This window comes from Streptomyces sp. NPDC000348 (genome assembly GCF_042898795.1).
Classification (GTDB): Bacteria; Actinomycetota; Actinomycetes; order Streptomycetales; family Streptomycetaceae; genus Streptomyces.
In genome coordinates this window covers 1-56480 of the sequence record NZ_JBIAZD010000005.1, presented here as the reverse complement: position 1 = coordinate 56480, position 56480 = coordinate 1, and the positions used below count along the sequence as shown (strand labels likewise).

Genomic DNA, 56480 nt, shown 5'->3' with positions numbered 1-56480 from the left:
CGCGGAGCACGAAGCGGTCGTGCTCCATGCCCTGGTAGCGGCTGAAGTCCAGCGGCCGGCCGATCCGGATGCCGGGCCGCATCAGCTTGGGCACGACCTGCCCGGGCGGCTGGATCTTCTCCGTGTCGATCATGGCGACCGGGATGACGGGCGCCCCGGTGGCCAGCGCCACGCGTGCGAGGCCGCCCGGCTTGCCCCGGTAGAGACGGCCGTCGGGCGAGCGGGTGCCCTCCGGGTAGATCCCGAACAGCTCGCCGCGCTCCAGCACCTCGATGCCGCTCCTGATCGCCGCCTCGCCCGCGCCGCGCGCCCCGGAGCGGTCCACCGGGAGCTGGCCCACGCCCTTGAAGAAGGCGGCCGTCAGCCGGCCCTTGACGCCCGGGGTGGTGAAGTACTCGGCCTTGGCGATGAAGGTGACCTTGCGGTCCAGCACGGCCGGCAGGAAGAAGGAGTCGGAGAACGACAGGTGGTTGCTGGCCAGGACGGCGGGGCCCTCGGCGGGAATGTTCTCCAGGCCCTCCACCCAGGGCCTGAAGGCGAGCTTCAGCGGCCCTCCGATGGCGACCTTCATCGTGCCGTACAACAACCGAGTGCCTCCCGTGCGTGTTCGTCAGACCATATCCCGGAGCGCGGCCAAAGGCCCCGACGGCCCTGGTCGGTGTCAGTGCGGTCGCGTACGGTGAAGGTCCTGCAACCCGTGTGCGGCGCCTGCCGCGATCATCGTGACCTTCCTACGAACAGGAGGCCGAAGGTGCCGCTCCTGACCGGAGCCGAGCCGTTCCGCCACGAGGGCGGGGAGACCGCCGTCCTCCTCTGCCACGGCTTCACCGGTTCGCCGCAGTCGCTGCGCCCCTGGGCGGAGCATCTCGCCGCACGTGGTCTGACCGTCTCGCTGCCGCTGCTGCCCGGGCACGGCACCCGCTGGCAGGACCTCTCGGTCACCGGCTGGCAGGACTGGTACGCGGAGGTGGACCGCGGGCTGCGGCTGCTGCTGGACCGCCACGAGCGGGTGTTCGTCGCCGGCCTGTCGATGGGCGGCGCGCTGGCGCTGCGGCTGGCCGCGCTCCACGGCGACGCGGTCCGGGGCGTCGTCCTCGTCAACCCGGCGAACAGGGTGCACGGGGTGGCCGCGCACGCCCTTCCGGTGCTGCGCCACCTCGTCCCCGCGACGAAGGGCATCGCGAGCGACATCGCGAAGCCGCTGAGCAGGGAGCTCGGATACGACCGGGTGCCGCTGCACGCGGCGCACTCGCTGCGGAACCTCTTCCGGCTCGTCGACGGCGAGCTGCCCCGGGTCACCCAGCCCCTGCTGCTCATGCGCAGCCCGCAGGACCACGTGGTGCCGCCCGCGGACTCGGCCCGGATCCTCGGCCGGGTGTCGTCGACGGACGTCACGGAGATCCTGCTGGAACAGAGCTACCACGTGGCGACGTTGGACCATGACGCGGAGCGGATCTTCCGGGAGAGCACCGCGTTCATCGGCCGGCTCGCACCCGGCGCCGTCATGGAGCCCGGTCTCGGCACGGAAGGGACGACCACAGGTGGCTGAGCACGACTCGGACCGCGAGGACCGCGAGCCGGAGGAGAAGGGGGTCCCCTTCGACGAGGCCGCCGCGTGGGAGGCGATCGTCGCCGGGTACGGCGAGGAGCCGCCGGACCCGCCGGGCGCCAAGCCGTTCAAGTCGGTCGAGGACCTGGCGCTGCTGGAGACCGAGACCAATGACGACGAGGTGCGGACGGAGGCGCCCCGGAAGCCCGAGGACAAGCCGGCCAAACCGCTGGGCGGCTCCGTCACCTTCGCGCCCGGCGTCGGCGGCCCGCGCGACTACAGCGTGGCCGAGCCCCCGGAGGGCGACCTCGACGGGACCGACGAGGGCCACTTCGTCCCGCCGGAGCCGCCTCCGCTGCCGGACGCCGACGTCACGTCGAAGTTCGCCTGGCTCGGTGTCCTGGGCGGCCCGCTCCTCCTCCTGCTGGCGATACTGCTCGGCTGGGAGATGACCTGGTGGCTGACCACCCTGTGCGTCGGCGGCTTCCTGGGCGGCTTCGTCACGCTGGTGGCGCGCATGCGCACGGACGACGAGGACGAGGACGATCCGGGGCGGGGCGCCGTGGTCTGACCGCGTTCACGCGGCCGGGAGCCTGAGGGCGGCCAGGACCGGGAGGTGGTCCGTGGCCGCCGCGAGGTCACGTTCGCTCACCCCGGGCTGTTCGAGCGGAACCCCGCAGCCCAGCACCTCGACGCCCTTGGTGGCGAAGAGGGCGTCGATCCGCCGGTGGGGCCCGCTGCGGACCCAGGTGTGCTCCCCGCCCCAGGGGGCGGCGGCCCAGCAGTCGGTGAGCGGCTCGGCGAGCCGCCGGAAGGTGCGTCCTTCCGGGCGTTCGTTCAGGTCCCCGCCCGCGATCGCGTGCTCGACCCCCATCCCGGCGAGCCGGTCGAGGAGCATGCCGCCCTGCTCGTACCGCTCGTCCTCCCGCAGGGACAGGTGACAGCTCAGCACCCCGATCCGGGCGCCCCCGAACCGTACGACGGCGGTGGCGAACCCGCGCCGGTGCTGCCCCGGGGTCAGCGGCAGCAGGACGTCCTCGGTGCGCTCGACGGTGGCCCGCAGGGAGCACAGGATCGCCGGCCCGGCGGCGGTGGCACCCCCGGAGAGGACGACGAGGCCCGTCTCCGAGGCGAGCCGGGCCAGCTTCTTGCGCCAGCGGAAGAACCGCGGCGCCTCCTGGAGCAGGACGAGGTCGGGAGCGCAGGCGCCGATCACCCGGGCGAGGGCGCCGGTGTCGTCCCGCATCGAACGGATGTTGTAACTCAGAACCCTGATGACGGCCGAACCGTCGGACTCGGTCCGGGAATCGGGCAGCAGCGGAGTCGTCGCCATGCGGATCAAGATACGCCGCCCCGGGAGGGAACGGCTGCGCCCGCCGTCCCCGAAGGGGCCGGCGGGCGCAGCCGTGCACAGGGAGGGATGTCACATGACCGGGTCGGGCTCCCGGGCCAGGTCCGCCGCTCCCACCAGGCCCGCCTTGTTGCCGAGCTGGGCGCCGAGGACGTCGGCGACGGGGCGCCAGTTGCCGCCGACCAGCCAGCGCTTGTAGGACTTGCGGATCGGGCCGAGGACCAGCTCGCCCTCGTCGGAGAGGCCGCCGCCGACGATGAACGCGGAGGGGTCGAAGAGGGAGGCCAGGTCGGCGAGGCCGGCGCCGACCCAGCGGGCCAGCTCGCGGTAGGAGTCGACGGCCACCCGGTCGCCCTGGCGGGCGGCCATGGAGACGTGCTTGCCCTCGATGCCCTCGGGGGTGCCGTCGCCGAGGGAGAGCAGGGTCTCGGCGTTCTCGGGGGTGGCGTTGGCGCGCTGCTTGGCGTAGCGGACGAGGGCGCGGCCGGAGGCGTACTGCTCCCAGCAGCCCTGCGAGCCGCAGCCGCACAGCAGGCCGTCCGGCACCATGCGGATGTGGCCGAACTCGGCGGCCACGCCGAAGTGGCCGCGGCGCAGCTTGTTGCCGATGATCACGCCGCCGCCGAGGCCGGTGCCGAGCGTGATGCAGATGACGTTGCGGTGGCCGGCGCCCGCGCCGAACTTGTACTCGCCCCAGGCGGCGGCGTTGGCGTCGTTCTCCACGACGACCGGGAGACCCGTGCGGGCCTCGACCTTCTCCTTGAGCGGCTCGTTGCGCCAGTCGATGTTGGGCGCGAAGTACACCGTCGAGCGCTGGCGGTTGACGTATCCGGCCGCACCGATCCCCACGCCGACGATCTCGTGCCCGGCGCGCGCTCCCTCCACCGCGGAGGCGATGGCGTCCACGATGCCCTCGGGCGTGCCCGGGGTCGGCACCTTGTGGGTCGAGAGGATGTTGCCTTCCTCGTCGACCACGCCGGCCGCGATCTTCGTGCCGCCGATGTCGACGCCGATGGTGAGTCCCATGAATCCCTCAGTTCGGTCGAGCCCCGCTACCGCCAACCGTACCCGAGGCGCTGCCGTCGGGGCCCCGGCGTCCGTACGCCGGGCGGCCCGGAGGGGATCACGGGAGCCCCCACCGGGGACCGCCGGGGACCGTGACGTCAGTCCAGGTCGATGCGCTCGCCGGGGCCGGTGCCGGGGTCGTCGCCCCGGTCCCGGCGCTCGTCGGGGTCGCGGGGATCGGACTCGCGGGCCGTCCAGCGGCGCTCCTGGTCCTGTACGGCGGAGCGGTAGGCGGCGAGGAGTTCGCCGCCGGCGGCGGCGAGGTGGTCGAAGACGTCGGGGTTGCGTTCGATGACGGGTTCGACGGCGGCCTTCGCCTGCTGGACGACCTGCCGCACCACCTGCTGCGCGGCGGGTCCGGCGACCGCGCCGAACAGCGGGGACTGCAGACCGGAGAGCTTGTCGGCGACCGCGTCGACGAACTTCCTCAGCTCCTCGGCGGCGGAACCGGGGGGCGGTCCGTACCGGGCGCGACGGCGGGCCTGCTCCGCCTCGAGGTCCTCGGCGGCGGCGGTCGCCCAGGCGTCGGCGTGGGTCTCGGCCGCCCGTACGTCGTCCACCGGCTCGCCGGCGACCTCGTCCCCGGCGTCGTCGGACGGGGGGAGCTGTTCGCTCATGACGGACTCCTGACTACGGCTGGCCCCTTCGACGGTACCCGAACGGCCGTCCCCGCTTCACCGGGTGCGCGGCCACAGCCCCGGATCCGGCCGGAACCGGATGCGCAGCTCGTCCTCGCGCAGGGCGGCGCCGGCGACGGTGCAGCGGCGCAGCGCGGAGGGCAGCGGGACGATGCGGCGGAACGGTCCGGCGGTGACGACGATCTCGTCGCCGCGCCGGACCAGGTCGAGTTCGTCGCGCCGGGCGCCCGGCAGGGGGAGGTGCCAGACGAGGACGCCGTCGTCGGCGAGCCGGTCCTCCACCGGCCACGGGGCGGCGCCGCCCGGTTCCGTCCCGGCGCCGGGCACGGCGAGCGCGGCGAGGTCGTCGGTGCCGCGCGGGTCGCGTCCCAGGTGGGCGACCGGGTGGACGTCGTACGACTCGCGCCAGGCATCCAGGGCCTTGCGCTGCTGGGCCACGGGTCCGGCCAGCCAGCCGCCCGCCTCGCCCTCGGGCAGGACGCGGGTCGCGATCAGCGCGTCGGTGCGCAGTCCGCGCAGGGCGAGTCCGAGGGCCGCGGTGCGTACGGCGTCGGCGCCGGCGGGTCCCGGCTCGGCGACCAGTCGTACGACGGTGCCGCGGTCGGCGAGCACGGCCTCCACGGCGGCCAGCTGGAGGTCCAGGCGGGCCGCCGTGCCGTACAGCCACTCGGCGGGCATGGGGACGCCGGCGAGGCGGCCGAGCACGGGGCGCAGGGCGCGGGCGGCCTGCCGCTCGGGCGGGAGCAGGCGGCGCAGGTAGCGGCGGAGCTCCTCGGGGAGGGCGAGGAGGGAGAGGGCGCGCGGGGTGGGCGGGAGGTCGACGACGACGAGGTCGTACGACTCCTCCGACAGGGTGGCGTCGCGCAGGGCGCGCAGGACGGCGAGTTCCTCGGCTCCGGGGAGCGGGGCGATCTCCTCGGGTTCGAGCCGGGAGGCGCCGAGGAGGTCCAGTGCGGAGGCGGCCCGGTCCTGGAGGGCGGCGAGGTCGGCGCGGAAGTCGGCGTCGGGGTCGACGCGTTTCACTGTGAGGCGGGGGGTGGCCTCGGCGCCCGTGCCCAGTACGGGGCCGAGGGTGTCCGTGCGGTCGGTGCCGAGGAGCAGGGTGCGGGTGCCCTCGCGGGCTGCGGTGAGCGCGGTGGCGGCGGCGGTCGTGGTGCGGCCGCTGCCGCCGGGGCCCGTGATCAGGAGGGTGCGCATGGGGGTGAACCGTAGTGGACGCCGGGCGGGGGGTGTTCGCGCAGCCCGGCGCTTACGGGGCGCCGCCGCGCCCACCCGTGCCGCCCTGCGGCACGGCTGCCCGCGGTTACGGGGGTTACTTCGGGGCCGACTCCACGCGCTTCTTCAGGCCTGCCAGGGCGCGGTCGATGATGACCTTCTCGGCCTTGCGCTTGATCATGCCGAGCATGGGGATCTTGACGTCGACGGTGAGGCGGTAGGTGACCTCGGTGGTGCCGGGGCCGGCCGGGGTGAGGAGGTAGGAGCCGTCGAGGGAGCGGAGCATCTGGGACTTCACCAGGGTCCACGAGACCTCGTGCTGCCCCGTCCAGGTGTACGCCAGCGTCTGGTCGTCCTTGATCGCGCCGGCGTCCATGACGAGGCGCACCTGCTCGGCGCGGCCCTCGGCGTCGGTCGCGAGGACCTCGGCCTCCTTCACCTCACCGGTCCAGTCCGGGTAGCGGGCGAAGTCGGCGATCACTTCCATGACGTCGGCCGCCGCGGCCTCGATCGTGATGCTCGAGCTGGTGTGTTCCGCCATCGCCGTGGCTCCTCCAGATGCGGGCCGGTAGTCGTCGTCGCCGTGCGCCGGGCACACGGCGCACGCGCGTGCAGCGGAAGGCTACCGCGCGCCCGGCCCGCGCAACTCATCCGACCTGGGACGTCGTCACCATTCGAGCCGCCAGGGCCGCCCGCTGCTCGCGAAGTGCCCCACGTTCACGCACTCGGTGGCGCCGATCCGCATCCGCCGCACCAGCGGCTGGTGGATGTGCCCGAACAGGGAGTAGCGGGGCCGGGTGCGGCGGATGGCGTCCAGCAGGGCCCGGCTGCCGCGTTCGAAGCGGCGCGCGACGGTGTCGTAGACCAGCTCGGGCACCTCCGGCGGGATGTGCGTGCACAGCACGTCGACCTCGCCCACGGCCTCGATCTTCGCCGCGTACTCCTCGTCGTCGATCTCGTACGGCGTGCGCATGGGCGTGCGCAGGCCGCCGCCGACGAAACCGAAGGTCCGGCCGCCGATCTCCACCCGCTGCCCGTCGAGCACGGTCGTGCCGGGGCCCGCGTACTCCTGCCACAGGGGCGGCATGTCGACGTTGCCGTACGTCGCGTACGTCGGCGTGGGGAACGCGGCGAACAGCTCGGCGTACTGCTTGCGCACCGCCTTCTCGATCGCGGCGGCCTTGTCCGTGCCGATGCCCGCCCACAGCCCGCGCTGGAACTCGCGCGCCTCCTCGAAGCGGCGGGCGGTGCGCAGCTCCACGACGCGGTCGGCGTTCTCGGTGCCGAACAGGTCGGGGAGGATGCCGCGCGAGTGGTCGGCGTAGTCCAGGAAGAGCACCAGGTCACCCAGGCAGATCAGGGCGTCGGCGCCCTCGCCCGCCCGGGCCAGGTCACGGGCGTTGCCGTGCACGTCACTGACCACGTGGACGCGTGTGCGCCGGTCTCCGCCTGGTGTGGCTGCCATGACGATCAAGGGTAAGCGCGTCCGGCCGGTGTGAACAATGGCGGGCCTACCTGCGGTTACTGGCTCGTCGGTTCGGGGGTGGACTACTGTGCGCAATGAAACACCAACCTGTGTGACGCAGCGAACATCTCGCCGGGACCCCCTGTCGTCAACGCCATACCGGCGGGTAACGTCCGGGCAGTCCAGTCGTGCTCGGGATTTCAACTTGTGAATTCGCGAGCACCCGCCCGAGCCTTGGACCGCACCGTCGCATCGCACAACGTCGTGGCGCCGGAGCCCTAAGAGGAGCAGCAGTCTTGCGCGAGTTCAGCCTTCCGGCTTTGTACGAGGTCCCCGCGGACGGCAATCTGACCGACATCGTCCGCAGAAACGCCGCGCAGCACCCCGACGTCGCCGTCATCGCCCGCAAGGTCGGCGGTACCTGGCAGGACGTGACGGCCACCACCTTCCTGGCGGAGGTGCGGACCGCCGCCAAGGGCATGATCGCCGCGGGTGTGCGGCCCGGCGACCGGGTCGGCCTGATGTCCCGCACCCGCTACGAGTGGACGCTGCTGGACTTCGCGATCTGGAGCGCCGGCGCGGTGACCGTGCCGGTGTACGAGACCAGCTCGCCGGAGCAGGTGGCGTGGATCCTCGGCGACTCCGGCGCCACCGCCTGCTTCGTGGAGCTCGACGCCCACGCGGCGACGGTGGAGTCGGTGCGCGACCGGCTGCCCGCGCTGGAGAACCTGTGGCGGATCGAGTCCGGCGGCATCGAGGAGCTGGGCCGGCTCGGCCGGGACGTCACCGACGAGACGGTCGAGGAGCGCGGCTCGTCCGCGAAGGCGGACGACCCGGCGACCATCGTCTACACCTCCGGCACCACCGGCCGCCCCAAGGGCTGTGTGCTCACCCACCGCAGCTTCTTCGCCGAGTGCGGCAACATCGTGGAACGGCTGCGTCCGCTGTTCCGCACCGGCGAGTGCTCGGTGCTGCTGTTCCTGCCGCTGGCGCACGTCTTCGGCCGGCTGGTGCAGATCGCGCCCATGATGGCGCCGATCAAGCTGGGCTGCGTGCCCGACATCAAGAACCTCACCGACGAGCTGGCCGCGTTCCGCCCGACGCTGATCCTGGGCGTGCCGCGGGTCTTCGAGAAGGTCTACAACTCGGCGCGGGCCAAGGCACAGGCCGACGGCAAGGGGAAGATCTTCGACAAGGCGGCGGACACGGCGATCGCCTACAGCCAGGCGCTGGACACGCCGGCCGGGCCGTCGCTCGGCCTGCGGATCAAGCACAGGGTGTTCGACAAGCTGGTCTACGGCAAGCTGCGCGCGGTGCTGGGCGGGCGCGGCGAGTACGCCATCTCGGGCGGCGCCCCGCTGGGCGAGCGCCTGGGCCACTTCTTCCGCGGCATCGGCTTCAGCGTGCTGGAGGGGTACGGCCTGACCGAGTCCTGCGCGGCCACCGCGTTCAACCCGTGGGACCGGCAGAAGATCGGCACGGTCGGCCAGCCGCTGCCCGGCTCGGTGATCCGGATAGCGGACGACGGCGAGGTGCTGCTGCACGGCGAGCACCTGTTCAAGGAGTACTGGAACAACCCGGGCGCGACCGCCGAGGCACTGGCCGACGGCTGGTTCCATACCGGGGACATCGGCACGCTGGACGAGGACGGTTACCTGCGGATCACCGGCCGCAAGAAGGAGATACTGGTGACGGCCGGCGGCAAGAACGTCGCCCCGGCGGTCATCGAGGACCGGATCCGGGCGCACGCGCTGGTCGCGGAGTGCATGGTGGTGGGCGACGGGCGGCCGTTCGTGGGCGCGCTGGTCACCATCGACGAGGAGTTCCTGGGCCGTTGGGCCGAGGAGCACGGGAAGCCGGCGGGGTCGACGGCGGCGTCGCTGAGCGAGGACCCCGATCTGCTCGCGGCGATCCAGACGGCCGTCGACGACGGCAACTCCGCGGTGTCGAAGGCGGAGTCGGTCCGCAAGTTCCGCGTTCTGCCCGCGCAGTTCACCGAGGAGTCGGGGCACCTGACGCCTTCGCTGAAGCTGAAGCGGAACGTCGTCGCCAAGGACTACGCCCATGAGATCGAGGCGATCTACGCCAAGTAGGCCGTGCGGGACGCGGTTCGGGGTGCTGCCTGAGCACCGTCGGCGGGTGCGGGGGGTACGCGGCCGGCCGCGCGGTTCCCCGCGCCCCCCTCCCGGCGCTGCTTCACAGCAGTGCTTTCAGGCGTTCCGCCAAGAGGTCCCAGCGCCACTTCTCCTCGACCCATTCCCTGCCCCGCTCGCCCATCCTGCGGCGCAGTTCCGCGTCGCCCAGGAGGGTGATGACGCGGTCCGCGGTCTGGTCGGCCGAACCGCCCGGCACGACCCAGCCGGTCTCACCGTCGAGGACCGCGTCGGGGGCGCCGCCGGAGTCGCCGGCGACGACGGGGAGGCCGGTCGCGGAGGCTTCCAGGTAGACGATGCCGAGGCCCTCGACGTCCAGGCCCCCGCGCCGGGTGCGGCACGGCATCGCGAAGACGTCCCCGGCGCCGTAGTGGGCGGGCAGCTCGGACCAGGGGACGGAGCCGGTGAAGCGGACGGAGGCGGCCACGCCGGTGTCGGCCGCGAGCCGGCGCAGGTCCTTCTCGTACGGGCCGCCGCCGACGATCAGCAGGACGGCGTCCGGTTCGGCGGCCAGGATCGCGGGCATCGCCCGGATCAGCGTGTCCTGCCCCTTGCGCGGCACCAGCCGGGAGACGCACACCACCACCGGCCGGTCGGTCAGCCCGAGCCGGGCCCGCACCTCGTCGCCGCCCGAACCGGGGTGGAAGGTCTTCTCGTCGACCCCCGGCGGCAACTGCACCATCCGCGAGGCCGCCCCGGGCGTGAGCGCGCCGGCGATCCGGGAGCGCGTGTACTCGCCGAGGTAGGTGATCGTGTCCGTGGCGTCGCCTATGCGGCGCAGGAGTCGCCGCGCGGCGGGCAACTGGGCCCAGCCGGCCTCGTGGCCGTGGGTGGTGGCCACGATCCGTTCGGCGCCCGCCCGGCGCAGCGCCGGTGCCATCAGACCGAGCGGTGCCGCCGCCCCGAACCACACCGAGGTGCACCCGTGCTCGCGCAGCAGCCCCACGGCCCGCCGGGTGGCCGCCGGGGTCGGCAGCAGCATGGTCGTACGGTCGCGCACGACGGGGAAGGGCTGCTCGGCGTCGAAGGCGGCGGTGGCCTCGACGCCCTCCCCGGAGCGCTTCCAGGTGGAGGCGTAGACGACGAGCCGCTCCGGGTCGAGCCGCAGCGCCATGTTGTGCAGGAACGCCTGGATGCCACCCGGGCGGGGCGGGAAGTCGTTGGTCACGATCAAGGTCTTGTGCATCGCCGCAGACCCTACCGAACGGGGGGTGCGCCGTCCGCCGCGGCCGCGCTCTGTGGCACGTCCACAGGTGTCCGGGACATCATGGCCCCTCACGACCGCACACCGGACGGGCAGGGAGCACATGAGGACGACGGCCGCGCGGAGCTCCCTCGCCCCGCTGCTGCTTCTGTGGACACTGACGCGGGCCGCCCTGCTGCTGTGCGTCCTGAAGGTGATCGTCTTCCCCGGGCCGGACGTCACCAGCGACGTGTCGGTCATCTACCGGGGCTGGTACGACGTCCTGCGCACCGGAACGTTCCCGCTGGACGACGTGACCTGGCAGTACCCGCCCGCCGCGGCCCTGGCGATCCTCTCCCCCGGCCTGCTGCCGTTCCTGGAGTACGCCACGGCCTTCTTCGTCCTGGCCTGTCTCGCGGACCTGGTCACCCTGTGCCTGCTGCGGTACGCCGGCCGCCGTTCCGGCCGGTCGCCGCGCGGTGCCTGGGTGTGGGTGGCGGGCGTGCCGCTGCTGGGGCCGACGGTGTACGCGCGCTACGACGTGATGGTGACCGCGGTCGCCGTGGCCGCGCTGCTGGCGGCCGGCCGGTACCCCCGGTCGGCGGGGGCGCTCGCCGGTTTCGGGGCACTGGTGAAGGTGTGGCCGGCGCTGCTGCTCCTCGCGGTGCGGCGGCGCGGCGCGTGGGTGTGGGCCGCGGTGACCGGTGCCGGTGCGGCCGCCCTGTTCGCCGTACTGATGCCGGGCGCGTTCGCGTTCCTGACCTTCCAGCGGGACCGGGGCACGGAGGTGGAGTCGCTGGGGGCGCTCGTCTTCCACGTGGCCCGGCATCACGGCTGGGAGGGCGAGGTGCTGCTCAACTACGGCTCGGTCGAGTTCCTCGGCCCGTACGTGGGCTGGGTGAGTACGGGTGCGCTGTTCCTGAGCGGGGCCGCGCTGGTCTGGCTGGTGCTGTGGCGGCTGATGGCCGTCCGTTTCGAGGCGTGGACCGTGGCCGACGCGGCGTTCGTGGCGGTGCTGATGTTCACCACGACGAGCCGGGTGATCAGTCCGCAGTACATGGTGTGGCTGGTCGGGCTCGGGGCGGTCTGTCTCTGCTTCCGCGGGAGCCGGATGGGAGTGCCGGTCGCCCTGGTGCTGGTGGCGTCGTTGGTGACGGTGCTGGAGTTTCCCGTGTGGTTCGGGCATGTGGTGGCCAGTGACGCGCTGGGCGTCGCGCTGCTGGTGGTGCGCAACGGGTTGCTGGTGGGGGCGACGCTCGGGGCGGCGCGGGTGCTGTGGTGTGCGACGGTTCCCCGGCGGAGGTCGATTCCCCGGGTTCCTGGCCCGAGTCGTGCCGCCGAGGCGCCGGTCTCGTCCTGACCTCGGTGCGTGGACAGCCGTGTGCCGTGAGCCGGGGCCGCGCGCGGCCCGGCGCTGTGCCAGGTGCCCCGCGTGGGTGCGGGCCGGGGGGTGTTCGCGCGGCCCGGCGCTTGCGGGGTGCCTCCCCCAGAGGGGGTACCCCCAGCGCCCACCCTCCCCCACTCTCGGCTTCGCTCGAGCGGGGGGACCCCCACGAGCGGGGGGACCCCCATCGCCCTGGGGGCACCTCCCAGGCCTTTGAGGCACTGGGGGAGGCACGACTGCCCGCGGGAACGGCGGCACGACTGCCCGCGGGAACGGCGGCACGACTGCCCGCGGTGGCGGCTATACGAGGCAGGGCTGCTCAGGCCAGTGCCTCCCTCACGTACTGCTGCCACTGGGTGGTGAATTCCTCCGGGGTGGTGTCGAGGACGTGGCGCATCGCGTCCCGCACCGCGCCCTCGCCGGTCTCGTGCGCGCCCACGGCGCGGTAGAACGCGCCGAGGCGTTCCTCGCCCCAGTGGTCGGCGATGAGGCGGCAGGCCAGCCAGCCGCCCTCGTAGGCGCGGGCGAGGCGGTCCGCGTCGCCGGAGAAGCCGAAGTCCTCGTCGTCCGGCAGCCCCGCGGGCATCTCGCCCCGGCCCACCGCGTGGGCGAGCTCCGGTGCGACCTCCGCGGGGGCGCGGTCGCCGCCGCGGTAGCCGACCCAGTCGGCGTACCCCTCGGACAGCCACAGCGGGGTCGCGGCGGAGGTGTGGGCGCGGGTGGCGACATGGGTGGTCTCATGGGTGAGGACGACCTGCCGGCCCGGGTCGCCGAGCAGTCCGAAGGCGTCCGGGTTGACGATGACCCGGTCCGCCGGCGCCCGTCCGTCCGCGCCGACGGCGCCGGTGGTGACCGCCGCGATCCCCCGGTAGGAGGAGGCAGGCGAGCCCAGCAGGCCCGCCATGCCCTCCAGGGTCCCCGGCACCAGGACGACCACGCGCCGGCTCCATTCCGGGCCCCACGCGTCGGACACCGCGGGCACCGCGCGGTCGGCCAGTCCGGCGTACTCCCGTAGCTTCCCGTCGGACTGCCCGACGCCGAGGACCAGGCTCCGCTCGCCCCGGACGACGCGTGCGGGGCCCTGGTCCCACAACTGCTGGCCGGACTCCTTCGCGGGCCGGTCGGAGTCGACGGACCAGCGGCCGTCGCGGTCCCGGCTCAGGCTCAGGGAACGGGCGGTGGTGACCGGGGACGGGTCGTGGCCCTCGACGCGGTAGCTCAGGTCCGCGGAGGCGGTGGCGGTGTCACCGGTGCGGTCGAGGGCGGTGACGCGGTAGGACCAGTCGGCGAGCGGCACCGCGCGCAGGTTGTCGAACCCCTCCCGGGTGCCGGTACGGGCGTACGCGGCGGCGTCGTGGTCGAGGACGGCCTCCGCGCGGCGGTCGAGGAGGGACTGCACCTGCGCGCGCACGGTGTCGACGGCCGGTCCCCCGCCGCACCCCACCAGGGACACGAGCAGCAGACACAGCGCCGTCACCGACGCACCCGACACCCGCCTTCGACCAGCCACCTTCCCGAGGGTACGGGCGCCGGGGCGGTGCGGTCAGACCCTGGTGACCGACGAGACCGGCATCATCCCGACCGGGTCGTAGCGCACCGGGGCGCCGGGGTAGGGCGCGTGGATCACCTGGCCGTTGCCCATGTACATCCCGACGTGGGAGGCGTCGGGGCGGTAGACGACCAGGTCACCGGGGCGCGCCTCGGAGAGCGGGACCTGCCGGCCGGCGTACCGCTGGGCCTGCGAGGTGCGCGGCAGCGCGACCCCCGCCTGGCCGTACGACCACTGGGTCAGTCCCGAGCAGTCGAAGGAGGACGGGCCGGCGGCGCCCCAGACGTAGGGCCGGCCGAGGGCGGAGCGGGCCGCCGCGACGGCGGCGGCCGCGCGGCCCGAGGCGGGAGCCGGGCCCGGACCGAGCAGGTCCGCGCGGGCGGAGCGGGTGGCGCGGTCCCAGGCGGCGCGTTCGCCGGCCGGGAGGGCGCCGAGCAGCCGGCGGGCCTCGGCGAGCTTGCGCTCGACGGTCCGTTTGTGCGCGGCGGCGGCCTTGCGGCTCCTCTCCAGCGCGCGGAGCTTTCCGGCCGCCTCCGCGCGGTCCTGGGCGAGGGAGCGCAGGGCGCCCCTCAGCCTCCTCAGCTCACCGGCCTGGTGGACGGTGATCCGGTCCAGTACGGAGGCCTTGTCGAGGTAGTCCTGCGGGTCGTCGGCGAGCAGCAGGGCGAGGGCGGGGTCGAGGCCGCCGGAGCGGTACTGGGCGCCGGCGAGTGAACCCAGCGACTCCCGCATGGTGTTGACGCGTGCCTGCTGCCGGGCGATCCCGTCCTGCGCGGCGGCGATCCGCCGGCGCAGTCCGTCGGCGCGCTCGTCGGCCTCGTTGTACGCCTCGGTCGCCTTCTCGGCCTCCCGGTACAGGCGGTCCACGTCGGCCCGGGTGACGTCGTGCGGTGCGGCCGCGGCCGGTACGGCGGCGAGGGCGGTGGCCGCCGCGGACAGCAGGCCGAGGGCGACCGCGGCGCCCCGGCCGGGTCCGGACGAGGGTGCGGTACGGCGATGGGACCCCACGGGAAGCCGCGCTCCTTCCGCTGGCGGACAGGGAAACGCGGCAGACAGTAGCCGTCACGGCGCCGGGGGACCCTTGGCCGAGGCGACCGCACACAGTGACGCCCCGCCTGTGACCTGCGTCAGAGGCGGGGCGCGGGGAGCATCGGCGCGGCGGGGAATCCCCCGAACGGCGGCAGCTAGACGCGGACGCCGAACATGAACGGGCCGCCGATGGTGTTCATCGACTCGTAGCGCACGACGGTGCCGGTGCGCGGGGCGTGCAGCACCTGGCCGTTGCCCGCGTAGAGACCCACGTGGTGCAGGTCGTTGAAGAAGAAGACGAGGTCGCCGACCTTGAGCTGGCTCATCGAGTAGATCTTGGTGCCCGCGCCGGTCTGCGCCTCGGAGGTGCGCGGGATGCCGACGCCGGCCTGCGCGTAGGCCCAGGAGGTCAGGCCGGAGCAGTCGAAGGAGGACGGGCCGGTGGCGCCGTAGACGTACGGGGTGCCGATCTTGCTCTGGGCGGCGGCGAAGGCGGCGGCGGCGCGGCCGGAGCCGGCCGGGACGTTGACGTTGAGCGCCTCGCGCTCGCTGGTGCGGGTGGCGCGGGTCTCCTCTTCGGCGAGCTGCTGCTTCTCGGCGGCGGTGAGGCTGTTGAGCAGCTTCTGCGCGGAGGAGAGCTTGCTCTGGACTTCCTTCTTCTTCTTGCCCAGTTCGGCGCGGGTGGCGGAGAGGTCCTTGAGCTTCTCGGAGGCCTCGGAGCGCTGCTGGGCGAGCTCGCGCTGTTTCTCCTGGATCTCCTTCAGCGCGTCGACCTGCTGGGTGCTCAACTGGTCGAGGGTGGACGCCTTGTCGAGGTAGTCGTCCGGATCGGCGGAGAGGAAGAGCTGGAGGGAGGGGTCGATGCCGCCGCTGCGGTACTGGGAGCTGGCCATCGAACCGAGGCCGTCACGCAGCTCGTTGAGCTCCTGCTGCCCCTTGGCCACGTTGTCCTGGATGGTGGAGATCTCCTTCTGGAGCTTCTCCTGCTTCTCCTTGGCCCCGTTGTACTTCTCGGTGGCCTGCTCCGCCTGCTCGTAGAGCTTGTCGACCTTGGACTTGACCTCGTCCTTGCTCGGCTTCTCGCTGGGGGCGGCGTTGGCGGCCTGCGAGCTCATGACGACGGCAGCTGCGGCAGCGGTGGTGAGCACGGTGACGCGTGCGCGGCTCGGCTGCTTGGGACGACGGTGGGACGCCACGGAGACGAGCTCCTTCTCGAGAGTGATCGCGCGAGCGAGGGTTCGAAGGGAGACCCTAGTGATTCTCTTGTGATCAGTTCAAATCCCTGGACGCAAAATCTCCGTTACAGCCGGTTTATTTGGTCCGAACTCACCTGCGGTGACGCCCTCTTGACGCTACGTTGCGTGACGGTTCCGTCAATTCGGTCATAGATCCCGTACGTTGCACGAGGGACGGATGTGAATGAGGTGTGAGGTAAGCCTTTTGGGCGAGGCGCCGGGCGGGCCGCTCCGGACGTGCTAGGCGAGCCGCTTCAGGAGGACCGCCGAGGCGACCGGGCGGGCGCCCGCGCGGGCCACTCCGTCGGCGACCTCGCGGTCGGTGGAGGCGACGATGACGGGCCGCCCCGGCGGTTCGGCGCGCACCAGCTGGCGGATCAGCTCGTCGGCGGTGACGCCCGGCTTGGAGAACAGCACCCGCACGCCGCGCGGCGGCGCGAGCAGCACTGGTGCGACCAGTTCGGCGCCGTCGAAGACACAGGTCACCTCGGCGCCGGTCTGGGCGGCGAGCTGGGCGAGCTGGCCCAGCAGGCGCAGGCGCTGCTTCTCCAGGGGCATCTGGGGATAGCCGGTCTTGGTGACGTTGTAGCCGTCGACGACCAGATGCGCCTGCGGCAGCGCCAGCAGCTGGTCGAGGATGGCCGGGTCGTGCTCGGACAGCGCGCGGGCGGCGATGTCCTTCGGGGTCATGCGGCCGGGCTCGACGGCGTCCACGGTCTCGGCGGGCCGGACGGACACGGGGGGCAGCGCCAGCTCCCGGCGGAGCCCCTGGGCGGCGTCCAGCACGGTGTCGAGGAGCAGCCGGACCCGCATGTCCTCCACGCTGCGGCCCTCCCGGGCGGCCCGGCGGGCGGCCTCCAGCGCGGCCTCGGTCTCCCCCAGCCGGGCCTTGAGGCGCCGGCTCTCGCTCTCGGCGGCCGACACCTGGGCGTGGCCCTCGGCGCGCACGGCCTCCATCTCGCCGCGCAGCTTGCGCACGGCGGCCTCGCCGCGCTTGACGTCGCTGAGGGCGGAGCGCAGCTTGCGGTGCAGCGACTCGGCCTCCTTCTTCGTCGACTCCAGCTCGGTGCGCAGCCGCTCGGTCTCGGACCTGGTGTGCTCACGGGCCCGGGCGAGTTCGGCGCGCAGCCGCTCCAGCTCGGCCCGGGTCTCCTCGTCGGCGCGCTCGGCGTCGGCGCGCTGGGCCTCCTCGCCCGCGGCGGTCACCAGCTTGACCCAGCCGGGCGGGCGGAGCACATAGGCCGCGGCCGCCACGTCGAGCGGGTCCGCGGCCGGGGGCGGGGAGCCGGAGTCGAGGACGCCGGCCAGTTCCGGCTGGGCCTCTCTGAGTTTCTCCCCGATGCGCTGCCGGAACAGCGGATCGGTCTCCAGCGCCGCGGCCATGGCGTTGCCGGCGAACTTGGCGCGGCGGTTCGGGGCGAAGCGCGCGTACTGCCGCAGCTGGGCGGGCAGCTCGGCGACCGTGAGCCCGCCGAAGCCGTCGGAGACGATCTGGACGACCCGGCGGCGCACCCCGTCGGGCAGGGGACGGTCGAGCACCTCGGCGGCGCCGTCCTGCGGCCCCCCGCCCGTGGTCTCCACCATCCGTCACACCCCAATAGTCCGTGTGCGACCCCGCGCGGGGTCGCCGTCAGCGGGGCCCTCCCCCACTCTCGACTTCGCTCGAGCGGGCGGGACCCCCTTCGCTCAGGAGCCGGCGCCCGGCCTGTCCACGAGTTCCACCTGGTCCACGGCGTTGCACCAGCGGCACCGCACCGACTCGATGGTCTCATCGAGCACCTCGCGCTCCTCGACCCTGGGCTCTCCGGCCAGATCGAGGTGGACGTACTCGACGACCTTCGACGAGCGGGTCACGTCGAAGCGGGTGAGGTTGCCGCAGAGGGTGCAGCGCCACCGCGTCGAGGCGGTCGGCAGAGGAACCGTCATCGTGGCTGTTCGCCTTCCTTCCAGTGTCCGTGACGCACCGGCTCCCCGGTGCGTATGGCTCGTAACCCTACGGCCTGGCGGGTACTCGCCGCCCGCCCGTCCACGGCGGCGAGGCGGTCTGTGCGGTTGCGTCCGGTTACGTCATGCTCTGTATTCATGATCCTCAAGTGGTGCGCGTCGGCCGCCGGGACGATCCGGGGCACCTCCGCGCCGGTGACCCACACCCTCATCGTGCTGTGCTGCCTGGTCTTCCTGATCGGGCCGGCCTCCGGCCTGCATCCGGCCCACGGTTCCGGGGAGGAGCTGCTGGACGCGCAGAGGGCCTACTTCCGGCGCTGGGGCGTCATCCCCGCAGACCTGTTCGAAGGATCCCCCGGAGCCGTCCTCACCCCCGCCACGGCGCTGTTCGTGCACGGCGGCTGGGTGCACCTGCTCGGCAACATGCTGTTCCTCCAGGTCTTCGGGGCGATGACCGAGGCACGGATGGGCCGGGTGCGGTTCACCCTGTGCTACGTCGGCTGCGGCTACCTCGCGCTGCTGGGGTACGCCGCCGCCAACGCGGGCTCCGATCGGTCCCTGGTCGGTGCCTCCGGGGCGATCTCGGCGGTGCTCGGCGCGTTTCTCTTCCTGTTCCCCCGGGCCCGGGTGACCAGTCTCCTGCCGTTCCTGTTCTTCCTGCCGGTGCGCCTGCCGGCCTGGGTGGTGCTGCCGTTCTGGGCGGCGCTGCAGTGGGCGGCGGCGGGGCGGGCGGGCGAGGGGCCGGGGGTGGCGTACCTGGCGCACCTGATCGGGTTCGGGCTGGGCTTCGGCTACGCGTGGGTGCGTTTCGGCAGGGCGACTACAGTGAAGGCCACCCCTGCTCCGGCCCCCGAGGGAGAGAACCAGCCGTGATCACCGCGATCGTCCTCATCAAGACCAGCGTGGACCGGATCCCCGAGATCGCGGAACGGATCGCCGCGCTGGAGAGCGTCAGCGAGGTCTTCTCCGTCACCGGCACCTACGACCTGATCGCCATGGTGCGGGTCCGCGAGCACGAGGACCTGGCGGAGGTCATCCCCGGCCGGATCAGCAAGATCCCGGGCGTCGAGGGCACCGACACGCACGTGGCGTTCCGCACGTACTCGCAGCACGACCTGGAGGCGGCGTTCGCCATCGGCCTGGACAGCTAGCGGTCCGCCGGGGGCGGGGTCGCTCGCCCTCCGGCCGGGGGCGGTCCGGGGCGCATCGGCCGCTTCCTCGCCCCCGCCGCCCCTTCCCGTCCCGACCCGGGGATCCGCCCCGGACCCCGCTCCCCGAACGCCGGAGGGGCTGACCTTCGGCGGGTGGATGAAGAGTTCCTCATCCGGCGCTCATCCGGGGACTCCGGTGCGGTGCGCAGGATCGGCGCATGGCCTTCACTCGCCGGATGGCGGCCCTCGCCGCCGTCGTACTGATCCCGCTGGGCGTCGCCGCGACCAGTTACGCCCTCGCCGACAGCCCGGAACCGCCCAAGGTGCCGCCCCGGGTCGAACTGGACAGCGGCTCGCCCGCTCCGGAGACCACGGCCCCGTCCGCGCGGCCCGAGCCGACGCCGAGCGACGAAGTCGTCTCCCGGCCCCCCGTGACCGACAGCCCGGCGGATGATGACGATGACGACGACGGAGGCCGGGACTCCCCGGACGACGCCCCCGGCGGGGACGACGGACCGGGCGACGACGGCTGACCGGGTCCGCCGGCGGATCTCCGCCCGGGTCCGCATCCTGCTGTGGCTGCTGTTCGTCATGGCGGTCGCGCTCGCCTCGGTCGCCATGACCACCCGCTCCTTCCTGCTGCGGGACGTGGACCACCGGATCAGCGGGCTGCTCACCCAGGAGACCGGTGAGTTCGCCAACTTCGAGGAACGCGGCTTCGATCCGGAGACGGGCCGGCCCTTCACCGACCCGGACCGGCTGCTGCGGGTCTTCCTGGAACGGCAGTACGCCGACCCGGACGAGGAGCTGATCGGCCTGGTGGCCCGCAGGAGCGGCGGCCCGGCGAAGCTCACCCAGCCGCGCGACCTGCCCGTCGCCCTGCCCCTGCACCGGGACGGCGACGCCCGGCGCCGCATCTTCGAGTCGCCCGACGCCTCCGGCGTGCTGCACCGGCCCGAGGGCGAGATCCGCTGGGCCAAGGTGGCCGTGGCCCGGCACGGCGGCGCCCCGGAGGCGGCGTTCGTCGTCGCCTTCCACCCCGGGCACGAAGTGGCGCGGGTGGACGAGGTGTTCCGGGTGCTGCTCGCCATCTCCGGGGTCGCCCTGCTGCTGACCACCGGCATCGGCTGGGCGGTCGCCGGGCGGATCCTGCAGCCCGTACGGCTGGTGCGCACCGCCGCCGCGCAGCTCACCGAGCAGGACCTCACCCGCCGCATCGCGGTGCGCGGCCACGACGACATCGCGGCCCTCGCCGAGACGTTCAACGCGATGCTCGACCGGCTGGAGCGGGCCTTCGCCGCGCAGCGCCAGTTCGTCGACGACGCCGGCCACGAACTGCGCACCCCGATCACCATCGTGCGCGGCCACCTGGAGCTGATGGGCGACGACCCGGCCGAGCGCGAGGAGACCGTCCGCCTCGTCACCGACGAACTCGACCGGATGAGCCGCATCGTGGAGGACCTGCTGCTGCTCGCCAAGGCCGAACGCCCCGACTTCGTCACCCCGGAGCCGGTCCAGCTCGCCGAACTCACCGCCGACGTCTACGTCAAGGCCCGCACCCTCGGCGAACGGGACTGGCGGCTCACGGACACAGCCGACCGGGAGGCCCGGCTGGACCCCCAGCGGATCACCCAGGCGATGGTGCAGCTGGCGCAGAACGCCGTGCAGCACACCGCCACCGGCCAGACCATCCGCATCGGCTCCCGCGCGGAGGGCTCCCGGATCGAGCTGTACGTCGCCGACTCCGGCCCCGGTGTCCGGCCGCAGGACCGGGAGCTGATCTTCGAACGCTTCCGGCGCGGCACCTCCCGGCGCGGGGCGCGCGGTTCGGGCGCCGGGCTCGGCCTGTCGATCGTCAAGGCGATCGCCGAGGGCCACGGCGGCCGGGTCCGCCTGGACGACACCGAGGGCGGCGGCGCCACCTTCGTACTCACCCTGGAGGAGGTCCCGGGATGAACCGGATCCTGATCGTCGAGGACGAGGAGCGCATCGCCTCCTTCGTGGAGAAGGGCCTGCGCGCCAACGGCTTCACCACCACCGTCGTCCCCGACGGCGAGGCCGGCTACGCCTACGCCCTGACCGGCGGGTTCGATCTGGTCGTCCTCGACATCGGGCTGCCCGGCCGGGACGGCTTCACCGTGCTGCGCGAGCTGCGCGAGTCCCGGGTGACGACCCCGGTGATCGTGCTGACCGCGCGGGACTCGGTCCGGGACACGGTGGCCGGTCTGGAGGGCGGCGCCGACGACTGGATGACCAAGCCGTTCCGTTTCGAGGAACTGCTCGCCCGGGTGCGGCTGCGGCTGCGCACGGCGGCCCGGGCGCCGGAGGTGACGGTGCTGAAGGCGGGCTCGCTGAGCCTCGACCTGCGCACCCGCCGCGCCCGTGCCGGGGAGCGCACCGTCGACCTGACGGCCCGTGAGTTCGTGCTCCTCGAACTGTTCCTGAGACACCCCGGACAGGTGCTCTCCCGCGAGCAGATCCTCTCCCACGTGTGGGGTTACGACTTCGACCCGGGCTCCAACATCGTGGACGTCTACGTACGGGCACTGCGCAAGAAGCTCGGCGCGGAGAAGGTGGAGACGGTCCGCGGGATGGGTTACCGGCTCCCCGCGTGACGGCCCCCGCGGCCGGGTGAAGTTCCCTTCATCCCGGGCTCATCGACGGCTCACCGCCCGGGCGGATCGTCGACGGCGTGACACTGAACCCCCGCCTGACCGCGGCCCTGTGCGTGGCGCTGTCGCTGTGCGCGCCGCTCGCGGTCCCCGGCACCTTCCCCGGCCTCGGCGGGGACGCGCGCCTCACCCTCGCCGTGTTCGCGCTGGCGACCTGTGCGTGGATCGGTACGCCGATCGACGACACGTACATCGCGCTGGGCGCCGGACTCGCGCTGACCGTGACCGGGGTGATCAGCAGCGACACCCTGTTCGGCACCCTGGGCGACTCGACGGTGTGGCTGCTGATCTGCGCGTTCGTGCTGGCCGCCGCGGTGAGCCGGACCGGGCTCGCGGGGCGGGCGGCGGCCTTCCTGGTCGGCGGGGCGCGCACGGTGCGGCAGTTGACGCACCTGACGACGGCCGCGCTGGTCGTCACGGCGTTCGCGGTGCCGGCCACGTCCGGCCGGGCGGCGCTCGCGCTGCCGGTGTTCCTCGCCCTCGCCAAGGCGCTCGCCGACCGGAGACGACTGGTCGTGATGCTGGCGCTGCTGTTCCCGACCGTGATCCTCCTGTCGGCGGTGGCGACCCTGATCGGCGCGGGAGCGCATCTGATCACCGTGTCGGTGCTGTGGGAGGCCGCCGGGGAACGGGTCGGCTTCACCGAGTGGCTGCTGCTCGGGCTGCCGCTGGCCGTGGCCTCCTCCCATCTCGCCGCCGAGACCGTCCTGCTGACCACCACCCGGCGCGCGGACCGCGAGGGCCCGGTGCACATCACCGCCGAGGAGATCCAGCGGCACAGCGACCGCCCGGTCACCGGCCCCTGGACCCAGGCCGAGAAGCGCTGCGCCCTGCTGCTGGCCACGGTCGTCGCCCTGTGGTGCAGCGAGCCGCTGCACCGGGTCTCCCCCGCGATGGTCGCGCTGATCGGCGCGGTCGTCGCCGCCTCGCCGGCCCTGGGCACCGTGCGGCTGAAGGACGCGCTGAGGACGGTGCCCTGGTCGCTGCTGCTGTTCATGGCCGCGACGATGGCGATGGGCGTGGCACTCACGGAGTCGGGCGCGGCGAAGTGGCTGGTCGGCGGGGTTCCGACGGGGATCACTCCGGTGATGTTCCTGGCGGTCGTCGTCGCGGTCGGCACGGCCGCCCATCTGGTCCTGCAGTCCCGGTCCGCCCGTTCCTCCGTGCTGGTCCCGCTGGTGGTCGCGGCGGCCGTGGGCGCCGGGGTGAACCCGGTCGCGGCGGCGCTCGCCTCCACCGCCGCCGCGGGCTTCTGCCACACGCTCCCGGCCTCCGCGAAACCGGTCACGCTCTTCGCGGAGATCCCCGGCACCCCCACCTACACCCCGCGCGACCTGCTGCGGCTGTCCGCCGTGCTGGCCCCGCTCACCGCCGCCCTGGTCCTGCTGTTCGCCGCCCTGGTGTGGCCGCTGCTCGGCGTCCCCGTGACCCGCTAAGGAGTTCCCCTCATGCTGAACCGTGTCGTCGTAGCCCCCAGCGGCTTCAAGGAGTCGCTGTCCGCCCAGGCGGCCGCCGACGCCATCGCAGCGGGCGTCCGCCGGGTGCTGCCGGATGCCGAGATCGACCGGATCCCGCTGGTGGACGGCGGTGAGGGCACGGCCTCGGCGCTGGCCGCGGCGACCGGCGGCCGGCTGGTCGCACTGGCCGCCACCGGACCCGTCGGCGAACCGGTCGGCACCCACTTCGCGCTGCTCGGCTCCCGGGACACGGCGGTGGTGGAGATGGCGGCGGTCGCCGGCCTCTCCCTCGTCCCCCGCGCCCGGCGCGACCCGGGCGCCACCACCACGTACGGCGTCGGGGAACTGATCCGCGCCGCCCTCGACCAGGGCGTACGGCGCATCCTGGTGGGCTGCGGCGACTCGGGCACCTCCGACGGCGGCGCGGGCGCGCTCCAGGCGCTCGGCGCCCGGCTGCTGGACGCGGACGGTCTCGAACTGGCCCCCGGTGGGCGTGAGTTGACGCGCCTGGCCCGCATCGACCCGGCCGGTCTCGATCCCCGCCTCGCCGACGTGGAACTCCTCGTCGCCTGCAACCCCTACAACGTGCTGTGCGGGGAGCGGGGCGTGGCCCGGGTGTTCGGCCCGCAGAAGGGGGCGACCCCGGAGCAGGTCGGGGAACTGTCGGCGGCGCTGGAGAACTGGGCGCGGGTCCTGACCCGCGATCTCGCCGTCACCGGCACCGATCTGCGCCTCGGCCTCGGTACGGGCGCCTCCGGCGGGCTCGGCGCCGGGCTCGCCGCCCTGGGCGGGGCCCTCCTGCCCCGCTTCCCCGTCCTGCTGGACCACCTCGACCTGGATGCCCGGCTGGCCCGCGCCGATCTGGTCGTCACCGCCGAGGGCGCCCTGGACCACCAGACGCCGCGCGGCAAGGTCCCGGCGGAGGTGGCCCGCCGCGCCAAACTGTCCGGGCGGCCGGTGCTGGCGCTGGCGGGCACGCTCGGGGAGGGCGCGGGGGAGGTGCCGGGCGTGGACGCCTGCCACGGCATCCTGCCCGGTCCGATGGCTCTCGCCGAGGCGCTGGTCCGTGGTGCGGAGCTGCTCACCGACGCGACGGAGCGCGCCCTGCGCATGATCGTGCTGGGCGCCCGGCTGCCGGCAACCACCTAGTTTTTCGCCCCCGCCCCTTCCCGTCCCAACCTGGGGCTCCGCCCCCGGGGACGGGAACGGGAAGGGGTGGCGGGGGCGAAATCCTCTCAGGCGGAGGTGTCCGGCACGCAGCGGCCGTCCACCGTGCGGTAGTTCCAGCGAGCCCCGTCCCGTACGAGCTCCCGTACCGCCCGTACGAAACGCTCCACGTGCTCGTCGGGCGTCCCCGCGCCGAAGCTGACCCGGACGGCGTTGAGCGCCTTCTCGCCGGGCGCCGCCTCGGGGGCGCCGCACTCGCCCTGGGCCTGCGGGTCACCGCCGAGCAGCGTGCGCACCAGCGGGTGCGCACAGAACAGCCCGTCCCGTACGCCGATGCCGTACTCGGCGGAGAGCGCGGCGGCGAAGTGGGAGCTGTTCCAGCCCTCGACGACGAAGGAGAGCACCCCGACGCGCGGGGCGTCGTCCCCGAACAGGGACAGGAACCGCACCTCGGGAACGTCCGCGAGCCCTTCGCGCACCGTGCGGATCAACTGCTCCTCACGGGCGAGCAGCGCCTCGAACCCGGCCTCGGCGAGCGCCTTGCAGGCGGAGGCGACGGCGTGGGCGCCGATGACGTTGGGCGAACCGGCCTCGTGGCGGGCGACGCCCTCGTGCCACTCCACGTCCACTCCCCCGTCCGCGCGCCGGGTGACCTTGCGGCTGGCGCCGCCGCCCGCGAGGTAGGGCTCGGCCTCCCGGAGCCAGTCGGTGCGGCCGGCCAGCACCCCGGAGCCGAAGGGGGCGTACAGCTTGTGCCCGGAGAAGGCGACCCAGTCGACGTCCAGGTCCCGCACGCTCACCGGGTGGTGCGGGGCGAGCTGGGCGGCGTCCAGCACGATCCGGGCGCCGTGCGCGTGCGCGGCGGCGGCCAGTTCCCGTACCGGCCACAGCTCACCGGTGACGTTGGAGGCGCCGGTGACGCAGACCAGGGCGGGACCGTGCGGGTCCCGGTCGGCGAGGGCGCGGTCCAGGGTCTCCACCGCCTGCCGGGGGCTGCGCGGGGCGTCCAGGCAGGTGACCCGCGCATCGCGCCAGGGCAGCAGGGAGGCGTGGTGCTCGGTCTCGAAGACGAACACCTCGCAGCCCCCGGGCAGCGCGGCGGCGAGCAGGTTGAGGGAGTCGGTGGTGGACCGGGTGAACACCACCTGGTCGTCGGCGCGGCAGTCGAGGAACCCGGCGACGGTCCGGCGTGCGTTCTCGAACAGGTCGGTGGAGAGCTGGGAGAGGTATCCGGCGCCCCGGTGGACGCTGCCGTAGTACGGCGCGTAGGCGGCCACGTCGTCCCACACCCGCTGGAGGGCGGGGGCGCTGGCGGCGTAGTCGAGGGCGGCGTAGGTGACCTCGCCGCCGGTGACGAGGGGGACGGTGACGTCCCGGCCCAGGACGGGCAGCGGGGAACGGAGGGACCGGTCGGCGGCAGCGGTGGTGACGGACATGACGGAACTCCCGGTGAGGCAGGCGGTGCCGCCGCGCGAGCGCACATCGCTCGAGCGCGGAGGGAAGGGAAAAGGGACGTGCGGAGGCGGGGCTCGGCAGCCCTAGCGCATTCGCTTGCTCACGGAAGACTCCTCGACGACCAGGACCCCTGGTGTGCGAGGGGTCCGCGCTTGCCGTGAGCCTTGTTGCCCACAGCCCGGTCTTCACCCGGGGCACCCCGCCACGGACGGAGGGTTGCCGGACAGCCGGCCGGGGCCTGATGGCTGTCACTCATGACCTGCACGGGAAAGTACGCGAAATGATCGACGTCCCGCAACCCGTGTCCGGATCGCGGGACGTCCCGGCGTCGGCCGGCTACGCGTTGCTGGCGGCCACCCAGCGCTCCAGGACCCGCTTGGCGGCCCCCGAGTCGATCGCCTCGGCCGCCTTCGCCATCCCGGCGCGGATCTGCTCGGTCAGGGTGCCGCCGCCCGGTTCCAGGGCCACCAGCGCCGCCGCCGAGTTCAGCAGCACCGCGTCCCGCACGGGGCCCGGCTCGCCGTCCAGCAGCCGACGGGCGACCTCGGCGTTGTAGGAGGCGTCGGCACCGCGCAGCGCCTCCACGGGCACCAGCTCGATGCCGACGTCACGCGGGTCGAAGGTCTCCTCGACGACCTTCCCGTCGCGGACCACCCACACCCGGGAGGTGGCGGTGGTCGTCAGCTCGTCGAGTCCGTCGTCGCCGCGGAACACCAGCGAGGAGTGACCGCGCCCGGCGAAGACGCCGGCCATGATGGGCGCCATCCGCAGGTCGGCGACCCCGACGGCCTGCGCCTTGACCCGCGCCGGGTTGGCCAGCGGGCCGAGGAAGTTGAACACCGTGCGGATGCCCAGCTGGCCCCGCGCGGCGGCGACGTGGCGCAGCGCCGGGTGGAACTTCACCGCGAAGCAGAAGGTGATCCCGGCCTCCTCGGCGACCTCGGCGACCCGTCGCGGGGACAGCTCCAGATTGACGCCGAGCTTCTCCAGGACGTCGGAGGCCCCGGACGCGGAGGAGGCGGCCCGGTTGCCGTGCTTGACGACCTTCGCGCCGGTGCCGGCCACGACGATCGAGGACATCGTGGAGATGTTCACCGTCCTGGCGCCGTCCCCGCCGGTGCCGACGATGTCGACGGTCGCGCCCGGCACCTCGATCACGTTGGCGTGGTCGTACAGCGCCCGTACGCAGCCGGTGATCTCCTCGACGGTCTCGCCCTTGGCCCGCAGGGACACCGCGAACCCGGCGATCTGCGCGTCGGTCGCCTCACCGCGCATGATCAGGTCCATCGCCCAGGCGGTGTCGTCGGCGGACAGGTTCCGTCCGTCCAGCAGTCCGTTCAGCAGGGCGGGCCAGGAGCGGCCCGCCGCGGTGTCGCCTCCAGCGGGGGTCACAGCGCTCATGGCCGCTCCTGATGGTCGTAGAAGAGTCCGGGAGCCCGACGGGGTCCCGGTGACCACCCTATCCAGGTCCGGGAACGGCGAAGGGCCCCCGTCCGCAGAACGGACGGGGGCCCTTCGCCGTCGTGTGGCGACTGAGGTGAGGAACTCGAGGTGATCAGTGGTGGCCGTGGCCGCTCGTGATCTCCTTGTACTCCTCGACGGTCGGCTTCGGGATCTGGGACTCCTCGCCGTAGTAGCCCTTGCTCAGCTTGGCGCGCAGCTTGTCGGTCGCCTTCACCTTGCGCTGGACACCGTTCTCGTCGACCGTCGGGCCGATCTCGAACGGCTTGTACTGCTCGTGCGCCGTGAGGGTGTACATCTGCTCCTGGCTGAGCGGCTCGTGCACCTCGATGAACTCACCGTGCGGCAGGCGCTTGATGATGCCCGACTCGCGGCCGTGCAGCACCTTGTCCTTGTCCCGGCGCTGGAGGCCGAGGCAGATCCGCTTGGTGACGACGAACGCGATGACCGGTCCCACGAAGAAGCCGATGCGGACGAACCAGGTGACCGCGTTGATCGAGAGGTGGAAGTGGGTGGCGAAGATGTCGTTGCCACCACCGATCAGCATGATCAGGTACGCCGTGACCCAGGCGACGCCGAAGGCCGTACGGGTCGGGGCGTTGCGCGGGCGGTCCAGGATGTGGTGCTCGCGCTTGTCCCCGGTGATCCAGGACTCGATGAACGGGTAGAGCGCGATGATCCCCAGGAAGAGGCCGAACAGCACCAGCGGGACGAAGACGCCCAGGACCAGGGTGTGGCCCCAGAAGTTGATCTCCCAGCCGGGCATGGCGCGGACCAGGCCCTCGGCGAAGCCCATGTACCAGTCGGGCTGGGCGCCCGTGGAGACCATGTCCGGACGGTACGGCCCCAGGTTCCAGATCGGGTTGATGGACGCGATGCCGGCGATCAGGGCGGTGAAGCCGAAGACCAGGAAGAAGAAGCCTCCCGCCTTGGCCATGTAGACCGGCAGCAGCGGCATGCCCACGACGTTCTTGTTGGTCCGTCCGGCACCCGCGAACTGCGTGTGCTTGTGGTAGAAGACCAGGATCAGGTGGGCGACCACCAGGCCGAGCATGATGCCCGGCAGCAGCAGGATGTGGATCGAGTAGAACCGCGCGACGAAGTCGGTGCCGGGGAACTCTCCGCCGAACAGGAACATCGAGATGTACGTGCCGACGATCGGCACGGACAGGATCGCGCCCTGGGTGAAGCGGACACCGGTTCCGGAGAGCAGGTCGTCCGGCAGCGAGTAACCGGTGAAACCGGTGAACATGCCGAGGACGAACAGCAGGAAGCCGAACAGCCAGTTGATCTCACGCGGCTTGCGGAACGCGCCGGTGAAGAAGACGCGCATCATGTGCACGAACATGCCGGCCAGGAAGATGACCGCGGCCCAGTGGTGGATCTGCCGGATCAGCAGACCGCCACGGACGTCGAAGCTGATGTCCAGCGTCGACTTGTAGGCCTCGCTCATCAGCTGCCCCTGCAGCGGGACGTAACTGCCGTGGTACTCCACCTCGTTCATCGACGGGTGGAAGAACAGCGTCAGGTACACACCCGTGAGGATGATGATGAGGAAGCTGTAGAGGCAGATCTCGCCCAGCATGAAGGACCAGTGGTCCGGGAAGATCTTGCGCATGTTGGCCTTGGCCAGGGAGTAGATCCCCAGCCGGCCGTCGGCCCAGTCGGCGACGCGTTCGCCGGCCGGCGCCTTCCCGCGCGAGCGGGACTCGGGGGTCGTCGTAGTACTCATCCGCGCTCCCAGAAGGCAGGACCGACGGGCTCGTCGAAGTCGCCGAGCGCTTCGAGGTAGCCCTCGTCGTTCACGCCGATGCGCAGCTGCGGCAGGGCGTGGCCGGCGGGACCGAAGATCACCCGGGCACCGTCGGCGAGGTCGAAGGTGGACTGGTGGCAGGGGCACAGGACGTGGTGCGTCTGCTGCTCGTACAGGGAGATCGGGCAACCCACGTGGGTGCAGATCTTCGAGTACGCGAGGATGCCCTCGTGTCCCCACTCCATCGTGCGCTTGTCCTTGATGTCGTCCGGCTTGATGCGGACCAGCATCAGGGCGGCCTTGGCGATCTCGTTCTGGAAACCGTGGTCGTGCTCCTCCAGGCCCTCGGGCTTGGCGAAGGTCAGCGAGCCGGTGATCAGATCGGACGGCCGCAGCGGCTCGTTCGTGTTCATGTTGACGAGCAGCTTGCCCTTGGACCACAGGGTGTGGCGCAGCTTGGTCTCGGGCAGCGGGCCGAGCTCGCGCAGCAGCACGACCCCGGAGAGCGGGAACAGGGCGAGCGCGCCGAACATCGTGTTGCGGATCAGCTTGCGGCGGCCGAGCACCGACTCCTTGGCGCCCTGGCGGAAGTCGTCCATGACCTTCGCCTTGACCTCCGGCGAGGCCTCGATGGGGTGCCGCTCGTCGGTGAGCTCCTCGTCGGACATCAGGGTGCGGGCCCAGTGGACCGCGCCCGCGCCGATGGCGAACAGCGCGACGCCGAGCGTCACGCCGAGCGCGACGTTCAGGGCGCTGACGCGGCCCAGCGGGAAGATGTAGACCATCTTCTCGACCGGGATCGCCACGAACGAGGCGATGAAGCCGATGGTGGCCAGCATCGAGAGCGTGAACAGCAGGGCGACCGTGCGCTCGGACCGCTTGGCGGCCCGCTCGTCGATGTCCTGGATGCGGTGCTCGTGGGGCGGCAGGCCCGGGTCGGCGAACGGGTTCTTCTCGTCCGCGACCTTCACCGCGCCGTGGGTGGTGTCCTGCGCTGCGGGCAGGTTCTCTTCGGGAATGTCTTGGCTACTCATGACTTCTTGGCCTTTGCGGTCCGAGCGGCGACCCACACAGCGACGGCGATCAGTCCGCCGAGACCGAAGATCCAGCCGAACAGGCCCTCACTGACCGGGCCCAGCCCGCCCAGCTCCAGGCCGCCCGGGCTGCTGGACCGGTCGGTGTTGACCTCGCCCAGGTACGCGATGATGTCCTTCTTGTTCTGCTCCGACATCGTGCTGTCGGGGAAGGAGGGCATGTTCTGCGGGCCGGTGAGCATGGCCTCGTAGATGTGCTTGGGGGCGACGTCCTCAAGGGTCGGGGCGTACTTGCCGTGCGTGAGCGCACCGCCCTTGCCGGTGAAGTTGTGGCACTGCGCGCAGTTGTTGCGGAACAGTTCGCCGCCCTTGGCGATGTCGGCGCCCTCGGGGCCGTACTGCGCCTCGGTGGGCACGGCCGGGCCGGCGCCCAGGGAGGCGACGTACGCCGCCAGCTGGTCGATCTCGGCCTGCGTGTAGACGGCCGGCTTGTCCGGCATCTGTGCGGCCTGCGAGGTGGCGGCCGGCATACGGCCGGTGCTCACCTGGAAGTCGACGGCCGCGGCGCCCACGCCCACCAGGGTCGGGCCGTCGGACGTGCCCTGACCGCCGGTGCCGTGGCAGCTGGCGCAGCCGACCGAATAGAGCTTCTTGCCCTCCTCGATGGTGAGGGACTGGGCGGTTTCGTCGGCCTGCGCCTTGTCCGCGGGTGCGAACACTGCGTAGAGCCCCCCGGTGCATGCCAGCGCGAGGAGTAGGACGACGAGCGCCGCCAGCGGATGGCGTCGTCGTGCGGAGAGCTTTTTCACGGATTACCCCGGTGTCAGGATCTTCTGCGTCGATGCTTCTGGTGGGTGCGCTCCCGCGGGAGCGCGCGCGGATGCGGGCCCGGCTACTTGATCATGTAGATCGTGGCGAAGAGGCCGATCCAGACGACATCGACGAAGTGCCAGTAGTAGGACACGACGATGGCCGCGGTCGCCTGCTCGTGAGTGAACCTCTTGGCCGCGTAGGTCCGACCCAGGACCAGCAGGAAGGCGATGAGACCGCCCGTCACGTGCAGGCCGTGGAAGCCGGTGGTCAGGTAGAAGGCCGAGCCGTACGGGTCGGAGGAGAGGGACAGGCCCTCGTGCTTGACCAGCTCGGTGTACTCGAAGACCTGGCCGCCGATGAAGATCGCACCCATGATGAAGGTGACGATGAACCACATCCGGAGCTTCTTCACGTCACCGCGCTCGGCCGCGAACACGCCGAGCTGGCAGGTGAGGGAGGAGAGCACCAGGATCGTGGTGTTCGTCGCCGAGAACGGGAAGTTCAGGGTGTCGGCCTTCTCCGACCAGAAGTCGGGTCCGGTCACCGATCGCAGGGTGAAGTACATCGCGAAGAGGGCCGCGAAGAACATCAGCTCGGAACTCAGCCAGATGATGGTTCCGACGCTGGTGAGGTTCGGCCGGTTGACCGACGGGTGCGCGTGCCCGGTATCTACTGTCGTTGCTGTCGCCACGCCGACATTATGTCGGTCGCTTATCCCGCCCTCACTCCCGGGGGTGCCGTTCGGTGTGTTCGGCCCTCCCGGACTGCCCGTATGGCCCATCCGGGGCCTGTGGCGGAGCCGTCCCGAAGGCGTGTCCGAACCAGTGTTGACAAGCGGCCGGAGGGGGTAGCATCCGCGCCATCGGTACCCGAAGTGCCCGACAGAGCCGTGCCCTCTCTCTTACGCGTGGAGGAACAATGCAGGCGACCGCCACGGTGCTGGTCTACAGCGACGACGCCAACACCCGGGAGCAGGTGCGGCTCGCCACCGGGCGGCGGCCGGCGCCGGACGTGCCCGTCGTGGAGTTCGTGGAGTGTGCGACCCCGGCGGCCGTGCTGGCGGAGCTGGACCGGGGCGGCATCGACGTGTGCGTGCTGGACGGCGAGGCCGTGCCGATGGGGGGCATGGGGATGTGCCGGCAGATCAAGGACGAGGTGTTCGACTGCCCGCCGGTGCTGTTGCTGATCGCGCGGCCGCAGGACGCGTGGCTGGCCACGTGGAGCCGGGCGGAGAGCGCGGTCACCCTGCCGGTGGAGCCGGTGGAGTTCGCCTCGGCGCTGGCGGCCCTGCTGCGGCGGCGGAGCCTGCAGAGCGCCTAGGGACCCGGACCTGTCCGTCGCCCGGCGGCCGCGGGCCGGTGGGGGCCGCACGGGTGACGGTCCCGCGCCCCTTCCGGGCCGCTACACCGCCGCCGGCCGAAGGCGTGCGGCCTCCTTGGAGCCGGGAAGCTCGTCCGCGTTCAGGGCGCTGCCCGCACGCCATGCGGCCCAGTCCAGGTTCCAGTCTCCGTAGCCGTTGCCGAAGGGCTCCATCGTGTCGCCGGTCGAGTTCTCGACCTTGACGAGGTCGCCCTCGCGGACGGTGTCGAAGAACCACTCCGCGTTCTCGGTGCTCATGCCGACGCAGCCGTGGCTGACGTTGTCGTAGCCCTGGGAGCCGACGGACCAGGGGGCGGCGTGCACGTACTCGCCGCTCCAGGTCACCCGGGTGGCGAAGTGGACGTCCATGTCGTACGAGTCCGCCGAGCCCTCGGCGATGCCGACGGTGGTGCTGCGCATGCGTACGAGGCGTTCCTTGGCGAGCACGACCTTGACGCCGTTGCGGGTCTCGAAGCCGGGCTTGCCGGTGGTGACGGGGATCTGCTTGATCTCCTCGTCGTTCTTGTAGACCGTCAGCCGGTGCGCGGCGGCGTCGGTGACCGCCACCACCCGGTCCCCGGTGCGGATCGTCAGGGGCTCGGACCTGCCCCCGCGCAGCCGGTCGTTGACCCTGACGCCCTCCAGGGTGCTGTGCACGCTGACGGTGGCGTGGGCGGGCCAGTAGTCCTGGGGGCGGTAGTGCAGCTCCTTGTCGTCCACCCAGTGCCAGCTGCCGGACACGGCGGGGGTGGAGCGGACCTCCAGGGCACGCTCCACGACGGCCCGCTGGGCCCGGTCCTTGACGGGTTCGTTCAGCTCGGCGGTGAGGGGCTGGCCGACGCCGTACGTGCCCGCGCCGGGGCCGAAGGCGGCGGTCAGGCGCTTGGTGGCGGGGGGCTTCGACGTGGTGAAGGTGAGCACCTTGCGGCCGGGCGCCCCGTCCTCGTCCTCGGTGCTCACCCGGACCGTGTACCGGGCGTCCGCGGCCAGCGGGGAGGTGCTGTGCCAGCGGCTGCCGTCGGCGGCCAGTTCGCCCGCCAGGTGGCGTCCCGAGGCGTCCACGGCGGTGACGTCCGTGATGCGCCCGTCGGAGTCCTCGGCGACGATCTCCAGGGGCTTGTCGGGGTCGGCCTTCCCGCCCTCCTCGACGGATCCGCCGAAGGAGATCCGGTCCGCCGCGTCGTAGGGCTCGGCGGACAGCGGGTCGCCGCCGGAGGAGCAGCCCGCGGCGCCCGCGCCGAGGACGATCACCAGCAGCGTGCAGCCTGCGACGCGGCTCCGCCCGGCACCCGCGCCACGAGGGGACTCTGTGCGTCTCATGGCCTCACGCTAGGAACCCGTGCCGTCCCCGGCTCACTGGACGGCCCGAACGGGTGAGGGAACGCCGAGGGGCCCGGACGCTCCTGGCGGAGTGTCCGGGCCCCTCGGGAGCGGTGTCCTCGTTACTGGGTGCGGTTCTCACCGCGGTAGTACTCGAAGACCCAGCCCCAGAGACCGACCAGGATCAGCGGTGCCGAGAAGTACATCAGCCACCAGCCGATCGCGACGCTCATGAAGGCCAGGGCGCCACCCACGGCGAGGGAGAGCGGCTGCCAGCTGTGCGGGCTGAAGAACCCGACCTCGCCGGCGTCGTCGGCGACGTCCGCCTCCTTGTCGTCCTGCGCGCCCACGTCGACCCGCCGGGCCGTGAAGCCCAGGTAGAAGCCGATCATGATGCTCAGGCCGAAGGCCAGGAAGAGGGCGGTGGTGCCGACCGGCTCCTCCGACCACACGCCGTAGACGCCGGCCATGATGAGGAAGAAGATGCTCAGCCACATGAACATCTTGCCCTGGATCTTCACTTGCCGGCCTCCTTGCTGCCGGAGAGGGCCTTCTCACCGTGACCGGCGTTCTCGAGCTCGTCGAGGGCGGCGATCTCCGGGTGGTGCAGGTCGAACGCGGGCGATTCGCTGCGGATCCTCGGCAGGGTGAGGAAGTTGTGCCGCGGGGGCGGGCAGGAGGTCGCCCACTCCAGGGAGCGGCCGTAGCCCCACGGGTCGTCGACGCCGACCGGCTTGCCGTACTTGGCCGTCTTCCAGACGTTGTAGAAGAACGGCAGCATCGACATGCCGAGCAGGAACGAGGCGATCGTGGAGACCGTGTTCAGCGCGGTGAAGCCGTCGGCCGCCAGGTAGTCGGCGTAGCGGCGGGGCATGCCCTCGACGCCCAGCCAGTGCTGGACCAGGAAGGTGCCGTGGAAGCCGACGAACAGCGTCCAGAAGGTGATCTTGCCGAGCCGCTCGTCGAGCATCTTGCCGGTGAACTTCGGCCACCAGAAGTGGAAGCCGGCGAACATCGCGAACACCACGGTGCCGAAGACCACGTAGTGGAAGTGCGCCACCACGAAGTAGCTGTCGGAGACGTGGAAGTCCAGCGGCGGCGAGGCCAGGATGACACCGGTCAGACCACCGAAGGTGAAGGTGATCAGGAAGCCCAGCGTCCACAGCATCGGGGTCTCGAAACTCAGGGACCCCTTCCACATGGTGCCGATCCAGTTGAAGAACTTCACGCCCGTCGGGACCGCGATCAGGAAGGTCATGAAGGAGAAGAACGGCAGCAGCACACCGCCGGTGACGTACATGTGGTGCGCCCACACCGTCACCGAGAGGCCGGCGATCGCGATGGTCGCGCCGATCAGGCCCATGTAGCCGAACATCGGCTTGCGGGAGAAGACCGGGATGACCTCGGAGACGATGCCGAAGAACGGCAGCGCGATGATGTACACCTCGGGATGGCCGAAGAACCAGAACAGGTGCTGCCACAACAACGCCCCGCCGTTGGACGAGTCGAAGATGTGCGCGCCGAACTTGCGGTCCGCCTCCAGCGCGAACAGCGCCGCGGCCAGGACGGGGAAGGCGAGCAGGACCAGCACACCGGTCAGCAGCACGTTCCAGGTGAAGATCGGCATGCGGAACATCGTCATGCCGGGCGCGCGCATGCAGATGATCGTGGTGATGAAGTTGACCGAGCCGAGGATGGTGCCGAAGCCGGAGAAGGCCAGACCCATGATCCACATGTCGGCGCCGATACCCGGCGAGCGGACCGCGTCCGACAGCGGGGAGTAGGCGAACCAGCCGAAGTCGGCCGCGCCGTCCGGGGTGAGGAAGCCACCGACCGCGATCAGCGAGCCGAACAGGTACAGCCAGTAGGCGAACATGTTCAGCCGCGGGAACGCCACGTCGGGCGCGCCGATCTGCAGCGGCATGATCCAGTTGGCGAAACCGGCGAACAGCGGCGTCGCGAACATCAGCAGCATGATCGTGCCGTGCATCGTGAACGCCTGGTTGAACTGCTCGTTCGACACGATCTGCAGGCCCGGCCGGGCCAGCTCGGCACGCATCACCAGCGCCATCACGCCGCCGATGATGAAGAAGACGAACGACGTCACCAGGTACAGCGTGCCGATCGTCTTGTGGTCCGTGGTCGTCAGCCACTTGATGACGAGGCTGCCACGGTTCTGGCGCCGTGCCGGCAGCTCGTCCTCGTAGTGGGACCCTGCTGCCGCGGCACCCTGGGATTCGTTGAGGATGCTCACAGGATGTTCGCCTCCCGGTTCTTCTCGTGCTCCGTCTGGGAGATGCCAGCGGGCACGTAACCGGTCTGCCCCTTCTTCACGAGGTCCTTCAGGTGCTGCTCGTAGCGCTCGGGCGAGACGACCTTCACGTTGAACAGCATCCGGGAGTGGTCGACGCCGCAGAGCTCGGCGCACTTGCCCAGGAAGGTGCCCTCACGGTTGGGGGTCACCTCGAAGGCGTTGGGGTGGCCCGGGATGACGTCCTGCTTCATCAGGAACGGCACCACCCAGAAGGAGTGGATGACGTCGCGCGAGGTCAGCACGAAGCGGACCCGCTTGCCCTCGGGCAGCCACAGGGTGGGGCCCGGGTTGTTGGTCTGCGGGTTCCGGGTGCCGGGGACACCGCAGTCGTGGACACCGCCGGCGTCGGCCGGGAAGGCGTTCTTGTAGCGTTCCGGGACCGACTCGAGTTCCTTGGACGTCTTGGCGTCGCCCGTGGAACCGTCGACGTTCTCGACGTAGTTGAAGCACCAGCTCCACTGGAAGCCGACCACGTTGACTGTGACGTCGGGCTTCTTCTCGAGCTTCAGCAGCTCGGACTCGTCACGCGCGGTGAAGTAGAAGAACACCGAGACGATGATGAGCGGAACCACCGTGTACAGCGCCTCGATGGGCATGTTGTACCGGGTCTGCGGAGGAACCTCCACCTTGGTGCGGCTGCGCCGGTGGAAGAAAGCACTCCACAGGATCAGGCCCCACACCAGCACGCCGACGACGAGCGCGGCGGCCCAGGATCCCTGCCACAGGGAGAGGATCCGCGGAGCCTCTTCCGTGGTGGGGGTGGGCATACCAAGGCGGGGGAAGTCCTCCCATGTGCAACCGGTGGCGGTCGCCAGGACCAGGCCCGCGGTCATTGCCTGCAGCAGCTTCCGCCGCATCGGGCGCCGCGGCGAGCGGTCGGAGCCGTTGGGACTCACGTAGCGCCTTCCCGAGAGTCTCGCCCGCGCGGATTGGCTGCGGCCTGCCTTCTCGCTGGTCGGTCGCCGCCCTGCGTCGGGCAGGGGTTTGGATGTTTATGCGGACCAAACCCTAGCCGACGCCCTCCGGGGGGTCGCGGGGAGGGGTGCCTAGTGGGCGGGGCGGTTCGCCGATTTGGCGGGTGCGGGTCGTCCGTGGCCGGTCGCGCGGTTCCCCGCGCCCCTGAGGGCGCCGGCCTCACCGGGGTTTAGCGTGGGGGCGTGTCCTACTTCGACGCCGCTTCCGGCGCTCCTCTCCATCCCGTCGCCCGGCAGGCCCTGGTGGCCTCTCTCGACGAGGGGTGGGCGGATCCGGCGCGGTTGTACCGGGAGGGCCGGCGGGCGCGGTTGCTGCTGGACGCGGCCCGGGAGGCGGCCGCGGAGGCGGTGGGGTGCCGGGCGGACGAGCTGGTGTTCACCTCGTCGGGCACCCGGGCCGTGCACTCCGGGATCGCGGGGGCGCTGGCCGGGCGGCGACGCGTCGGACGTCACCTGATCGTGTCAGCCGTCGAACACTCTTCCGTGCTCCATGCGGCGGAAGTTCACCGGACCGGCGGGGGGTCGGTCACCGAGGTCGCGGTGGAGCGCACGGGAGCCGTGAGCCCGTCCGGCTACGCGGACGCCCTGCGGCCGGACACCGCGCTGGCCTGTCTGCAGTCGGCCAACCACGAGGTGGGGACCGTGCAGCCGGTGGCCGGGGTCGCCGAGGTGTGCCGGGCGGCGGGGGTGCCGCTGCTGGTGGACGCGGCCCAGTCGCTGGGGTGGGGGCCGGTGGAGGGCGACTGGTCGCTGCTCACCGCGAGCGCCCACAAGTGGGGCGGCCCGTCGGGGACCGGACTGCTCGTCGTGCGCAAAGGGGTGCGGTTCGCGCCCCAGGGGGCGCGGGACGAACGGGAGTCGGGACGGGCGGCCGGGTTCGAGAACCTGCCGGCGATCGTGGCGGCGGCGGCTTCGCTGCGGGCGGTGCGGGCGGAGGCCGCCGAGGAGGCGGCACGGCTGCGGGAACTGACGGAGCGGATCCGGGCGCGGGTGCCGCGGCTGGTGCCGGACGTGGAGGTGGTCGGGGACCCGGAGCGGCGGCTGCCCGGGATCGTCACCTTCTCCTGTCTCTACGTCGACGGGGAGACGCTGCTGCACGAGCTGGACCGGGCCGGCTTCTCCGTGTCGTCCGGGTCGTCCTGCACGAGCAGCACGCTGACGCCGAGCCATGTACTGAGGGCGATGGGCGTGCTCAGCGAGGGCAACGTCCGCCTCTCGCTGCCGCCGGGGACGCGGGAGGAGGACGTCGAGCGCTTCCTGTCCGTCCTGCCGGGGGTGGTGTCGGGGGTGCGGGAGAGGCTCGGCGCGCCGGTGTCCGCCGGCCCCGCCCCGACGGAGGAGGGCGAGTCCCTGGTGGTGGACGCCCTGGGCCGGCGCTGCCCGATCCCGGTCATCGAACTGGCCAAGGTCATCGGAGACGTCCCCCCGGGCGGCACGGTGCGCGTCCTCGCCGACGACGAGGCGGCCCGCCTGGACATCCCGGCGTGGTGCGAGATGCGCGGCCAGGAGTACGTCGGCGAGGAACCGGCGGAGCGGGGCTCCGTCTACGTGGTCCGCCGGACCGGCTGAGCCCCCGGGGTGCGGGCCGGGCGCCGCGCGGGCGCGACCGGCCCCCGCACGCCCGCGCCCGGCACGGCTCAGCCCAGGTGCCTGCGGACCTCCTCCGCGGCCTCGTCCCCGTACGCCTTGGTGAAGCGCTCCATGAAGTGCCCCCGGCGCAGCTGGTACTCCTGGGTGCCGACCGTCTCGATGACGAGCGTGGCCAGCATGCAGCCGACCTGGGCCGCCCGCTCCAGCGGGACCCCCCACGCCAGCCCCGAGAGGAACCCCGCGCGGAAGGCGTCGCCGACGCCCGTCGGGTCGGCCTTGCGCTCCTCGTCGGGGCACCCGACCTCGATCGTCTCCCCGCCGGCCCGCTCGATGCGGACGCCCCGCGCGCCGAGGGTGGTGACCCGGTGGCCGACCCGGCCGAGGATCTCCGCGTCGCTCCAGCCGGTCTTCGTCTCGATGAGCCCCTTCTCGTACTCGTTGGAGAAGAGGTAGGTCGCCCCGTCCAGCAGTATCCGGATCTCCTCGCCGTTCATCCGGGCGATCTGCTGGGAGAAGTCGGCGGCGAACGGGATGCCCCGGGAGCGGCACTCCTCGGTGTGGCGGAGCATCGCCTCGGGGTCGTCGGCGCCGATGGAGACCAGGTCGAGGCCGCCCACGCGGTCGGCGACGGTCTTCAGCTCGATCAGCCGGGCCTCGCTCATCGCGCCCGTGTAGAAGGAGCCGATCTGGTTGTGGTCGGCGTCCGTGGTGCACACGAAGCGGGCGGTGTGCAGGGTGTCGGAGATGCGGACGGACTCGGTGTCGACACCGTGCCGGTCCAGCCAGGCCCGGTACTCGTCGAAGTCGAAGCCGGCGGCTCCGACGAGGATCGGGCGGGTGCCGAGCTGGCCCATCCCGAAGGCGATGTTCGCGCCCACGCCGCCCCTGCGCACGTCGAGGTTGTCGACCAGGAAGGACAGCGAGACCGTGTGCAACTGGTCCGCGACGAACTGGTCGGCGAAGCGCCCGGGGAAGGTCATGAGGTGGTCGGTGGCGATGGAGCCGGTGACTGCGATGCGCACGGCGTGGACTCTCCTGGGGAAGGCGGGTTGACACTTCACGCTACCGGTTGGGAAGGACCCGCAGAAGCGGCCGAAACTACCTGATAGTAGATCTTTCTTCGTGGCCTTCGGCGTGCGTACGGTGCCGACATGACGAACCTCAGGGTCCATGCCCCCGCCCCGGCGGATCTCGAAGGCGGCCTGGCGTCGCTGCGCGGCGACTGCGCCCGGATGGTCCCCCACTGGACGGTGCCCGACCGGGTGGCCGCCCGGCCGGTCACCCCGTCCTCGATCCACGGCGTGACCGTGCCGCCCGGATCGGCGCGGCTGCTGGACGCGATGTCGGAGTACGGCGACTGAGCCGGCGCCGGCCGGTCCGGCGCTCCCGGGGAACCGCGCGCTCCCCCGCTGCGTCCCATCGCCGTCCCCCGTAAAGGGGACGCGGGATACGACCCACGAGCGGTCCCGGCGCGACCGGGGAGGGTCTTTCCGGGACAGCTGCGCAGCCGAAGGAGCGATGCGGTGAACACCGAGCGACCCGACAACGACGACGCCGAGGCGCGCCCCGCTTCCGGCGGTACGCGCGACACCGGGGGCGCTTCGGGCCACGACGGGGGGACGGGTGCCCCGGAGCAGCGGGAGCGGAAGCCGGCCGGTCCCGGGCCGGGCACGGCACGGCCGGTCGCCGGCGCACCCGGTGCCGGTCCCGGAGAGGCCGTCGCCGGCACCTCCGGGGCCGGGGCCCCGAAGCCCGAGCCGGACGCCGGGAAGACGGACGCCGCTCCCGCCGGCACCCGCGCCGGGGAGGCCGGGGCCGGCCACGGGAACGCGAAGGCGCCGGGCGGGACCCCGGAGGACGAGTCGGGGTCCGGCGCGGGCGGGACCGTGACCGGGGGGCGGCGTGCCGACGGCCCGCCCTCCTGGGAGGGACACCCCGACGGACCGGCCGGGCGGCGGCGTTCGCCCGTGCTGATCGCCTCCGTCGCCGCCGCCGTACTGCTGGTCGGGGGCGGCGGGGCCTATCTCGCCGCGAGCGCCTCCGGTGGCTCCGGCGGCTCCGCGGGCGGTACGACCCCGGGGGCGAACGGTGACACCTCTCCCCCGCCGCTCGCCCTGGACGGCCCCTTGGGGGACGCCCACGGGATCGCGCCCGGCGAGCCCGACCCGTACGGCGCCGTCTACCGCGCCGACGGCCCGCTCCCGGAGGGTCCCGGTTCGGCGCCGGTGTACCGCGTCCGGGGACAGGTCGCCGAGGACCGGGTGGTCACGCTGGCGAGGGCCCTGGGGCTGGAGGGCGAGCCGGTCGCGGAGGGCGGCTCCTGGCGGATCGGCGGCAAGGACGGTTCCGGGCCCACGCTGCGGGTGCACCGGGAGGCGCCCGGCGCCTGGACGTTCAGCCGGAACACCCCGGGCACCGACAACTGCAAGGGCGCGACGTGCTCGGCCCCGCCCACCGGCGGTCCGGTCGTGAGCGAGTCCGTCGCGAAGAAGGCCGCCGCGCCCGTGCTGAAGGCGGTGGGCCAGGACGACGCGAAGCTCGACGCGGGCCAGGTCATGGGCGGCGGGCGCGTGGTGAACGCCGACCCCGAGGTCGGCGGGCTGCCGACCCACGGCTGGACGACCGGCGTGGTCGTCGGCGCCGCGGGCGAGGTGGTCGGCGGCAGCGGCCGGCTCGCGGAGCCCGTGAAGGGCGACACCTACCCCGTGGTGGGCGCCGGTGACGCGCTGGAACTGATGAACGCGGCACCGGGCTCCGGCCACCGCGCGGGGACCGGCGGCTGCGCCGGTTCCGTACCGCTCGAGGACGGGCGGCCGGAGCCGTGCGCTCCGGCGACGGAGCCGAAGGGCGGCACCGTCACGGTCGGCGGCGCGGTGTTCGGGCTGGCCCCGCACTCCGTGGACGGGCGGCCGGCCCTCGTGCCGTCCTGGCTGTTCGAGGTACGGCCCCGGGGCACGAAGGACGTCTTCACGGTGACGTATCCGGCGGTCGACCCGGAGTTCCTCGCTGCGCGGACGGGGGCCGGGGAGGCGAGCCCGGAGCCCACGGAACCCGGCGACGAGCCGACCGCGGCACCGTCCACCCGCGATGTCGACGTCCAGGGCTACACCGCCGAGGGCGACGAACTGACCGTGACCTTCACGGGCGGTGTGTGCGCCGACTACGAGACGACGGCGAGCGAGAAGGACGGCGAGGTGACGGTGCGGGTGACCGAGACGCCCTGGCCGGACAAGGTGTGCATCCTGATCGCCAAGGAGTACCAGCAGACGGTACGGCTGGACGCGCCGCTCGGTGACCGCGAGGTCGTGGGCACGGACGGGAAGCCGGTTCCGCTGTGGAAGGACGGCGCCCGGCTGCCGGCGCCGCCCACCCGGTAGCACCGGGGGGAGAAGCCCGAAGGCGGCGGCCCTGTCATCAGGGGCCGCCGCCTTCGTCGTGCGCCGCCGGGTGGGGGAACCCGGCTCAGCTGAAGGAGTCGCCGCAGGCGCAGGAGCCGGTGGCGTTGGGGTTGTCGATCGTGAAGCCCTGCTTCTCGATGGTGTCGACGAAGTCGATGGTGGCGCCGCCCAGGTACGGGGCGCTCATGCGGTCGGTGACGACCTTCACACCGCCGAAGTCCTTCTCCACGTCGCCGTCGAGCGAACGCTCGTCGAAGAAGAGCTGGTAGCGCAGGCCGGAGCAGCCGCCGGGCTGGACGGCGACGCGCAGGGCGAGGTCGTCACGGCCTTCCTGGTCGAGCAGGGCCTTGACCTTGGACGCGGCGGCGTCGGTCAGGACGATGCCGTCGGTGACGGTGGTGGTCTCGTCCGATACGGACATCTACATCTCTCCCGGGTTGTACGGAGACTGCTTGCCGACGGTTGCAACCGGCGGGACCGCGGATTCATTCCGGGCCGGGCGCGTGTTTTCCTCGCCTCGCCCTTCATGCTCGCACACGCCGTGCGGAGCGGAAACCGGCTCTTGTGGGACCTTCCGGGAACGGTTCGGCGCCGGCCGGGATTCACGTCACATGGACGCTATGGCCGTCGTCAAAGTGACGTGAACCGGTTATGATAGATAGCGTCATTTCGACGAGAAGTCGCCAGAACAGAAAGGGTGCGTGTCGTGACCACCGCCCAGACCCAGGAGCTCGACGTACAGCCGACGCCCCTCGCCCTGCTGCTGCTCGGCCGTGAGGCCGACCCGAGGAGCGAGCGCGGTGTGGAGTGTCCCGGCGACCTCCCCTCGCCGTCCGACCCGGACCTGGTGGAGCGCGCCCGCGCCGCCAAGGAGAAGCTCGGGGACAAGGTCTTCGTGCTCGGCCACCACTACCAGCGCGACGAGGTCATCCAGTTCGCCGACGTCACGGGCGACTCCTTCAAGCTGGCCCGCGACGCCGCCGCGCGCCCGCAGGCCGAGTACATCGTCTTCTGCGGTGTGCACTTCATGGCCGAGTCCGCGGACATCCTCACCGGCGACGACCAGAAGGTGGTCCTGCCCGACCTCGCGGCCGGCTGCTCCATGGCCGACATGGCCACCGCCGAGCAGGTCGCCGAATGCTGGGACGTGCTGACCGAGGCCGGGGTGGCCGAGCGGGTCGTCCCCGTCTCGTACATGAACTCCTCCGCCGACATCAAGGCCTTCACCGGCAAGCACGGCGGCACGATCTGCACCTCCTCCAACGCCAGGCGGGCCCTGGACTGGGCCTTCGAGCAGGGGGAGAAGGTCCTCTTCCTCCCCGACCAGCACCTGGGCCGCAACACGGCGGTGCGGGACATGGGAATGTCCCTGGAGGACTGCGTCGTCTACAACCCGCACAAGCCGAACGGCGGGCTGACGGCGGACGAGCTGCGCGCCGCGAAGATGATCCTGTGGCGCGGCCACTGCTCGGTGCACGGCCGGTTCAGCCTCGACTCGGTCGACGACGTGCGCGCGCGCATCCCCGGCGTGAACGTCCTGGTGCACCCCGAGTGCCGGCACGAGGTCGTGGCCGCCGCGGACCACGTCGGCTCGACCGAGTACATCATCAAGACGCTGGAGGCGGCCCCGGCCGGCTCCAAGTGGGCCATCGGCACCGAGCTCAACCTCGTACGGCGCCTGGCGAACCGTTTCGCGTCCGAGGGCAAGGAGATCGTCTTCCTCGACAAGACGGTCTGCTTCTGCTCCACCATGAACCGCATCGACCTCCCCCACCTGGTCTGGGCCCTGGAGTCCCTCGCCGAGGGGAACCTGGTCAACCGCATTGAGGTGGACAAGGAGACGGAGGCGTTCGCGAAGCTGGCGCTGGAGCGGATGCTGGCGCTGCCGTAGACAGGGCCCGCACGTGAAGGGGCGCCCCGTGGATCCACGGGGCGCCCCTTCGTCGTACGGACGGACGTCAGACCTGGGCCGGCTTCGGCTCCCGGGGAGCCTCCCCCTGTGCGGTCACGCCCTTCTTCGCCGCCCGCTTCTTCGCGCGCCGCTCCTTGCGGAGTTCGAGCATCGTGTAGAGCGTCGGCACCAGCAGCAAGGTCAGCAGGGTCGACGTGATCAGACCGCCGATCACCACCACGGCCAGCGGCTGGGCGATGAAGCCGCCCTCGCCGGTGACGCCCAGGGCCATCGGGAGCAGGGCGAAGATGGTCGCCAGGGCCGTCATCAGGATCGGCCGCAGACGGTGGCGGCCGCCCTCCAGCACGGCCTCGACGACGCCGTGGCCCTGCTTGCGGTACTGGTTGATCAGGTCGATCAGCACGATCGCGTTGGTGACCACGATGCCGATCAGCATCAGCATGCCGATCATCGCCGGAACGCCCATCGGGGTGCCGGTGACCAGCAGCAGGCCGATGGCGCCGGTCGCCGCGAACGGGATGGACACCAGCAGGATCAGCGGCTGGGCGAGCGACCGGAAGGTGCCGACCAGCAGCATGAAGACGATCGCGATCGCGGCCAGCATCGCCAGGCCCAGGTTGACGAACGCCTTGTCCTGGTCCTCGGTCACGCCGCCGATCTCCGCCGTCGCGCCCGCGGGCAGCGTCAGTGCGTCGATCTTCTTCTGGAGGTCCGTGCCCACGGCGCCGGTGTTGTCCCCAGTCGGCTTCGCGGTGATGGTCGCCGAGCGCTGGCCGTCGATCCGGGTCATGGAGACGGGCCCGTCCACCACCTCCACGGTGGCGACGTCGCTCAGCTTCACCGGGCCCAGGCGCAGGTCCTTCAGCTCGTCCACGGTGGTGGCCGGGTCGGCCGAGCGGATGACGACGTCGCGCTCGGTGTCGTCGAGGACCGCCTTGGCGGCCGGGGTGCCCTTCACCGACTGGGCGACCGCCGCGCCGAGGGTCTGGTCGTTGAAACCGGCCGCGGCCGCCTTGTCGTTGGCCCTGACCGAGATGCGGGGCACGCTCTGCGCCAGGTCGCTGGTGACGTCCGTGACGTCGTCCAGGGAGGCCACCGCGTCCCGGACCTGGTCCGCCGCCTTGCGCAGCGTCTGCGTGTCGGCCGCCTTGACGACGACGCTCAGGTCCTGGCTGCCGAAGCCGTCACCAGCCGCGATGGTGGTGGTGCCGATGCCGTCGAGCCTCCCGAGGCCCTTCTCGACGCTGTCCTGCACGTCCTCGGAGGACGCGTCGTCCTCCAGCATCACCTGGTACGTCGCCTGGTTGGTGTCCGTACCGCCGCCGAAGGCCGCCATGAAGCCGGACGAGCCGATCGTCACCTGGTAGTCCTTGACGCCCTCGGTGTCGCCGAGCAGCTTCTCGACCTTCTTCGCCCGGGCGTCGGTCGCGGCCAGGCTGGTGCCGGGCTCCAGCTCCTGCCGGACGGTGAGGACCTGCTGCTCGCCCGCGTCGAAGAAGTTGGTCTTCAGCAGCGGCGCCATGGCGAAGGTGGCGATCAGCACGACGACCGCGATGGCCACGCTGGTCAGCCGGCGCCGGGTGGCGAAGCGCAGCACGGGGACGTAGAAGCGCTGGAGGCGGCTCTTCGCCTCCTTCTCCTCCGCGATCCGGCGCGCCTCCTCGGCGTCCTCCGGGGTGCCCTTCGGGGGCCGCAGGAACCAGTACGACAGGACGGGCACGACCGTCAGCGACACCAGCAGGGACGCCAGCAGCGCCGCCGTGACGGTGAGGCTGAAGGAGCCGAACAGCTCGCCCACCATGCCGCCGACCAGGCCGATCGGCAGGAACACGGCGACCGTGGTGAGCGTCGAGGACGTCACCGCGCCCGCCACCTCACGCACCGCGTTCATGATCGCCGACTGGCGCTCCTCGCCGTAGCCGAGGTGCCGCTTGATGTTCTCCAGGACCACGATCGAGTCGTCCACGACCCGGCCGATGGCGATGGTCAGCGCGCCCAGCGTCAGCATGTTCAGCGACAGGTCGCGCGTCCACAGCACGATCAGGGCGAGGACCACGGAGAGCGGGATGGAGACCGCCGTGACGAGGGTCGAGCGGACCGACGCCAGGAAGACCAGGATCACCAGGACGGCGAAGAGCAGACCGAGCGCGCCCTCGGTGGTCAGGCCCTCGATGGCCTTGGAGACCGCCGGCCCCTGGTCGCTGACGACGGTGAGGGTGGCCCCGTCGCCGAGGTCCTCCCGCAGGCCGGGCAGCTTCTCCTCGACGGCCTCCGAGATGGCGACCGCGCTGCCGTCGTGGTCCATGGTCGCCATCACGGCGAGGCTGGGCCTGCCGTTGGTCCGGGTGAGGGAGTCGGCCCTGGCCTCCTCCTCCTTCACCGTGGCGACGTCCCCGAGGCGGACCGGCTTCCCCTCGCCGGGCTCGCCGGTGACCCTCAGGTCCTCGATCTGCCGCAGCGAGGTGAAGCCGCCGCCGACCTGGACGGTGCGGTTGGCGCCGTCCTCGTCGAAGGAGCCGGCCGGGACGGTCGCCCCGCCGGCCTGGAGGGCCTGGGAGAGGGACTGGGCGGTCAGGCCGGCCTTCGTCAGCTTCGCGGTGTCGGGGGTGACGGTGACCTGGAGGTCGCGCACGCCGTCCACGGTGACCTGGCCGACGCCGTCGATGTCCTCCAGCGCGGGCACCACGGTCCGGTCGAGCTGGTCGGCGAGCGCCTGCTGGTCCTTGTCGGAGGTGACGGCGAGCACCACGGCCGGGATGTCGTCCGTGGAACCGGCGACGACCTGCGGGTCGACGTCGTCCGGGAGGCGGGCGCCGGCCCGGTTGACGGCCTGCTGGACGTCGGCGACGAGCTGCTGGGTGTTGTTGCCGTAGTCGAAGGACGCCATGATCAGGGCGTTGCCCTCGCTCGCCGTCGAGGTGACGCCGGAGATGGCGTCGACGGCCTCCAGGCTGTCCTCGATGGGTTCGACGACCTGCTTCTCCACCACGTCCGGGGACGCGCCCTGGTACGGCGCGATCACGGACACCATGGGCAGTTCGATGGTCGGCAGCAACTGCTGCTTGAGCTGGGGTATCGCGATCGCCCCGAAGACGAGCGCGATGATCGACATCAGTCCGATCAGCGCCCGTTGCGCGAGGCTGAATCTGGACAGCCAGGACATGGTCAGGGTCTCTTTTCCGTGGAACGGCAGAAGTCCGACAGGAGCGGGCGCGCGCGCAAGTGGGCGCCCGCTCTACACCCTGGGGCATCCGCGGGGGCCGATCCGTAGACCCGAGGTCCAATTCCTCGCGCGGCGCCTACTCCCGCCGCAGTACGCCCCGTGGGACTCACTCCACCCTCGGACGGACCAGCCCCGACTCGTAGGCGATGACCACCAGCTGGGCCCGGTCGCGGGCACCCAGCTTGGCCATGGCCCGGTTGACGTGGGTCTTCACCGTGAGGGGGCTGACCTCCAGGCGTTCGGCGATCTCGTCGTTGGAGTGGCCGCCGGCGACCTGGACCAGCACCTCGCGCTCGCGCACGGTGAGCGTCCCGAGCCGCTCGGCGCGGGCCGGGTCGCGGTCGGCCCCGGACGTGCCCTCCTGGGCGAGGAAGCGGGCGATCAGGCCCTTGGTGGCCACCGGGGACAGCAGGGCCTCCCCCTGGGCGGCGATCCGGACGGCGTTCAGCATCTCGTCCGGCTCGGAGCCCTTGCCGAGGAAACCGGAGGCGCCGGCCCGCAGCGACTGCACGACGTAGTCGTCGACCTCGAAGGTCGTCAGGATCACCACCCGGACCCCCGCGAGCTCCGGGTCCGCGCTGATCATGCGGGTGGCGGCGAGTCCGTCGGTGCCGGGCATCCGGATGTCCATGAGGACGACGTCGGCGCGCTGTTCCCGGGCCAGCCGGACCGCCTCCGCGCCGTCGGACGCCTCGCCCACCACCTCCATGTCCGGCTCGGAGTCGACGAGCACCCGGAAGGCGCTGCGCAGCAGCGCCTGGTCGTCGGCGAGCAGGACACGGATCGTCATACGGGCTCCAGCGGGACGGTGGTCACGGGCCGCCGTCCTGAGCGGCGGACGTGCGGGGCTCGACGGGCAGGATCGCATGGACGCGGAAACCGCCGCCGTAGCGGGGGCCGGTGGTGAGGGTGCCGCGCAGCGCGGCGACGCGTTCGCGCATGCCGAGCAGTCCGTGCCCGCCGCCGGGGGTGTGGTCACCGTCCTCGCCGGTGCCGTCGTCGAGGACGGTGACCTCGATGCGGGGTCCGACGCGGACGACGCTGACCTCGGCCCGCGCGTCGGTGCCGGCGTGCTTCTGCACGTTGGTCAGGGCCTCCTGGATGATCCGGTACGCGGCCAGGTCGACGGCGGCGGGGAGGTCGGTGCCCTCGTCGCCGCGGGCGACCTCGACGCGCAGTCCGGCGCTGCGGAAGGTGCCGGCGAGTTCGTCGAGGCGGTCGAGGCCGGGCGCGGGTTCGGTGGGGGCCTCCGGGTCGCCGGACTGTCGGAGCAGGCCGACGGTGGCCCGCAGTTCGCCGAGCGCGGAGCGGCTGGCCTCGCGGACGTGGGCGAGGGCCTCCTTGGCCTGGTCGGGCCGCTTGTCCATGACGTGGGCGGCGACTCCGGCCTGGACGTTGACCAGGGCGATGTGGTGGGCGACCACGTCGTGCAGATCGCGGGCGATGCGCAGGCGCTCCTCGGCGACGCGGCGGCGGGCCTCCTCCTCGCGGGTGCGCTCGGCCCGTTCGGCGCGTTCCCGGATCGCCCGGACGAAGGCGCGGCGGCTGCGGACGGCGTCCCCGGCGGTGGCGCCGATACCGGTCCAGGCGAAGATCGCCAGGTTCTCCTGGGCGTACCAGGGCAGGGGGCCGACCGCCATCGCGGTGCCGGTGAGGACGGTCATGGTGAGCAGGCCGATCCGCCAGGTGGTGGGGCGGTCGGTGGTGGAGGCGACGGTGTAGAGCGCGATCACGGCGCACATGACGACGGGGGCGCGGGGGTCGCCGGTGACGGACTCCGCGACGGAGACGCCGCCGGCCAGGGCGAGCACCGTACGGGGGGCGCGGCGGCGGAGGACCAGGGCGGCGGCTCCGAGGGTCATGAGCACCAGGCTGAGCGGGTCGGGGGTGCGCAGTCCCCAGGTGACGCCCTCGGGGCCGTGGGGTTCGACGAAGGATCCGGCGACCATGCACACGAGGACGCCCGCGGCCAGGGCCGCGTCCAGGGCGAAGGGGTGCGCCCGCACTCGGCACCGGGCGCGTGTCAGGGTGCTCACGGCTGTTTACGGTAGCCGGGGGCGGGCGCCGGTGCGGGTGGCCACCGGGATGCTCCGGCCGGGGCGGGGTTGCGCAGCCCGGCGCTTGCGGGGTGCCGCCGCGCCCACCCGTGCCGCCCTGCGGCACGACTGCCCGCAGTCACGGCGGCGGCGCTGCGGCACGGCTGCCCGCGGTTGTGTCTACGTCGTCCCCGGGATCAGGCCGTCGTCGCTCAGGAGGTTCTGGACCTCCTCGAGCGTCGCGTCGGGGGACGGGAGGATCAGGTCGGAGGGCTCCAGGGAGTCGTCCGGCAGCGGCTCGCCGAGTTCGCGGACCCTGGCCAGCAGCGCCTTCAGGGTGGCGCGGAAGCCCGGCCCGTCGCCGTTCTCCATCTCGGCGAGCAGTTCCTCGTCCAGCTGGTCCAGCTCGGCGAGCCGGCTCTCGGCCAGCTCCACCTGCCCCTCCCCCATGATCCGTACGATCATGTCGCCCTCCTCGGCGTGGGCTACCGAACACCCGCCCAGTGTTCCACCCTTCAAGGTGGAAGTGCAGGGCATCCTGACCCGAACGCCGCAGTGGCATGGCTACGCTCGCCATGCCGGGCGACGCAACGTGTCCGACCTACCGCCGGACGGGCGGGAAGTCAGGCCTGCGGAGGCCACGTAAGACCGATCCTCACCGGTCGGCAGAGGCCTGTGAAACAGGAACCCAAGGTGGTGCCGCATCGCGGTACGGACCGGAATCTCCCGCCCTCGGGCAGGAGAGGGCGTCAATGCTTGTCGAAGCGCGGGGTGTCCTGCGACCGCTGTTCAGCCTGCTGCTGGCCGCTGCCGCCCTCGATGGCCTGCTGCTGGCCGGTACCACCACCGGCCAGCTCGGCCTTCATGCGCTGCAGTTCCAGCTCCACGTCCGTACCACCGGAGAGCCGGTCCAGCTCCGCCTGGATGTCGTCCTTGTGCATGCCGGTGGGGTCGTCCAGGGCGCCGGAGGCGAGCAGTTCGTCGATCGCGCCGGCCCGCGCCTGGAGCTGGGCGGTCTTGTCCTCGGCCCGCTGGATCGCCAGCCCGACGTCGCCCATCTCCTCGGAGATGCCGGAGAAGGCCTCGCCGATCCGGGTCTGCGCCTGGGCGGCGGTGTACGTGGCCTTGATGGTCTCCTTCTTGGTGCGGAAGGCGTCCACCTTGGCCTGGAGGCGCTGGGCGGCGAGGGTGAGCTTCTCCTCCTCGCCCTGCAGCGTGGCGTGCTGCGTCTCCAGGTCCGTCACCTGCTGCTGGAGCGCGGCGCGGCGGGAGAGCGCCTCGCGGGCCAGGTCCTCGCGGCCGAGCGCGAGCGCCTTGCGGCCCTGGTCCTCCAGCTTGCCCGACTGGGACTGCAGCTGGTTGAGCTGGAGCTCCAGGCGCTTGCGCGAGGTGGCCACGTCGGCGACGCCGCGGCGGACCTTCTGGAGCAGCTCCAGCTGCTTCTGGTACGAGTAATCGAGGGTCTCGCGCGGATCCTCGGCCCGGTCAAGGGCCTTGTTCGCCTTCGCGCGGAAGATCATCCCCATACGCTTCATGACACCGCTCATGGGCTTCGCGCGCCCCCTTCTGACCGACTCCAGCTCCAGCACCTGCGACAGAACCCACAGTACGGGCCCTGCATCCATTACCGCACTGTCCGGGGACGGATGCGCTCATCCCCAAGGACGACTGAGCGTCCTCCCGATCCGGCGCAGGGAGGAGAGTGATCCCCGGGTCCGGCCGGCCGGACCACCCGGAGACCCCACAACGTCCCCTCTGTCCTTTTGGAGACGTCCGGTGTTGCCGGATCGTTCCCCCCGGGGCTGGGGTCCAACCCCGGGCACCCCGTACCCTTGGGTTTTGTGTTCCGTAGCCGTGCCAAGGAAGAGAAGGCACCCGCCGCCGACAAGGCGACGGTGACCGACTCCAAGCAGACCCGTCACCCGGAGGCCCCGAAGGGCCGCCCCACGCCCAAGCGGAGCGTGGCCCAGTCGCAGCGTCGCAGCGTGGCCAACACGTCGACGACGCGCAAGGAGGCCGCCAAGCGGCAGCGTGAGGAGCGCCGTGCCGCGCTGGAGCGCCAGCGCCAGGCGCTGGCCAGCGGCGACGAGCGCTATCTGCCCGCCCGGGACAAGGGGCCGGTGCGCCGGTTCGCGCGCGACTTCGTGGACGCGCGGTTCAACATCGCGGAGTACTTCCTGCCGATGGCCGTGATCATCCTGGTGCTGAGCATGGTGCAGGTGCCGCAGCTGCAGAACGCCGCGCTGCTGCTGTGGCTCGCGGTGATCGTGATGATCGTCCTGGACTCGATCGTGTCCGGGTTCCGGCTGAAGAAGCGGCTGGCGGAGCGCTTCCCCGACGACAACCGGCGCGGCGCCGTGGCCTACGCGCTGATGCGCTCGCTCCAGATGCGCCGGCTGCGGCTGCCCAAGCCCCAGGTCAAGCGCGGGGAGCGGCCCTGAGCGCCACGCCGTTCACGGACGACGCGGCGCCGGGCCCGCTCGGCGGGCCCGGCGGTCTGCGCGACGTCGTCCGGGAGGAGCTGGTGGCCCGCCAGCTGGAGGAGCAGATAGTCGGGCGCTTCCCGGTCGGGCGGCGACTGCGGGTGCTCGACGTCGGCATGGGCCGGGGGACACAGGCGCTGCGGCTGGCCCGGGCCGGCCATCAGGTGACCGGCGTCGAGCAGGACGCGACGATGATCGCCGCCGCTCGGGAGGCGTTCGCCGGGGAGCCGGAGGGCATCCGGGAGCGGATGCGGATCATCGTGGGTCACGCCGGGGACACCGGTGTGCACTTCCTGCCGGGGAGCTTCGACGTCGTGCTGTGTCATGGCGTCCTCATGGACGTCGAGGAGCCGGACGCGCTACTGGCGGGGGTGGCCCGCATGCTGGCCCCCGGTGGGCTGCTGTCCCTGCTGGTCCGCAACGGCGACGCGCCGGCCATGCGGTCCGGTCTGCGCGGCGACTGGGCCGGGGCGCTGGCGGCCTTCTGCCCGGCGTCCCACGGGCTGGAGCGGCTGACGTCGACCCTCGCGGGGATCGGGGCGCCGCTGCACACCTGGTACGGCGTGCGGGTCTTCACGGACACCGCGGCGGACGACACGGCGGTTCCGGGCGACCTGGACGCCCTGCTCGCGGTCGAGGACCGGGCCGGCCGCACGGACCCCTACCGGGGAGTGGCGGCGCTGCTGCACCTGTGCGGCGTACGGGGCTGAGGCCCCTGCCGGCGGCGGGCACCCGATCTCTTCCCGCCCCGGCGCCGTTTCCCTCCCCCGTCGTCCTCACGGGGCGCCGCCCCTTCGACCCCGGACGCGCGGGCGAGGGGATGGTCGCCCGCGCGGTTCCCCGCGCCCCCGAAGGGGCGCGGGGCTGTGCCGACATGCGGCCGCGGGGGCGCGAAGGGGGGCCGGGGCGGAGCGCCCAGGGGCGGGAAGGGGCGGCGGAGGCGGGGAGACAGCGCGGGCGTCCGCCCCCTCGTCACTCCGGTTCCGCCGGGATCGCCGGCTCCGCGGGCACCACCGGCTCCTCCGGAACCGCCGGCTTCGCCGGAACCTCCGGCAGCTCCGCCGCCAGGGCCGCCGCCGCCTGGATCAGCGGCAGCGCCAGCAGGCCCCCCGCGCCCTCCCCGACCCTGACGCCGTGCGACAGCACGGGCTCCAGCGCCATCCGGTCCAGCGCCTTCGCCTGCCCCGGCTCGCCGCTGTCGTGCGCCGCCACCCACCAGTCCGGCGCCCGGAACGCCACCCGCTGGGCCACCAGCGCGCACGCCGCCGTCACCACCCCGTCCAGCACGACCGGCACCTTCCGCACCGCCGCCTGCAGCAGGAACCCCGTCATCGCGGTGAGATCCGCCCCGCCGACCGTCCCCAGCAGCCGCAGCTGATCACCCAGCACCGGCCGCGCCCGCCGCAACGCGTCACGGATCGCCGCGCACTTGCGCATCCACGCCAGGTCGTCGATCGCCAGTCCCCCGCGCCCGGTCACCACCGACGCGTCCGTCCCGCACAGCGCGGCCACCAGCACGCCCGCCGCCGTGGTCCCGCCCACGCTCACATCGCCGAGCACCACCAGATCCGTACCGAAGTCGGCCTCCTCGTCGGCCACGGCCATCCCCGCGCGGAACGCCGCCTCCGTCTCCTCCGGGGTCAGCGCGTCCTCGACGTCGATGCGCCCGCTGCTCCGCCGCACCCGGTGCCGTACGACGTCCTCGGGCAGCGTCCCGGGATCGCAGTCCAGGGACATGTCGACCACCCGCACCGGCACCCCCTGCCGCCGGGCGAGCACGGACACCGGACGGCCGCCCTCCAGGACGTCCCGCACCAGCTCCACGGCGCTGCCCGCGGCCCGCGCGGAGACGTCGAGCCCGGCGATCCCGTGATCGCCGGCGAACAGCACGGCCTTCGGCCGTTCGATCGGCCGCACCGGTACCGCGGACTGCGCCGCCGCCAGCCACTCACCCAGGTCGTCCAGGCGGCCCAGCGCTCCGGGCGGCACGATCTGACGCTCCCGGCGCGCCTCCGCGTCACGGCGCACCCCGCCGTCCGGACGCTCGATCAGATCGGTGAAGTCGTCGAGATTAAGCGAGCTCATTCGCCGAACAGTACCGGCCCCGGCCGAACACGACGGCGCACCGGTCGGCCTCGCGTACGGGGCCTCACCCCCACCGCGCCACCCCGGCGCCGGTCCACCCCGTGGAGCCCTCCCCTCCGTAACGTTTTGCCATGGATTGCCGGACATCCGTCCGTCCGTCCCAGCCGTCCCGTACGCCGCACCACCCGAGTGCCGTACGCCCTCACGCCGGAGCCGCCCATGTCCGCAGCCGACCCAGCCCGCGCGATCCCCGCCCCCCACGGCTCCGCCCGGGTGCACGAGCCGCGCCGCGCCAACTGCCCCTGGTGCGGCTCCGCGCGGCTGCGCAACCGGCTGAGAACGGGCGATCTGCGCCGGCACCGGCCGGGCCTGTTCACCGTCGACGAGTGCCGGGACTGCGGCCACACCTTCCAGAACCCCCGGCTCACCGCCGAGGGCCTCGCCTTCTACCGGCGGGCCGTGCGCGGCGCCCCCCGCGACCCCGCCACCGAACGCGTCCTCGCCCTGCACGCCGCGCGGCACCGCCGCCGGGGCGCGGCCCGCGCGATGCTCCCCTTCGGCGAACCGGAGAGCTGGCTGGACGTCGGCACCGGACTCGGCCGCTTCCCGCTGACCGCGCGGGAGTTCTTCCCGTACACCGCCTTCGACGGCACCGACCTCACCGCGCGCGTCGAGCGGGCCCGCGTCCTCGGCCGGGTCGAGGAGGCCCACATCGGGCCGCTGACCGACCCGCGGGTCATGGCCCGGCTGGCCGGCCGCTACGACGTCGTCAGCCTGCTGCACCACCTGGAACACACCACCGACCCCCGCGCGGAACTCCACGCGGCCCTCGACGCGCTGCGCCCCGGCGGCCACCTGCTCGTCGAGACCCTGGACCCGCGCTGCGCCTTCGCCGCGCTGTTCGGCCGCTGGTGGCTGCCCTACGACCAGCCCCGCCGGCTGCACCTGCTGCCCCGGCGCAACCTCCGCGCGGAACTCGAGGAACGCGGCTGCGCCGTCGTGACCGACGGGCACCGCGCCGCGCACGTGCCGCACGACCTGGCCGGCCTGACCGCCCTCGCCCTCTCGCACGCGCTGCCCGCCCCGGACACCCCCTGGCGTGCCGTCCCGCCGACCCCCTTCCAGCGGCACCTGCGCACGGTGCTGCTCCGCGCGGGCACCCCGCTGGTGGTCACGGCGGCGGTGACGGACCTGGCCCTCGCGCCCGTGGTGCGCCGCACCCCGTTCGCCAACGCCTACCGGATCATCGCCCGCAAGCCGGGGCGCTGACCCGGCCGCCGGTCACCCCCGCAGGACGACCGCCTGCCCCGCCACCACCAGCAGCACCTGCTCGCACTCCCGCGCGAACGCCGCGTTCAGCCGCCCGAGTTCGTCCCGGTACCGGCGGCCGGACGCGGTCGCGGGCACGATGCCCGAACCGACCTCGTTGGACACGGCGACCACCGTCCGCCGTGTCCCGCGCACCGCGTCCGTCAGCTCCCGCATCCGGTCCCGCAGCGCCCGTTCGCCGCCGTCCGCCCACCTCGCGTCGTCCCACGCCCCCACGGCGTCCATCGCGTCCGTCAGCCACAGCGACAGACAGTCGATCAGCAGCGGCGGCCCGTCGTCCTCGATCAGCGGCACCAGATCGCACGTCTCGGCGGTCCGCCACGACCCCGGCCGCCGCTCCCGGTGCGCCGACACCCGCGCCCCCCACTCCGTGTCCCCTCCCCGGGTCCCGCCGGTCGCCACGTACAGCACCTCCGGGAACGACTCCAGCCGCCGCTCGGCCTCCACCGACTTGCCCGACCGCGCCCCGCCCAGCACCAGCGTCCGCCGCGGCACGCCGGGCACGTCCCGGTGGGCGCCCACCTCCAGCGCGGTCCCGTCCGGCACGGCGCGCGCCCCGGCCGCCGCGAGCCGGCGCCGCGACTCCGCGCCCGGCGGCACGTCGTGGTCGAGGTGGACGGCGACGACATCCGTGGCCGGGCCCACCGCCCCCGCCTCCCGCAGCCTCGCCAGCGCGTCCGGCCGCCCCACGACGTCCAGCAGCACCATGGCGTACGGCTCGGCCGGCTCCTCGAGACCGGCAGGCGCCCCGCCCGGCGGCAGGTACAGCAGCCGCTGCCCGTCCGGGCCGGTGACCGCGTACCCGGTGCCGGGCGCGTCCAGCGCCACCGCCCGCACCCGGTGCCCCGTCGGCAGCGCCGACTCCCGTCCGTCCGGCACCCGTCCCGGCTGCGGCAGCCCGGCCGGGACCTCGACCGCGGGGCCGTCGTGCGGGTGCGACAGCAGCACCTGGCGCACGCCGCCCAGCGAACGGCCCGCGCGGGCGGCCGCGAACGGGGCGCCCGGCGTGAGGTCGAGCAGCAGCGTCCCGTCCACGAGCAGCGAGGTGGCCGCCCGCGCCTGCGCACCGAGCGCGGACGCGCACGCGGCGCAGGGACAGTCGGGGCGGGGCAGCCCCGCCGGGGCGCCGGTGCCGAGCAGAATCAGTTCCACGCCCCGATTCTCACCCGCCCCCACGGTGGCGGCCCGTCCGACTAGGCTTTGGGTCCGGTGTGATCACACTCTTGGGAGGCGTACATGGCGGCATGGACGTGGCGGTTCGAGAAGGCCGACGGGACGCAGGTCGAACCCGCGGTGCCGCCGGAGGAGTTCCCCACGCAGGGGGACGCCGAGTCCTGGATCGGGGAGCACTGGAAGGCCCTCCTGGAGGGCGGAGCCGATCAGGTACGGCTCCTGGAGGACACCACGGAGATCTACGGCCCGATGAGCCTCCACGCGGACCAGGACTGAGCCCCCGCGCGCGGGCGGGTGCGTGGCCCCCCCCCCCCCCCCCCCCCCCCCGCGCGCGGGCGCGGGGGGGGCGGGGCGGGCGGGGGGGACCCGCCCGCAAGAGGGAGGGGGCGCGCGGCTGGAGCGGGGGCGGCCCGCCCCGGGGGGCCCCCCCCCCCCCCCCCCGGCCGGCGGGGGGGGGGGGGGGCCCCCCGCCCGGGCCCCCCCCCCCCCCCGGGGCCCGGGGCTGTGCCGACATGCGGCCGCGGGGGCGCGAAGGGGGGCCGGGGCGGAGCGCCCAGGGGC

52 protein-coding genes and 1 riboswitch (1 of these 53 running past the window's edge) are annotated in these 56480 nt (G+C 72.7%); of the genes, 20 read left to right on the top strand and 32 right to left on the bottom strand.

The genetic code is table 11. The features are described from left to right. On the bottom strand, positions 1-571 hold the 5' portion of the coding sequence (locus tag ACFY3N_RS12045) for a lysophospholipid acyltransferase family protein (RefSeq protein ID WP_390816858.1). Its footprint begins 221 nt before the window's first position; the window shows 571 of its 792 coding nt (coding positions 1-571); its start codon is at positions 569-571; the stop codon falls past the left edge of the window. A 180-nt stretch (positions 572-751) separates the two neighbouring features. Between ACFY3N_RS12045 and ACFY3N_RS12040 the strand changes: the two genes are divergently transcribed. Then, positions 752-1549 carry an alpha/beta hydrolase gene (locus ACFY3N_RS12040; protein ID WP_390816524.1) on the top strand — a complete coding sequence of 266 codons (798 nt, stop codon included), beginning with the start codon at positions 752-754 and terminating at the stop codon, positions 1547-1549. Further along, on the top strand, positions 1542-2120 hold the full coding sequence (locus tag ACFY3N_RS12035) for a hypothetical protein (protein ID WP_390816523.1): 579 nt from the start codon (positions 1542-1544) through the stop codon (positions 2118-2120). The genes ACFY3N_RS12040 and ACFY3N_RS12035 overlap by 8 nt, the downstream gene beginning before the upstream one ends. A 6-nt stretch (positions 2121-2126) precedes the next feature. Here ACFY3N_RS12035 and ACFY3N_RS12030 read toward each other — a convergent pair whose 3' ends face one another. From ACFY3N_RS12030 to ACFY3N_RS12005, 6 genes are all read right to left on the bottom strand, one after another. Then, complete coding sequence (locus ACFY3N_RS12030) at positions 2127-2882, bottom strand: endonuclease/exonuclease/phosphatase family protein (protein WP_390816522.1); 756 nt, start codon at positions 2880-2882, stop codon at positions 2127-2129. Positions 2883-2972: 90 nt separating this feature from the next. Further along, positions 2973-3926: an ROK family glucokinase gene (locus ACFY3N_RS12025; RefSeq protein ID WP_390816521.1), complete on the bottom strand. Its 954-nt coding sequence runs from the start codon at positions 3924-3926 to the stop codon at positions 2973-2975. A 137-nt stretch (positions 3927-4063) separates the two neighbouring features. Continuing rightward, positions 4064-4582, bottom strand: a complete 519-nt coding sequence (locus tag ACFY3N_RS12020; protein ID WP_390816520.1) for a DUF5304 domain-containing protein — start codon at positions 4580-4582, stop codon at positions 4064-4066. Positions 4583-4639: 57 nt separating this feature from the next. Then, positions 4640-5800, bottom strand: coding sequence for an ArsA family ATPase (locus tag ACFY3N_RS12015; protein ID WP_390816519.1), 1161 nt, complete (start codon positions 5798-5800; stop codon positions 4640-4642). Between the two features lie 115 nt (positions 5801-5915). Then, positions 5916-6359, bottom strand: coding sequence for an SRPBCC family protein (locus ACFY3N_RS12010; protein ID WP_390816518.1), 444 nt, complete (start codon positions 6357-6359; stop codon positions 5916-5918). Positions 6360-6485: 126 nt separating this feature from the next. Continuing rightward, positions 6486-7283, bottom strand: a complete 798-nt coding sequence (locus tag ACFY3N_RS12005) for a metallophosphoesterase (RefSeq protein ID WP_390816517.1) — start codon at positions 7281-7283, stop codon at positions 6486-6488. Between the two features lie 296 nt (positions 7284-7579). Between ACFY3N_RS12005 and ACFY3N_RS12000 the strand changes: the two genes are divergently transcribed. After that, on the top strand, positions 7580-9376 hold the full coding sequence (locus tag ACFY3N_RS12000; RefSeq protein ID WP_390816516.1) for an AMP-dependent synthetase/ligase: 1797 nt from the start codon (positions 7580-7582) through the stop codon (positions 9374-9376). A 103-nt stretch (positions 9377-9479) separates the two neighbouring features. On the opposite strand, the gene ACFY3N_RS11995 is transcribed toward ACFY3N_RS12000, so the two are convergent. Beyond that, positions 9480-10622: a glycosyltransferase family 4 protein gene (locus ACFY3N_RS11995; RefSeq protein ID WP_390816515.1), complete on the bottom strand. Its 1143-nt coding sequence runs from the start codon at positions 10620-10622 to the stop codon at positions 9480-9482. A gap of 121 nt (positions 10623-10743) precedes the next feature. Here ACFY3N_RS11995 and ACFY3N_RS11990 point away from each other — a divergent pair, with 121 nt between their 5' ends. Continuing rightward, positions 10744-11979 (top strand): glycosyltransferase 87 family protein, encoded by a 1236-nt coding sequence (locus tag ACFY3N_RS11990; protein ID WP_390816514.1) that lies wholly within the window; start codon positions 10744-10746, stop codon positions 11977-11979. A gap of 343 nt (positions 11980-12322) precedes the next feature. Here ACFY3N_RS11990 and ACFY3N_RS11985 read toward each other — a convergent pair whose 3' ends face one another. The 5 genes from ACFY3N_RS11985 to ACFY3N_RS11965 all read right to left on the bottom strand — a co-directional run bounded on the left by ACFY3N_RS11985 (position 12323) and on the right by ACFY3N_RS11965 (position 17742). Further along, a complete protein-coding gene (locus tag ACFY3N_RS11985; protein WP_390816513.1) occupies positions 12323-13513 on the bottom strand; it encodes a hypothetical protein in 1191 nt (396 codons plus the stop codon). Positions 13514-13546: 33 nt separating this feature from the next. Beyond that, positions 13547-14560, bottom strand: coding sequence for an NlpC/P60 family protein (locus tag ACFY3N_RS11980; protein WP_390816512.1), 1014 nt, complete (start codon positions 14558-14560; stop codon positions 13547-13549). A gap of 176 nt (positions 14561-14736) precedes the next feature. Then, on the bottom strand, positions 14737-15777 hold the full coding sequence (locus tag ACFY3N_RS11975) for an NlpC/P60 family protein (RefSeq protein WP_390816511.1): 1041 nt from the start codon (positions 15775-15777) through the stop codon (positions 14737-14739). Between the two features lie 279 nt (positions 15778-16056). After that, a complete protein-coding gene (locus ACFY3N_RS11970; RefSeq protein WP_390816510.1) occupies positions 16057-17400 on the bottom strand; it encodes an NYN domain-containing protein in 1344 nt (447 codons plus the stop codon). 102 nt (positions 17401-17502) lie between these two features. After that, entirely contained in the window at positions 17503-17742 is a 240-nt protein-coding gene (locus tag ACFY3N_RS11965) for a hypothetical protein (protein WP_004989130.1), read from the bottom strand. A gap of 156 nt (positions 17743-17898) precedes the next feature. Here ACFY3N_RS11965 and ACFY3N_RS11960 point away from each other — a divergent pair, with 156 nt between their 5' ends. From ACFY3N_RS11960 to ACFY3N_RS11930, 7 genes are all read left to right on the top strand, one after another. Further along, on the top strand, positions 17899-18633 hold the full coding sequence (locus ACFY3N_RS11960; RefSeq protein ID WP_390816509.1) for a rhomboid family intramembrane serine protease: 735 nt from the start codon (positions 17899-17901) through the stop codon (positions 18631-18633). Beyond that, positions 18630-18911 (top strand): Lrp/AsnC family transcriptional regulator, encoded by a 282-nt coding sequence (locus ACFY3N_RS11955; RefSeq protein ID WP_030859083.1) that lies wholly within the window; start codon positions 18630-18632, stop codon positions 18909-18911. Before ACFY3N_RS11960 ends, ACFY3N_RS11955 begins: the two co-directional genes overlap by 4 nt. A gap of 218 nt (positions 18912-19129) precedes the next feature. Next, complete coding sequence (locus ACFY3N_RS11950; protein WP_390816508.1) at positions 19130-19444, top strand: small secreted hydrophilic protein; 315 nt, start codon at positions 19130-19132, stop codon at positions 19442-19444. Then, positions 19371-20867: an ATP-binding protein gene (locus tag ACFY3N_RS11945; RefSeq protein WP_390816507.1), complete on the top strand. Its 1497-nt coding sequence runs from the start codon at positions 19371-19373 to the stop codon at positions 20865-20867. The genes ACFY3N_RS11950 and ACFY3N_RS11945 overlap by 74 nt, the downstream gene beginning before the upstream one ends. Continuing rightward, a complete protein-coding gene (locus tag ACFY3N_RS11940; protein WP_390816506.1) occupies positions 20864-21526 on the top strand; it encodes a response regulator transcription factor in 663 nt (220 codons plus the stop codon). The genes ACFY3N_RS11945 and ACFY3N_RS11940 overlap by 4 nt, the downstream gene beginning before the upstream one ends. 77 nt (positions 21527-21603) lie before the next feature. Beyond that, positions 21604-23019, top strand: a complete 1416-nt coding sequence (locus ACFY3N_RS11935; RefSeq protein ID WP_390816505.1) for an SLC13 family permease — start codon at positions 21604-21606, stop codon at positions 23017-23019. Positions 23020-23031: 12 nt separating this feature from the next. Next, positions 23032-24189, top strand: coding sequence for a glycerate kinase (locus ACFY3N_RS11930; RefSeq protein ID WP_390816504.1), 1158 nt, complete (start codon positions 23032-23034; stop codon positions 24187-24189). An 86-nt stretch (positions 24190-24275) separates the two neighbouring features. Here ACFY3N_RS11930 and ACFY3N_RS11925 read toward each other — a convergent pair whose 3' ends face one another. The 6 genes from ACFY3N_RS11925 to ACFY3N_RS11900 all read right to left on the bottom strand — a co-directional run bounded on the left by ACFY3N_RS11925 (position 24276) and on the right by ACFY3N_RS11900 (position 31414). Continuing rightward, on the bottom strand, positions 24276-25643 hold the full coding sequence (locus ACFY3N_RS11925; protein ID WP_390816503.1) for an aminotransferase class V-fold PLP-dependent enzyme: 1368 nt from the start codon (positions 25641-25643) through the stop codon (positions 24276-24278). 162 nt (positions 25644-25805) lie between these two features. After that, a riboswitch (SAM riboswitch) is annotated at positions 25806-25922 on the bottom strand. Positions 25923-25998: 76 nt separating this feature from the next. Continuing rightward, positions 25999-27063, bottom strand: a complete 1065-nt coding sequence (gene trpD, locus ACFY3N_RS11920; RefSeq protein WP_390816502.1) for an anthranilate phosphoribosyltransferase — start codon at positions 27061-27063, stop codon at positions 25999-26001. Between the two features lie 154 nt (positions 27064-27217). Further along, positions 27218-28855: a cytochrome bc complex cytochrome b subunit gene (locus ACFY3N_RS11915; protein WP_390816501.1), complete on the bottom strand. Its 1638-nt coding sequence runs from the start codon at positions 28853-28855 to the stop codon at positions 27218-27220. After that, the gene (locus ACFY3N_RS11910) at positions 28852-29910 is read right to left on the bottom strand and encodes a Rieske 2Fe-2S domain-containing protein (protein WP_390816500.1); all 1059 of its coding nucleotides are present in this window, start codon (positions 29908-29910) and stop codon (positions 28852-28854) included. The genes ACFY3N_RS11915 and ACFY3N_RS11910 overlap by 4 nt, the downstream gene beginning before the upstream one ends. Beyond that, positions 29907-30719 carry a c-type cytochrome gene (locus tag ACFY3N_RS11905; RefSeq protein ID WP_390816499.1) on the bottom strand — a complete coding sequence of 271 codons (813 nt, stop codon included), beginning with the start codon at positions 30717-30719 and terminating at the stop codon, positions 29907-29909. The genes ACFY3N_RS11910 and ACFY3N_RS11905 overlap by 4 nt, the downstream gene beginning before the upstream one ends. A gap of 83 nt (positions 30720-30802) precedes the next feature. Further along, complete coding sequence (locus tag ACFY3N_RS11900; RefSeq protein ID WP_390816498.1) at positions 30803-31414, bottom strand: heme-copper oxidase subunit III; 612 nt, start codon at positions 31412-31414, stop codon at positions 30803-30805. 227 nt (positions 31415-31641) lie between these two features. Between ACFY3N_RS11900 and ACFY3N_RS11895 the strand changes: the two genes are divergently transcribed. Continuing rightward, the gene (locus tag ACFY3N_RS11895) at positions 31642-32043 is read left to right on the top strand and encodes a hypothetical protein (protein ID WP_390816497.1); all 402 of its coding nucleotides are present in this window, start codon (positions 31642-31644) and stop codon (positions 32041-32043) included. Between the two features lie 81 nt (positions 32044-32124). Here the strand turns inward: ACFY3N_RS11895 and ACFY3N_RS11890 are convergent, their stop codons facing one another. The 4 genes from ACFY3N_RS11890 to coxB all read right to left on the bottom strand — a co-directional run bounded on the left by ACFY3N_RS11890 (position 32125) and on the right by coxB (position 36612). Beyond that, on the bottom strand, positions 32125-33402 hold the full coding sequence (locus ACFY3N_RS11890) for an Ig-like domain-containing protein (protein ID WP_390816496.1): 1278 nt from the start codon (positions 33400-33402) through the stop codon (positions 32125-32127). 122 nt (positions 33403-33524) lie between these two features. Continuing rightward, on the bottom strand, positions 33525-33923 hold the full coding sequence (locus tag ACFY3N_RS11885) for a cytochrome c oxidase subunit 4 (protein ID WP_390816495.1): 399 nt from the start codon (positions 33921-33923) through the stop codon (positions 33525-33527). Continuing rightward, positions 33920-35656 (bottom strand): cytochrome c oxidase subunit I, encoded by a 1737-nt coding sequence (ctaD, locus tag ACFY3N_RS11880; RefSeq protein ID WP_390816494.1) that lies wholly within the window; start codon positions 35654-35656, stop codon positions 33920-33922. The genes ACFY3N_RS11885 and ctaD overlap by 4 nt, the downstream gene beginning before the upstream one ends. Then, positions 35653-36612, bottom strand: coding sequence for a cytochrome c oxidase subunit II (gene coxB, locus ACFY3N_RS11875; protein WP_390816493.1), 960 nt, complete (start codon positions 36610-36612; stop codon positions 35653-35655). The genes ctaD and coxB overlap by 4 nt, the downstream gene beginning before the upstream one ends. A 261-nt stretch (positions 36613-36873) precedes the next feature. Between coxB and ACFY3N_RS11870 the strand changes: the two genes are divergently transcribed. Beyond that, a complete protein-coding gene (locus tag ACFY3N_RS11870; protein WP_390816492.1) occupies positions 36874-38259 on the top strand; it encodes a cysteine desulfurase/sulfurtransferase TusA family protein in 1386 nt (461 codons plus the stop codon). Between the two features lie 68 nt (positions 38260-38327). Here ACFY3N_RS11870 and ACFY3N_RS11865 read toward each other — a convergent pair whose 3' ends face one another. Next, entirely contained in the window at positions 38328-39302 is a 975-nt protein-coding gene (locus ACFY3N_RS11865) for a carbohydrate kinase family protein (RefSeq protein WP_390816491.1), read from the bottom strand. Positions 39303-39431: 129 nt separating this feature from the next. On the opposite strand from ACFY3N_RS11865, the gene ACFY3N_RS11860 reads away from it, so the two are divergent. Beyond that, a complete protein-coding gene (locus tag ACFY3N_RS11860) occupies positions 39432-39641 on the top strand; it encodes a hypothetical protein (RefSeq protein WP_390816490.1) in 210 nt (69 codons plus the stop codon). A 162-nt stretch (positions 39642-39803) separates the two neighbouring features. After that, on the top strand, positions 39804-41657 hold the full coding sequence (locus tag ACFY3N_RS11855) for a hypothetical protein (protein WP_390816489.1): 1854 nt from the start codon (positions 39804-39806) through the stop codon (positions 41655-41657). An 85-nt stretch (positions 41658-41742) separates the two neighbouring features. Here the strand turns inward: ACFY3N_RS11855 and ACFY3N_RS11850 are convergent, their stop codons facing one another. After that, positions 41743-42099 (bottom strand): iron-sulfur cluster assembly accessory protein, encoded by a 357-nt coding sequence (locus ACFY3N_RS11850; RefSeq protein WP_111002424.1) that lies wholly within the window; start codon positions 42097-42099, stop codon positions 41743-41745. Between the two features lie 285 nt (positions 42100-42384). On the opposite strand from ACFY3N_RS11850, the gene nadA reads away from it, so the two are divergent. Next, the gene (gene nadA / locus ACFY3N_RS11845) at positions 42385-43569 is read left to right on the top strand and encodes a quinolinate synthase NadA (protein WP_390816488.1); all 1185 of its coding nucleotides are present in this window, start codon (positions 42385-42387) and stop codon (positions 43567-43569) included. Positions 43570-43636: 67 nt separating this feature from the next. Here the strand turns inward: nadA and ACFY3N_RS11840 are convergent, their stop codons facing one another. From ACFY3N_RS11840 to ACFY3N_RS11820, 5 genes are all read right to left on the bottom strand, one after another. After that, complete coding sequence (locus ACFY3N_RS11840; RefSeq protein ID WP_390816487.1) at positions 43637-46753, bottom strand: efflux RND transporter permease subunit; 3117 nt, start codon at positions 46751-46753, stop codon at positions 43637-43639. A gap of 166 nt (positions 46754-46919) precedes the next feature. After that, positions 46920-47603 carry a response regulator gene (locus ACFY3N_RS11835; protein ID WP_390816486.1) on the bottom strand — a complete coding sequence of 228 codons (684 nt, stop codon included), beginning with the start codon at positions 47601-47603 and terminating at the stop codon, positions 46920-46922. A 22-nt stretch (positions 47604-47625) separates the two neighbouring features. Then, positions 47626-48849: a sensor histidine kinase gene (locus ACFY3N_RS11830; protein ID WP_390816485.1), complete on the bottom strand. Its 1224-nt coding sequence runs from the start codon at positions 48847-48849 to the stop codon at positions 47626-47628. Between the two features lie 180 nt (positions 48850-49029). Continuing rightward, entirely contained in the window at positions 49030-49314 is a 285-nt protein-coding gene (locus tag ACFY3N_RS11825; protein ID WP_390816484.1) for a hypothetical protein, read from the bottom strand. Positions 49315-49598: 284 nt separating this feature from the next. Continuing rightward, positions 49599-50384, bottom strand: a complete 786-nt coding sequence (locus ACFY3N_RS11820; protein WP_390816483.1) for a PspA/IM30 family protein — start codon at positions 50382-50384, stop codon at positions 49599-49601. A gap of 228 nt (positions 50385-50612) precedes the next feature. Between ACFY3N_RS11820 and ACFY3N_RS11815 the strand changes: the two genes are divergently transcribed. Next, positions 50613-51290, top strand: coding sequence for a DUF3043 domain-containing protein (locus ACFY3N_RS11815; protein ID WP_390816482.1), 678 nt, complete (start codon positions 50613-50615; stop codon positions 51288-51290). Positions 51291-51373: 83 nt separating this feature from the next. Beyond that, entirely contained in the window at positions 51374-52042 is a 669-nt protein-coding gene (locus tag ACFY3N_RS11810) for a class I SAM-dependent methyltransferase (protein ID WP_390816481.1), read from the top strand. A gap of 262 nt (positions 52043-52304) precedes the next feature. Here ACFY3N_RS11810 and cobT read toward each other — a convergent pair whose 3' ends face one another. Then, positions 52305-53417: a nicotinate-nucleotide--dimethylbenzimidazole phosphoribosyltransferase gene (gene cobT, locus ACFY3N_RS11805; RefSeq protein WP_390816480.1), complete on the bottom strand. Its 1113-nt coding sequence runs from the start codon at positions 53415-53417 to the stop codon at positions 52305-52307. A 219-nt stretch (positions 53418-53636) separates the two neighbouring features. On the opposite strand from cobT, the gene ACFY3N_RS11800 reads away from it, so the two are divergent. After that, positions 53637-54686 carry a class I SAM-dependent methyltransferase gene (locus tag ACFY3N_RS11800; protein WP_390816479.1) on the top strand — a complete coding sequence of 350 codons (1050 nt, stop codon included), beginning with the start codon at positions 53637-53639 and terminating at the stop codon, positions 54684-54686. 12 nt (positions 54687-54698) lie between these two features. On the opposite strand, the gene ACFY3N_RS11795 is transcribed toward ACFY3N_RS11800, so the two are convergent. Further along, on the bottom strand, positions 54699-55898 hold the full coding sequence (locus ACFY3N_RS11795; protein ID WP_390816478.1) for a bifunctional adenosylcobinamide kinase/adenosylcobinamide-phosphate guanylyltransferase: 1200 nt from the start codon (positions 55896-55898) through the stop codon (positions 54699-54701). Positions 55899-55982: 84 nt separating this feature from the next. Between ACFY3N_RS11795 and ACFY3N_RS11790 the strand changes: the two genes are divergently transcribed. Further along, positions 55983-56195, top strand: a complete 213-nt coding sequence (locus ACFY3N_RS11790) for a hypothetical protein (protein ID WP_390816477.1) — start codon at positions 55983-55985, stop codon at positions 56193-56195. Positions 56196-56480: the final 285 nt, after the last annotated feature.

Coding starts and splice junctions, on each gene's coding strand:
- ACFY3N_RS12030 (WP_390816522.1), bottom strand. CDS start 2,882: ATGGCGACGACTCCGCTGCTGCCCGATTCCCGGACCGAGTCCGACGGT.
- ACFY3N_RS12025 (WP_390816521.1), bottom strand. CDS start 3,926: ATGGGACTCACCATCGGCGTCGACATCGGCGGCACGAAGATCGCGGCC.
- ACFY3N_RS12020 (WP_390816520.1), bottom strand. CDS start 4,582: ATGAGCGAACAGCTCCCCCCGTCCGACGACGCCGGGGACGAGGTCGCC.
- ACFY3N_RS12015 (WP_390816519.1), bottom strand. CDS start 5,800: ATGCGCACCCTCCTGATCACGGGCCCCGGCGGCAGCGGCCGCACCACG.
- ACFY3N_RS12010 (WP_390816518.1), bottom strand. CDS start 6,359: ATGGCGGAACACACCAGCTCGAGCATCACGATCGAGGCCGCGGCGGCC.
- ACFY3N_RS12005 (WP_390816517.1), bottom strand. CDS start 7,283: ATGGCAGCCACACCAGGCGGAGACCGGCGCACACGCGTCCACGTGGTC.
- ACFY3N_RS11995 (WP_390816515.1), bottom strand. CDS start 10,622: ATGCACAAGACCTTGATCGTGACCAACGACTTCCCGCCCCGCCCGGGT.
- ACFY3N_RS11990 (WP_390816514.1), top strand. CDS start 10,744: ATGAGGACGACGGCCGCGCGGAGCTCCCTCGCCCCGCTGCTGCTTCTG.
- ACFY3N_RS11970 (WP_390816510.1), bottom strand. CDS start 17,400: ATGGTGGAGACCACGGGCGGGGGGCCGCAGGACGGCGCCGCCGAGGTG.
- ACFY3N_RS11965 (WP_004989130.1), bottom strand. CDS start 17,742: ATGACGGTTCCTCTGCCGACCGCCTCGACGCGGTGGCGCTGCACCCTC.
- ACFY3N_RS11960 (WP_390816509.1), top strand. CDS start 17,899: ATGATCCTCAAGTGGTGCGCGTCGGCCGCCGGGACGATCCGGGGCACC.
- ACFY3N_RS11950 (WP_390816508.1), top strand. CDS start 19,130: ATGGCCTTCACTCGCCGGATGGCGGCCCTCGCCGCCGTCGTACTGATC.
- ACFY3N_RS11945 (WP_390816507.1), top strand. CDS start 19,371: ATGACGACGACGGAGGCCGGGACTCCCCGGACGACGCCCCCGGCGGGG.
- ACFY3N_RS11940 (WP_390816506.1), top strand. CDS start 20,864: ATGAACCGGATCCTGATCGTCGAGGACGAGGAGCGCATCGCCTCCTTC.
- ACFY3N_RS11930 (WP_390816504.1), top strand. CDS start 23,032: ATGCTGAACCGTGTCGTCGTAGCCCCCAGCGGCTTCAAGGAGTCGCTG.
- ACFY3N_RS11925 (WP_390816503.1), bottom strand. CDS start 25,643: ATGTCCGTCACCACCGCTGCCGCCGACCGGTCCCTCCGTTCCCCGCTG.
- trpD (WP_390816502.1), bottom strand. CDS start 27,063: ATGAGCGCTGTGACCCCCGCTGGAGGCGACACCGCGGCGGGCCGCTCC.
- ACFY3N_RS11915 (WP_390816501.1), bottom strand. CDS start 28,855: ATGAGTACTACGACGACCCCCGAGTCCCGCTCGCGCGGGAAGGCGCCG.
- ACFY3N_RS11910 (WP_390816500.1), bottom strand. CDS start 29,910: ATGAGTAGCCAAGACATTCCCGAAGAGAACCTGCCCGCAGCGCAGGAC.
- ACFY3N_RS11895 (WP_390816497.1), top strand. CDS start 31,642: ATGCAGGCGACCGCCACGGTGCTGGTCTACAGCGACGACGCCAACACC.
- ACFY3N_RS11890 (WP_390816496.1), bottom strand. CDS start 33,402: ATGAGACGCACAGAGTCCCCTCGTGGCGCGGGTGCCGGGCGGAGCCGC.
- ACFY3N_RS11860 (WP_390816490.1), top strand. CDS start 39,432: ATGACGAACCTCAGGGTCCATGCCCCCGCCCCGGCGGATCTCGAAGGC.
- ACFY3N_RS11850 (WP_111002424.1), bottom strand. CDS start 42,099: ATGTCCGTATCGGACGAGACCACCACCGTCACCGACGGCATCGTCCTG.
- ACFY3N_RS11840 (WP_390816487.1), bottom strand. CDS start 46,753: ATGTCCTGGCTGTCCAGATTCAGCCTCGCGCAACGGGCGCTGATCGGA.
- ACFY3N_RS11835 (WP_390816486.1), bottom strand. CDS start 47,603: ATGACGATCCGTGTCCTGCTCGCCGACGACCAGGCGCTGCTGCGCAGC.
- ACFY3N_RS11825 (WP_390816484.1), bottom strand. CDS start 49,314: ATGATCGTACGGATCATGGGGGAGGGGCAGGTGGAGCTGGCCGAGAGC.
- ACFY3N_RS11820 (WP_390816483.1), bottom strand. CDS start 50,384: ATGAAGCGTATGGGGATGATCTTCCGCGCGAAGGCGAACAAGGCCCTT.
- cobT (WP_390816480.1), bottom strand. CDS start 53,417: ATGAGCTCGCTTAATCTCGACGACTTCACCGATCTGATCGAGCGTCCG.
- ACFY3N_RS11800 (WP_390816479.1), top strand. CDS start 53,637: ATGTCCGCAGCCGACCCAGCCCGCGCGATCCCCGCCCCCCACGGCTCC.
- ACFY3N_RS11790 (WP_390816477.1), top strand. CDS start 55,983: ATGGCGGCATGGACGTGGCGGTTCGAGAAGGCCGACGGGACGCAGGTC.